We start from the raw sequence: 57178 nt of genomic DNA, 5'->3' as shown, positions 1-57178 counted from the left end.
AACAGGCGATCACCCGGGCCATGGCCGACCAGGCGCGGACCATCCGCATCCCGGTCCACATGGTCGAGGTGATCAACAAGCTGGCCCGCCTGCACCGGCAGATGGTCTCCGACCTCGGCCGCGAGCCCACCCCCGACGAGCTGGCGACCGCGCTGGAGATGACCCCCGAGAAGGTCGTCGAGATCCAGAAGTACGGACGCGAGCCGATCTCGCTGCACAGCCCGCTCGGCACCGAGGGCGACAGCGAGTTCGGCGACCTCATCGAGGACTCCGAGGCGATCACCCCGGACGACGCGGTGGTCTTCAGCCTCCTGCAGGAGCAGCTGCGCGCGGTCCTGGCGGGGCTCTCCGAGCGGGAGGCCGGGGTGATGTCGATGCGCTTCGGGCTCATCGACGGCCAGCCGAAGACGCTGGACGAGATCGGCAAGGTGTACGGGGTGACGCGCGAGCGCATCCGGCAGATCGAGGCCAAGACGATGACCAAGCTGCGCCACCCGTCCCGCTCCCAGGCCCTGCGCGACTACCTGAGCTGACGGCGGCGCATCTCCCCTCGAAGGTCCCGGCGACCGGCTCCCCTTGAGGGTTCCCCGGCGCCGGTGCGGCGACCGCCCGTCTCAGACGGTGAGGCCGTCGAACGCGACCTGGAGGTGGCGCGGGCCGCGCAGCACCGGATTGCGCCGGTAGGGCGGCGGGTCGTCCACGAGCCGGGGGTCACCGAGCCGCCGGGCGATCTCGGCCAGGGCGATCTGCGCCTCCAGCCGGGCCAGCGGCGCGCCGAAGCAGTAGTGGACACCGCTGCCGAAGCCCAGATGCTGGTTGTCCCGGCGTTCGGGGTCGAACCTGTCCGGATCGGGGAAGCGGCGGGGGTCCCGGTTGCCTGAGGCCACGACGAGCCAGATCGGCGCCCCCTTGGGGATGGTGGTGCCGCCGATGTCGATGTCGGTGAGAGCGGTGCGCTGGGGTATCAGTTGCACCGGGGGCTCGTAGCGCAGCAGCTCCTCGACAAGCGGTACGGCCAGGCCGGGCTCCTCCCGCAGCCGCTTGAGGACATCGGGATGACGGAGCAGGGTCAGCATTCCGTTGGCGATGAGGTTGACGGTGGTCTCGTGGCCGGCGATGAGGAGCAGGATGGCGGTGGTGACCAGTTCGACCGGAGACAGCCGCTCGGCGGGGCCGTGACCGGCGGCCATCGCCGAGAGCATGTCGTCACCGGGGGCGCGGCGGCGTTCCTCGATGAGCCCGGCCAGATAGCGGCCCAGCTCCAGCCGGGCCTGCTGGGCCGCGCGCTGCCGCGCGCCGGCCTCCTCGGCGGGTTCGGTTTCGAGACCGGCGACGACCGCGTCGGCCCAGACGTGAAAGCGCGCCTCGTCCTGGTGGGGCACCCCCAGCAGCTTGCAGATCACCATCACCGGGAAGGGGTAGGCGAGGTCGTCGACGATATCGGCCTGGCCCCTGCCCTGGAAGTCGTCGATCAGGCCGGAGACCATCCGGGTGAGCTCCGCGCGCATGTCGTGGATCCGCCTGGGGGTGTGCGGCGGCCCGAACGACCGCATCGCCAGGCCGCGCAGCCGGTCGTGCTCGGGTGGATCGAGCCCGATGAAGCTGGGGGGCAGGATCGTGTCCTCCTCCGGCTCCGCGAGCGGGCCGCACGCCGCCTGTGGAGCGCGGCTGCGCATGTCGGAGCTGACCCGCGGATCCTGAAGCAGACCGGCGATCTCCCAGTAGGTGCTGACCGTGTACACGCCGTTCTCCTGACGTGCCACTGGTGTCTTGCGGAGCTCCGCGTAGAGCGGGTACGGGTTGGCACGGCTCGCGTAGTCGGTGATCTGCCGCAGCAGGGTGGCTGGCGTCATCGCGGGGTCCTCGAAGGTGTTCGGTCGGGGCGGCCGCCGTCAGGCGCGGGCCGGGGTGAAACTGAGCCGCCGCTCGCTGGGCGAGTAACCGCTCAGCGTCACGGTGGGTCCGTGGGTGGGCAGGGAGGGGTCGGGGAAGTCGGCCGGAACCGGCCGCATCCCCTCCGGCCGTCTGTCGACGTTGGTGAAGACGGGCGGGAAGGGCGCCGCCGACTCGATCAGCACCCGGTAGAAGTCCAGCCACCTGGCCTGGTCGAAGGCGACGGCGGCGATGAAACGGCCCTGGGAGCCGTAGGCCGCGACGAAGCGGTGCTCGGCGAGCGCGCCCTGGGTGACGACGAGCTCGTCGCCCAGGGGCGGAACACCGACCGACTTGATGTTGACCCCGAACTGGGCGGACCAGAAGGCCGGAACCCACAGGTGCGGGCGGCGGTCGAGCCCGGAGCTGATCATGTTGTGGGCCGCGACCTCGGCCTGCGCGACCGCGTTCCCCCAGTGTTCCAGGGAGAGGAACTGATATCCGAAGAGCGGGTGAGGGGATCGGGCGACGTCCCCGGCGACGAAGACGTCGTCGGTGACGATGCCGTGGACGTCGAAGGCCCGGCATCCGGCGTCGCAGGCGATGCCCCTGGGGCCGGCCGCCAGTCCGGAGCCGGCGAGCCACTCGGTGTTGCGTATCGCGCCGAGCCCGATCACCGCCACGTCGACGTCGAGTACGGCTCCGTCGGACAGGTGGGCACGCCTGAGCCTCCCGGCCATGTCGCCTTCGAGCGACGTCACCGTGATGCCACAGCGCAGGTCCACGCCGTGACCGCGCTGCAACTCCGCCGCGATCGCGCCGACCACTCCGCCGAGCGCTCCCGCCAGGGGGGCGGGCCCGCGTTCGGCGACCGTGACCTCCAGGCCCCGCTCACGGCAGGCTGAGGCGATCTCGGAGCCGGTGAAGCCCGCGCCGACGACGAGCACCCTGCGGGGCCCGGCGGACAGCCGCCGGGTGAGCCGGGCAGCGTCGTCGCGGGTACGCAGGACGAAGACCCCGTCCAGGGCGGCCTCGGTCTCCCTGAACCAGGGCCGGGCACGGGCGCCGGTGGCGATCAGCAGCCGGTCGAACTCGACCTCCTCGCCGTCCGCCAGCCGCACCCGTCTCTCGGCCAGGTCCAGCCCGGTGGCGGCCACGCCCAGCCGCCACCGGGCGTCGATCGCCCGGCGCCGGGGCAGCGCGGTGTCGTCGGCCGATATCCGGCCCAGCAGGACCTGTTTGGACAGCGGCGGCCGGTCGTAAGGATCGTGCCGCTCGTCCCCGATCACGGTCAGCGACCCGGTGAAGCCTCCCTCGCGCAGCGCCTCGGCAGCCCGCAGACCCGCCAGGGAGGCGCCGACGACGACGGCGCGCCCGTGGCGCCTGAACTCCTGCGCGGCTCCGTCAGCGGCCACGGGCGAGTTCCCCGGCGGTGACCTGCGGGTCGGGCAGGCCGACGGTGATGGCCTGCACCGGGCAGGCGGCGACGGCCCTCATGACCTGCTCGTACTGGATCTCTTCGGCTCGGGGCGCGTACAGCAGGGCCTCCGCGCCGTGCATGGTGAAGACGTCCGGTGCCAGGAAGGCGCACTGCGCGTATCCCTGGCACCGGTTGAGATCGACGACAAGCCTCACGAGGACGCTGTCCCTTCAACGGGTACGGCCATCAGGTGCTGCTCAGCCTAGGCCGGTGACCAGGGAAAACATCATCCGGAATCGCCGTGTTGCGGCTTTTGGCGCTATCTTTGCCGACCCTCTCCACCCGCTCAGCGGGTCGGCGTGGCCGGGTGGGTGCCGGTGGGAGTGCTCCGGGGAGTGCCCCGGTGGGTGCCGGACGGGGTGCTCCGGGGCGAGGGCGAACCGCCGGTGCCGCTCCGGGCCTGCTGCAGCATCTCCAGGTGTCCCTGCACGATGGGCTTGGCCGTCGTGGCGAGGTTCTTCACCTCGGCGGACGACCCGCCCTGCAACTCCTTGCCGATGTTGACGAGGGATTGGCGGTGACCGGCGACCTGCGCCCTCAGCCACGCGGCGTCGAAGGCCGCCCCGCTCAGCTTCGACAGCCTGCTGAGCGTGTCGGCCTGCTTCGGGCCCGGCCTGTCCGGCAGCGGCACCCCGGCCGTCCGGGCCACCCGCTGTACGCTCGCGTCCAGCTTGGTGTGGTCGACGACCAGTCTCCGGGCGATGGTCCGGATGCTCTGGTTGTTCGTCTTCTGCTCGGCGAGCTTGGCCGCCTGGATCTCGGCCAGGTTGGACCGGTGCGCCTGGGCCAGAAACTGCTTGTCCTGCTGGTTGAGCGCCGGTTGAGCGAGTACGCCGCTGACACTGCCGCCCAGTACGACCACCGCGACGGCCAGCAGGACGATGATCCTGCGAATCATTGAAACCTCCGTCGATCAGTTCTTGCCGGGAACTAGCACCTTCTTCCCATATGCGCTGATATTTACCGAAATAGAAGCATTTATTGGTAAATGCTAACAAAAGCTCTATAGAGAAGAGTCAGCCCCGGCCCCGGCCCGTGCGAAGCGCGCCCCTCCCCTCCCTGCCCGCCTGCCCGCCTGCCCGCCTGCCCGCCTGCCCGCCCGAGCATGGACGACCTCCGCGTCGGCCGCCCGTAATTTGCACCTAGTTCTCGCGCTTAACCGCTCACAGACGGAATCCATGCCACCCGGCAGGATCGGCTCACGTCACGTTGGTAAGTTTTTCCGGGATGGCGGTAAACCCCGCCATCCGCCGCCACGTCGGTTTGACATACGCCATACCGCAACAGCCCACCTGATTCCCGATATCAAATGATCTGTCGGAAATAAGAGCAATGCCTCCAGTGACCGAAAGAGCGCCGTCCGTGAGAGAGCGGGGGTGTCCCCGGACGCCGCGAGCCCGCCGTCCGCCTCGACCGGCGCGCGTTTGATCACCCCCGCCCGGATCAGGGGAATACCCCCTCTCTCCGTGGACGCGGTCTGACATCGGATCGAAGAGAAAGTGCGAACGTGAAGCGACTCCAGGCGAGGTCACGATTCAGCCCGGCGGCGAGGATCCTCGACCCGCTCGTCATCGGCCACGTGCCGACACCGCGTCCGGCTCCCGACACGATCCCGGACGTGACCGGGAAACGGCCGGACAGCGAGCTGGACGGCGCCGACCTGCCGGGACTGGCCGTCCGGGCGGGCTCGGTCAGGGGAGAAGCCCACCGCCACCGTGGAGCGCCACGCCAGGACGCGATGGGCATGTGGCAGATCGACGGCTCCCGGCTCCTCACATGCGTCGCCGGAGGCACGGGGGGCGGAGAGCTGTCGCATGTCGGCTCGGCGGAGGCGTGCTCGGCCGCGTACGGCAACCTGGCCGACCTCCTGGACCACGTCGAGCACGGGACCCCACCGGCCTACTTCTTCGAGGACGTCGCCGACGACCTCCATCGGCGGGCCGAGCGTGACCGGGTATCGGTGGACGCCCTCCGCACCACCCTCCTGGCCTCGGTCATCGACATCGGCGCGCGCCGGGCCCACGTGACGCGGGTCGGCGACGGTACGGCGATGCTTCTGCGCCGGGGCCGCTGGACGCCGTGTTTCGCCGAGGAGCCCGGCTCGCCGGCGCCCGGCACGCTCCCCCGGGACGCCGGCCGGGCGCAGACCGCCGCGGTGGACCTCCAGCAGGGCGACATGCTGCTCCTCTGCACGGGCGGCCTGGCCAGGCCGATGCGCGGTGAACAGGTCAGCGACCAGATGTCGGCCTGGTGGGCGCAGCCGGCCGCGCCCTCCCTGCCGGAGTTCTACTGGCAGCTCAGCTTCCGGGCCGAGTCCCACGACGGCGACCGCACCGCGATCTGCGGCTGGATGCTCTGAGACAGCCCGCGCGGCCCTCGCCCGAGCGGAACACCCTCCACCCGGGCGGGCCTGAGTTTCCCGCGCCTCCCGCGTTTCACGGGTCTCCCGGACCCATCGCGTTTTACGGGCCTCCCGGGCCTCCCGGGCTTACGGGCTTCCCGCGTTTACGAACTTTTAGCGGGGGCCGGGATGGTCCTCCCCCGCGGGCGGCGATCCAGGCTCCTGCCCGCATCCCCGTTCCCGCCCCGGCTCCCACTCCTACTCCGGCGTGGCCTCCGGCCCTGGCTCCGGGCCCGGTTCGCCGTACTCGGCGACGTCGAGAGGCTCGTGCTCCTCGGGCCAGTCGGCCGGATCAAGCAGATGCCGCACAACGGGGTTGTCGAAGAGCGAGGTGAACGCGCCGATCACCCCCTCTCCCAGCGGGCGGAACACCTCGACCACGGCGTGGGTGTGCGCGCCGACCCCCTGCAGCAGCTCCTCCATGACGTGCGGCAGGGGTGGCGCGGGCAGTGCGAGCCGTGATCTGGGCGGCGACTTCTCCGGTGGTGCCCAGCGCATGGAGTCCTCGCTCATGGCGAGCCACTCGTCGACGACTCCGTCGATGGCGTCGAGCACGTGATCGGGATCGTTCGGCATATCGTCTCCCTCCATGGTCGGGATTCGACAACACGACGTTACCGCGCCGTGCCCCGGGGAGGACAGGGCATCCGCGCCCATCGGCGGTCACCGGCGCGGCACAGCCGGTCCCGTCCCCCGGCTACCGCCGTGGCCAGGAGGGGGCGGAGTTTCGGGACTGACGCAGGAGCCTGTCGAGGCGGATCGGCAGGTCGCGGACCCGGATGCCGGTGGCGTGGTGCACCGCGTTGGCGATGGCCGCCGCGGTGCCGACGATGCCGATCTCCCCGATGCCCTTGGACCCCATCGGGTTGAGGTGCGGGTCGTCCTCCTCGATCCAGGCCGCCTCGACGTCGCGCACGTCCGCGCAGGTCGCGATGTGGTACTGGGCGAAGTCGTGGTTGAGGTAGTCGCCGAACTCGCGGTCCATGACGCTCTCCTCCAGCAGAGCCGTCGACAGGCCCATGGTCATGCCACCGATGAACTGCGAGCGCGCGGTCTTCGGGTTGACGATCCGCCCGGCGGCGAACACGCCGAGTAGCCGCAGCACCCGCGTCTCCCCGCTGCCGGGGTCCACGGCGACCTCGGCGAACTGGGCGCCGAAGGCGTGCCGGGCGAAGAGCGGCTGCGCGTCGATCTCCTCGGTGGTGTCGGCGTCCGCCTCCAGGCCGTCCGCGGGCGGGTCGCCGCCCCGCCGGTCGAGTTCGTCCGCCAGCGCCTCGCAGGCCCGGACCACGGCCGTACCCCACGAGGCGGTGCCCATCGAGCCGCCCGCCAGCGAGGCGGTGGGCAACGCGCTGTCGCCGATCTCCACCCGGACCCGGTCCGGCGAGGTGCGCAGCGTGTCGGCGGCTATCTGGGTGAGCACGGTCCGGGCACCGGTGCCGATGTCGGCGGCGGCGATCCGTACGGTGAACGTGCCGTCGGGCTCGCAGCGGGCCGTCGCCCGGGAGGGACGGCGGTAGACCGGGTAGGTGGAGGCCGCCACTCCGGTCCCCAGCAGCAGGCCGTCCCGGCGCCGGATCCCCGGCGCCGGGTCGCGACCGGCCCAGCCGAACCGCCGGGCTCCCTCGCGCAGGCAGGCGACCAGGCCCCGGGAGCTGAACGGCAGACCGCTCTCCGGGTCGGTGACGGGCTCGTTGCGGATCCGCAGCTCGATCGGGTCGATCCCGCACGCGAGGGCCAGCTCGTCCATCGCCGACTCCAGCGCGAACATGCCGGGGGCCTCGCCCGGGGCGCGCATCCAGGCCGGGGTGGGCACGTCGAGCCGGACCAGCCGGTGGGTGGTCCGGCGGTGGGGCGCGGCGTACATCATCCGGGTGGGCGTGGTGGTCTGCTCGGCGAACTCCCGGATCCTGGAGCTCTGCTCGAAGGCGTCGTGCACGATCGCGGTCAGCCGGCCGTCGATGTCCGCGCCGAGCCGTACCCGCTGGATCGTCGGCGTGCGATAGCCGGTCACCGCGAACATCTGCTGCCGGGTCACCGCGAGCTTGACCGGGCGGCCGACGTGCTTGGCCGCGAGCGCGGCGAGCACCACCGGCGACAGAGGGGCGCCCTTGGAGCCGAAGCCGCCGCCCACGTGCGGGGAGATCACCCGGACGTTGCCCGGCGGCAGGCCGAAGAGCGGCGCGACGGTGTCCCTGACCGCCGAGGCGCCCTGGGTGGAGTCGTAGAGCGTCAGGCCGTCACCGTCCCACAGCGCGACCGTGGCGTGCGGTTCCATCGGGTTGTTGTGCTCGGCGGGCGTGGTGTAGGTCTCGTCCACCACGATCCGGGCCTCGGCGAGTGCGGCGTCCGGGTCGCCCCGCTCGGTGTCCGGCGGATAGTTGGGGTTGACCCGGTCCGGCCGGTACATGTCCGGATGGTCGGCGCGCAACTCGACGTCGTGCGGCTCGGCGTCGTACTCCACCCGCAGCAGTCTGGCCGCCTCCCCGGCGCCCTCCGGCGTCTCGGCCACCACGACCGCGACGTACTGGCCCCGGTAGGCCACCCGGCGGGACTGGAGCACATCCAGTTCGGCGTTCTCGGCGGGGGCCAGCCTGGGCGCGTTGCCGTACCAGATGGCGGCGATCACGCCGGGGAGCACGACCGCGGCGTCCACGCCGACCACGCGGATCTCACCGCGGGCGACGACGGCCTGCACCGGCACGGCGTAGAGCAGCTCGTCGGGGGAGTGCTCGAAGGCGTATCCGGCCCGGCCCGTCACCTTCTCCAGGCCCTCGACCCGGTCCAGCGCCGAGCCGACGTACGGCCTGGCCGTGGTGGTCACGATGCCTCCGCGAGATCGACGAGGGTGCGGATCAGCACGTTGCGGGCCAGGGGCACCTTGAACCCGTTCTCCGGCAGTGGCCTCGCCTGGGCCAGTTCGGCGTCCACGGCCTCGGCGAACGACGCCTCGGTGGCCGCCGAGCCGCGCAGCGCGGCCTCGGCCGACTCCGCCCGCCACGGCGCGTGGGCGACACCGCCCAGCGCGATCCGGCAGTCCCGCACGACACCGTCGGCCACGTCGAGCGCCGCCGCCACCGACACCACCGCGAACGCGAACGACGCCCGGTCTCGGACCTTGCGGTAGCGCGAGCGGGTCGCGAACGGCAGCGCGGGCACCTCGACCAGGGTGATCAGGTCGTCCGGTTCGAGCACGGTGTCGCGTTCCGGCTCGGTGCCCGGGAGCCGGTGCAGTCCGGGCATCGGCACGGTGCGCGGGCCGCCCCTGCCCTCCACGTGGACGATCGCGCCGAGCGCGGCCAGCGCGACGGCCATGTCGGACGGGTGGGTGGCCACGCAGTCGCCGGAGTGACCGAGGACGGCGAGGTTGCGGTGGTCGCCCTCGCGGGCCGGGCAGCCGGTGCCGGGCAGCCGCTTGTTGCAGGGCTTGGACACATCCTGGAAGTAGGAGCAGCGGGTGCGCTGCAGCAGGTTGCCGCCGACCGTGGCCATGTTGCGGATCTGGCCCGAGGCTCCGGCCAGGACGGCCTGGGCGAGCATCGGGTGGCGCCGCCGTACGAGGGGGTCGGCGGCCAGGTCGCCGTTGCGCACGCCCGCGCCGATCAGCAGGGCGCCGTCCGGTCCCTCCTCGACCGTGCCGGAGGAGATCCGGGTGACGTCCACCAGGGTCTCGGGCAGGGCGACGCCCAGGCGCATCAGGTCCACCAGGTTCGTGCCGCCTCCGAGGTACATGGCGTTGGGCCGCTCGCGGGACGCGGTCACCGCCGACCGCGCGTCGGTGGCCCGCAGGTAGGCGAAGGGTCTCATGGGGCCACCTCCCGGATGGCCTCGACGATGTTGACGTAGGCGCCGCAGCGGCACAGGTTGCCGCTCATCCGCTCGCGGATCTCCTCGTCGCCGAGGCGGATTGCCCCGCCGGGCCGGCTCCCGGCGTCGGAGCGGATCCCGGCGTCGGGTCCCGGTCCGGGCTCGCCGCCGAGGCGGGGCTCACCGGCGGATCGGGGTTCGCCGACGCCAGGGGTGATCGCGCTCGGGGTGACCGCGCTCGGCCATCCGGCCGCCGCCTCGGCCAGCATGCCGACCGCCGAGCAGAGCTGCCCCGGGGTGCAGTATCCGCACTGGAAGGCGTCGTGTTCGATGAACGCCGACTGCAGGGGGTGCGGCCCGTCGTCGCCCGCCAGCCCCTCGACCGTGACGATCTCCTTGTCGTCGCAGGTCACCGTCAGCGTCAGGCAGGACTTCACCCGCCTGCCGTCCACCAGCACCGTGCACGCCCCGCACTGCCCGTGGTCGCATCCCTTCTTCGCCCCGGTCAGGTCGAGCCGCTCCCGCAGCGTGTCCAGAAGCGTCTCGCGGGTGTCCACGGTGATCGGATACCGGTCCCGGTTGACCGACAGCCGGAGGTCCACGGTGATCGGGGACGGTGCCGGATCGTCGGGTCGGGTGATGTGCGCTTCACCGTTCACGGGCGCTCTCCTACCCACCCCTTCCCCCTGCCTATCCCCGTGTTCGCAGAGGAGCCCTTGACCGTCCGGCCTCCGCCGGGTGGCGGGAGGTCAGGGAGGAAACCGGGCGGGCGAGGGTGACGGCAGCGGGTGGACGAGGTCGCGGACGAGCTCAGGGAGCCGGGTCGGATCCGGCGGCGAGACGGAGCAGGAGCAGGACGATGTCGTCGCTGCGGTGGCTGGTCTGCTGGGCGTGCCGGATCAGCGCGTCGGCGATCTCCTCCAGGGGCCGGTCACCGGTGCGCGCCAACTCTGCGCCGAGGTCGGCCAGGGCGTCGTCGATGTCGATCCCGGGGGTCTCGATCAGGCCGTCGGTGTAGAGGCCCAGGACGGTACCGGGCGGCAGGGGGACCTCCGTGTGCGGATACTCGGTCTCGTGGTCGATGCCCAGCAGCAGACCACCGGGGACGTCCAGCACCTGTACCTCGCCGTCCGGACGGCGTAGCAGGGGTTGGGGGTGGCCGGCGCGGGCCAGGCACGCCAGGTGGCGGCGCAGGTCGAGCTGGAGATAGACGCAGCTGGCGAAGAGGCCGGGATCCAGGTCGACCAGGAGGTGGTTGGTCCGGGTCAGGATCTCCCCCGCGTCGGCGCCGGCCGTGGCGTAGGCGCGGACCGCGGTACGCACCTGGCCCATGAGGGCCGCGGCGGTGACGTTGTGCCCCTGGACGTCGCCGACGACGGCGGCGACGGTGTCGTCGTCGAGCCGGATGACGTCGTAGAAGTCCCCTCCGATGTCCATGCCCTCGGTGCCCGGCAGGTAGCGGACGGCCGCGGTCAGCCCTGGCAGGTGGGGCAGGGCGTGCGGCAGCAGGCTCGCCTGCAGGCCGTGGGCGAGTTCCAGCTTGGCGTCGTACAGGCGGGCGCGTTCCAGCGCCTGGGCGATCAGGCCGCCGAGCGAGGTCAGTACGGCGCGTTCCTCGACGGTGAAACGGTGTGGCCGGGAGAAGGCGAGGATGCACGTGCCGACGGGCCGCCCGGAGGCGATGAGCGGCAGGAACGCCCAGGCGGCCATTCCGTCGTCCGGGGCGACGGCCGAGGGGTAGAGCTGGTAGAGCTCTTTGTGGGAGCCGAAGAAGCTGGGCACCCCGGTGACCATCGTCCGCACGCTCGGGGTGGGCGAGGTCAGGGGAAGGTGGTCGTACTGCTCCCTGATGTGGGGCGGGTAGCCGCGCTCGTCGACCACGCGCAGCCGCCCGTCCTCGGCCGCCAGCAGGGCCATCGCGTCGCCGCCGAAGGCCGGTACGATCCGCTCGGCGACCAGGTCCGCCACGTCCCGCACGCCGGCGGCCTCGGTGAGCGCGCTGGCCAGGTGGAGGATGTGGTAGAGCGCGCCGACCCGGGTGGGCGTCGCCGGTCCGGCCGCCGGCGCGGGTGCCGGGACGTCCTTGGACTCCACCAGGGCCGGGGTGATGCGCACGGTGATGCCGGAGGTGCTCGGGTAGAGATCGAAGGAGAGCCAGCGGTCCGGTGGCCGCAGCGCCACGAAGGAGGTGGGCTGCTGACTGATCAGCGCCGCGCGGTAGCGATCCTCGTACACCGGGTCGTTCAGCCAGGGCACCGCGGTCCAGGGGTAGGAGCCGACCAGCCGCCAGGCGGGCTCGCCGATCAGCTCGGTCACCTTGGGGGTGACGAAGGTGATACGACCGGTGATGTCCAGGGCGCAGACTCCCTCGGGTAAGCGCGCCGTCACCGCCTGGAGCGCCTCGGCGGGCGCCGGGCTGGGCTCGTGCAGCATGCGCGGTTCGAGCTCCGCCCGTATCCGGTGGCCGACCCTGTCCGCCTCCTCCAGCTCCTTGCCCATGCCGGCGGCGACGGCCGTAAGGCAGTCACGCTCTCCGGGGGAGAGGTACGGGGAGTGCGAGCCGGCCCACAGCACGAACATCCCGCCGTAGACCTCTGCCGCGCCGGCCAGCGGCACCGCGGCCAGCGCGAACTCGTAGGGCAGGGTGAGGGCTGTGCTCGGATAGCGGCGCACCATCTCCTCCTCGCCGCTCACCCACACCAGCCGTCCCTCCCGGACCGTGTCGGTCACCGGAATGGGGGTGCTCAGGCTTACCCGTTCCCACGGCCGGACGAACTCCCTGGGGAGTCCCTTCATCACCGCGAGTTCCAGCACCTGCGTGTCGGGCGTCAGGAGGTAGACCGCACCGGTATGGGCACCGATTTCGTCCAGGGTCCTGACGAGGTCCCTCGCCAGCGCGTCGAGGCCGTTCCACTGGGAACGGCCGTTCAGGGCGGCAGAACTCTCCGGCATCGTCAATGTCTCACCTCCGGCCCGCGATCGCCGGGCCGTCGCACATCCCTGCTTCCGCACGCCGGTCCTTCCGCCTCCGGCTCTGCCCGCGACGTACGGGACCGGCTGGTCCCGGCGCCGATACTCGACACGACAACTTGCACATATATGGACGATACCCTCGCTGAACAGGGGTTTTGGGCAGCTTACACCGCAAGACTGGTGTCTTAATCATGAAATTTGCTGTCTTATGGGGGCGATCTGATGGGGAGATAGTCATGCGAACGGCGTCCACCGGCCTCGTTCATCGGGTCGGCATCCGGCCGTCATCCGGCCGGCGGAGCGTGTGCCGCCGGACGCGGATCCGCGACGGCGGTGGCACCCGGGACACCTGAGGCGCCGGAACGGCGGAGACGCCGGGCACCGGTCTCCGCCCACAGGTATGGTCGAAGTGGAACCGTCGCGTGAAAAGTGCAAGATCGTAGCTTCTTGCCGGATACGCCGTCCGGTGGGACGTTTGAGTGCGGCCTTGCCGTCGATCTCAGGGGGTCTCCCGGCCATGGACCATCGCGTCAACGACCAGACCGGCCCCGCCGACCCCGATCCTGAGGGCCTCCCGACACTGCCCTTCGAACGGAGCGGCCCGCTTGACGTGCCGGAGATGTACCGCACGCTCCGGGCCCACCGGCCGGTCACCCGGGTGCGCACCCAGACGGGTGACATCGCCTGGCTGGTGTCCGGCTACGAGGAGGCCAGGCAGGCCTTCGCCGACCGGCGCCTCGGCCGCTCGTCCCCCGATCCCGAGCGGGCCGCCAGGATCTCCAACTCGGTGCTGATCGGCGGCCCGCTCGGCAGGATCGAGACCGAGAAGGCCGAGCACGAGCGGATGCGCCGGATGCTCGCGCCGGCCTTCTCCGCCCGCCGGATGGGAGCGCTCGGCCCGCACGTCCAGGATCTCGCCGACAACCTGCTCGACCGCATGGCCGAGCTGCCGCCCCCGGTGGACCTGCGCGAGCACCTCTCCCTCCCGCTGCCCGTGCTGGTGATCTGCGAGCTGCTCGGCGTGCCGTACGGCGACCGCGAGCACTTCAGGAAACTGGCCGACACGATGACGGATCTGAGCGATCCGGAAGGGGCCCGGGCGGCGATGACCGATCTGGGCGCCTACACCCGGGAGATCGTCCTCCAGAAGCGGGCGAACCCGGCAGGCGACGTGTTCTCCGATCTGGCCACCATGGACGCGCCCGACGAGCAGATCGCCTCACTCGCCGCGGGCCTGCTGTTCGCCGGGCACGAGACGACCGTCAACCGGATCGACTACGGCGTGCTGCTGTTGCTGGCCAACCCGGCGCAGCGGGACGCCCTGGTCGCCGACCCGTCTCTGACGGACGCGGCGGTGGAGGAGATCCTGCGGGTGGCGGCACCGGGCAACCACGGCATGCCCCGCTACGCCCACGAGGACGTGACCATCGGCGACGTGACCGTCAGACGCGGCGAGGCCGTGGTCATCGCCACGACGGCGGCCAACCGCGACGAGCGGACCTTCGCCGACCCCGACCGCTTCGACATCGGCCGCGCCCTCGACGACCCGCACCTCGCGTTCGGCTACGCGGCGCGCTACTGCATCGGGGCCGGCCTGGCCAGGGTGGAGCTGAGAGCGGTGTTCGGCACCATCTTCCACCGCTTCCCCACACTGGCCCTGGCCGTACCGGTCGAGGAGCTGACCGAGCGCTGCGACTCACTCACCGGCGGTCTCACCCGCCTACCGGTCACCTGGTGACCCGGGGCCGCCCCGGGTAAGGCGCGAACTCCGGAGGGCGGCGTGTCAGCCGGAGGACGGCGTCCGGCAGCGGCGGTGGGTCTGGTTCAGGCGTTCGGTGAGACCTCGGCGGTCGAGGTGCTCCAGCAGCGGGACCGCGACCCGGCGGCTGGTGTCCAGAGCCTGCCTGGCCTGACTGACCGTGAACGGCTGGGGCAGCCGGGCCAGCAGCCGCGCCGCCCGGAGATCGGATCCCGGTAGCAGCACGATCCCCTCGGCCACCCGGAGCAGCATCCCGGCGCGCACCGCCGCCGCCAGCTCCCGAGGGCCCAGTCCCAGCTCGGCCAGGCGCCCCGCGTCGGGCGCCAGGAAGGGGCTGGCCGAGAGCTCGGAGCCGAGGCGCTCGACCGCACCGGCGACCGGCGCGGGCAGGCCCTGCGGCCCGCCACTCCCGATCCGCCCGTCCGCGACGGTCAGCGGCGGCCGCACCAGCGCCAGGACCAGCCGCCGGTCGGGCAGATCCAGCTCGTGACGGGCCGCCTCGACCGGCAGACCGGGCTCCAGCGGACACTCCGCCGCGTGCCTCGCCACCACCTCGGCCAGCCGCTCCCCCAGACGCGACCAGTACGCCGGGTCGGCATGCCAGTCTCCGCAGACCGGCGCGGCGGCGGGGGCGCATCCCATGGCCAGCAGGTCGTCCCCGCGCAGCAGCCGATGGGTGCGCAGCAGGGAGGCCGCGTCCGGTACGGCCCCCGCCGACGCGCCCCCGTCCGGTACGGCCGCCGCCAGCTCGGCGGCCCGTTCCCGGGCCGCGCCCCGGCGCCGCAGCGCGGGCGGCCGTACGTCGAGCACGCTCGCCCCGGCGAGCACCCGTACCCCACCCCGGTCGCGGCCGGGGTCACGCAACAGCAGCACGTCGCCCACGTGCAGCGGCAGCGGCCGGGCCAGGCGCAGCCGGACGATCCGGCCGCCCAGCGGGCGGACCGCGCACACCACGGCGGCCGACCCGATGTGAGCGGTCAGCCGTGCCGGCAGGCCGGGTTCGTTCCCGTCCTCCGGCACACGCCCGGGGCCGGGGCCCCTCCGCCCGGACCGGCCGTCCCCGGCCCGGTCCTCAGAAACGGGCTCCCTCCACCCCGCCCGGTCACCGGCCCCCACCGGGGAGAGCCGTACGTCGACGAGGTCGGTGAAGGTCCACGCGCCGGGCGTGACGAGGGCCTGGCCACGTTCCGGGACGCTCCGGGCGCGGAGGTTGACCGCCACCCGCGCCACCCCGGTCACCGAGGTCAGCGGCTCCTTCAGGCTCTCCAGCCCCCGGACACGCACCGGCCCCTCGGGCAGCTCCAGCTCGTCCCCCACACCGATCCGGCCGGCCGGCAGCGTGCCGGTCACGACCGTGCCGCTGCCGCGCGCGGTGAACACCCGGTCGACCCAGAGCCTCACAGGCGCGCCGGGGTCGGGCGTGGGCAGGCCGGCCACCATCCGGCCGAGCGCCCGGCGCAGCTCGTCGAGGCCCTGGCCGGTCCGGCCGCTCACCGCCAGCGCCTCGACCCGGTCCAGGCCGGCCGCGGCCAGCCGGGCCCGTGCCCGCTCCAGCGCGGGCGCGGGGTCGGCGAGGTCGGCGCGGGTCACCGCGAGCAGGCCGTGCCGTACTCCGAGGGCCTCCAGCGCCACCAGATGCTCCTCCGACTGGGGCATCCAGCCCTCGTCGGCGGCCACCACGAACATGACGGCGGGGGCGGGGCCGACCCCGGCCAGCATGGTGGCCAGGAACCGTTCGTGCCCGGGGACGTCGACGAAGGCCAGCCGTTCCCCCGAGGGCAGTGTCGTCCAGGCGTAGCCCAGCTCGATCGTCAGCCCCCTGCGCCGCTCCTCGGCCAGCCGGTCCGGTTCCATCCCGGTGAGCGCCCGCACCAGCGTGGACTTCCCGTGATCGACGTGGCCGGCCGTGGCGACGACGTGCATCAGCCGTTCACCCGCAGCACGGCCCGCAGCACGTCGCCGTCGCGGTCCGCGGGGACGGCCCGCAGATCCAGCAGGAGCCGTCCCCCCTCGGCCCGGCCGACGACGGGCGGATCCCCGGTCCGCAGGGGTACGGCGAACCGCTCCGGCAGGCTCACCGCGGCGCTCGGCAGCGGTACTCCGGGCGCTCCGCCGCCGCCCACGGTGGCCTCGCTCGGCACGGCCCGCGCGTCGACCCCGGCCTCGGCCAGGCGGACGGCGAGCGCCTCGGCCCGGTCGCGGAGCACCGCCGGATCGGCGCGCAACGCCTGGTGGATCGGGGTGGCGGGGCCGCGCAGGGTGGCCTCCAGCGCGGCCAGCGTCAGCTTGTCCATCCGCAGCGCACGGGCGAGCGGGTGCCGCCTGCACCGTTCGACGAGGTCACGGGCGCCAAGCAGCAGTCCGGCCTGCGGGCCGCCCAGCAGCTTGTCCCCGCTGGCTGTGACCAGGCCGGCCCCGGCCTTGAGCATGCTCACCGCGTCGGGCTCCTCGGGCAGCGACGGCTCCCGCGTGAGCAGGCCCGAGCCGATGTCGGCCACGACGGGCACGCCCAGGCCGGTGAGCGCGGCGACCTCGACCGAACCGGTGAAGCCCTCGACCCGGAAGTTCGACGGGTGCACCTTGAGCACGAACCCGGTCCGCGGCCCCACGGCCGCCAGATAGTCGGCGCGGGAGGTGCGGTTGGTGGTGCCCACCTCGCGCAGCCTCGCACCGGTGGAGACGAGCAGGTCGGGGATGCGGAAGCCGTCCCCGATCTCCACCAGCTCCCCCCTGCTGACCACGATCTCCCGCCCGGCGGCGAGCACGGTGGCCGCCAGCACCAGCGCGGCGGCGTTGTTGTTGACCACGTGCACGTCCTCGGCGGCGGGTACGGCCCGCGCGAGCGCGTCCGTCACGCCGCGGCCACGGCGGGCCCGGACACCGGTGGCCAGGTCGAACTCCACGTCGGTGTAACCCGCCGCGGCGACCGCCGCCTCCATCGCGGCGGGTGACAGGGGGGCGCGGCCGAGGTTGGTGTGGACGAGCACACCGGTCATGTTGATCACCGGCCGGAGGCTCGCGGCGTACGGTGGAAGCGCGGCCACGGCCGCGTCCGCGACCTCCCCGGGGTCCAGGGCGCCCTGCCGTACCCGGAGCTGGGCCTCGGCCACGGCGTCCTTGACGACCGTACGCCCCAGCCGCCGCGCCGCGGCGACCAGCCGCGGATCGGCGAGCACGACGTCGGTGCGCGGTACGCGCCTGCGTGAGTCCACTCTTTAGAAAATAGAGCGGAGGTGGACGGGAATCGAACCCGCCAGGCCGAGGACCTCGCCCTCATCCGTTTTGAGATCCGCTGAAACGTCGGCCGGTCTCCCCCGGCCCCCCAGGCCGGGAACAGGGCCTCCCTGCCCTGGCAACCCCACCCCCATGACCGGTGTCCACTCTGCGCCCCAACACCCTCACCAGGAGTCGCTGTGCGGAGAATCGCCCTCCCTGCCCTCGCCGGACTGACCGGATGCTCAAACAGCGAGAGGGCGAGGTTCTCCGCATACTCCTGATGAGCCTTGGCGGATCCCACAGCCCGATGGAGCATTCGCAGCTGAGGCACCCCCCGGTAACCGAAGGCACCAATGCGAATCGGCTTCCTCGGCAAGAACCTCTCATCGCAGGACGATGAATGTCCGACCCTCTACGGCACCTACCGCGGCTTACTTAATCCAGGGCAGGATCGTCGCCGACAGCGAGAGGCTCGGACATCTAGCGGCTGCCCTCTCGCCTCTACAAGAATTTCCACAGGAATCGTAGAGTTATTGGGTAGGCATATCCGAGTCAAGAGCCGAGATCGCTGATATTTTCATCTCGGTTCGAGAGCACAGCGCACGCTACTCTTCGCCCCAGCCGGGTCTCGCGGGATCGACTGGGAGGACTGGGGTCAATTCCCCCCATCACGGGCAATACCGGTCCAGAAAAGGGGGCGCCCATGGCGAAGCACGCAAAACGAACTACCGGATCAGGCCGTCTCGGCTGGCGATGGCTTCCCCTTGGGGGAGCCATCATGGTTGTGGCGGTCTGGCTGCTCAAGAGGCACAGGCCAAGCTAGCCAAACGGCTAGCCCAACCTGCGGCAGGCGCAGGGCCCCGGCAAGTTATCGTTTTGTCTGTTTCGCTGACATGACCCCTACGTGTCGCCCCAGCTCTCGGCCTCCACACCCGCTCATACGTGTGACACGCGAATCGGGATGAATACCTAACTTGCCGGGGCCCTGGCGGCAGGCGAGGCCCCGACTATCGATTCCAGCCGGTGTCGGGGCTTCGTACTGTATGCCATGCAAAGTGTTTGATAGGAGCACTGCCCTCTGCATCACATGCATGTCCACAATAGACGAGCCAGGCGTTAAATGGCTGCTGTTTTACACCATCCGAGTTGCAGTTCACATCACCAGTCAGTCCACCAGCAGAACTGTTAACTGCAACACCGCCCGCAGTACCATCTGCTGCCAGAATCACAGTCCCACCGTCTCCGGTGTTACCCCACTCAGATAATCGACCACCCGCACCACCGCGTCCAGGATCAGGAACAGCACGAAGCCGCGGCCGTCGCCGAAGTCCGCGCGCCGCACCTTCTCATCGTTGGAGTCGACGCGCGACTCGACCAGGTCGAGCGCAAGATCCGGGCCCGCGTCCGGGAACAACCGCGCGCCCTGGCCGACGACCACCGGGACGGTGAGCAGAGTCATCTCATCGACCAGATCGTTCTCCAGCAGCCACCGGGTCAGGATGCCACTGCCGTGCACCTGCAGCTCGCCCCCGGGCTTGGCCTTCAGCTCACTGATGGCCGCCGCGAGATCACCGCGGAGAACGGTCGTGTCCTCCCAACGCGGCGCGGTGAGCGTGGTTGAGGCAACGTACTTGGGGGCCTCGTTCAAGGCCACGCCGATGGGATGTGCGCGCATCTGGTCGATTGATCCCCAGGAGCCGGCGAACAGCTCGTAGGTGCGCCGGCCGAACAGGAACGCCTCTGCGCACTGGTAGGTCTGCGTGATGAACGTCCTGGTCTCGTCGTCGCCCTTCCCCCTGGCCCATCCGCCGCGCTCGAATCCGTTACTGCGGTCATCCGACGCGGCGCCGTTTCCCTGCATCACTCCATCGATGGTGACCTGAGTCATGGTCGTCAGCTTCATGATCGCGGTTCCTTACCTTGGCGCCCCTTGTGGGCGGCCTCACCCCTGCTACGAACACCACCGCCCCGATCCGACACCACCTCCCGGATTTCTTCAAAAAACCTTTCGGGACGCCAGTCGTCAGCGATCCGACAGCACGACAGTTTCGCGGCGACTGCGCTCCACTTCCTCAAGCGCGCCAGTGCGGACCAGTGGTGGCGGGCGTTGCTGGTGGCCATCCAGAAGGGGCTCTGTCTCACTCTGGGGCGGGCCGTCGGTGGTGACGCTCAGTTGTGAAGGATCATGGTTCGGAGGAGGTCGAGGTTGGCGCGGCCGAACATGATTCTCTTGAGGTGCTTGATCTTGCAGTTTTCGCCCTCGACCGTGCCGGATGAGTAGGGCAGGGACAGTCCGTTGAGGACGGCGGTGTGGTCGCGGCGGAGCCCTTGGGCGAAGGACCGCAGGTGGGGCAGGTCTGTGGTCTCGGTGTCGACGGCGGTGAGCCAGTCGTCGAGGTCGCGTTCGCCGGTGCGGTGGATGAGCATTTTGGCGAAGGTGGTGACGTGCTGGTCGAGGGCGGCCAGGGGCTGGCTGCGGTCCAGGATGGCGGCGAGGTGGTCTTTGTCGTCGTCGGTGAGGTGGCCGGGGTCGCTGGTGATCCATCGGCGCACGTCGCGGACGGACAGCGGCTTGGGTGGGAGGTCGGGGCCGTGCAGTTCTTCGGTGCCGGTGCGGCTGGCCTCCTCAGGAGGCTCGGAGATCTGAGTGTCGGCATTGTTCTGGGCGGCGGCGGTGGTGCCGGCACCCGAGGCCTCCGGCGCCTCCTGGCCGTCCCAGGCGGGGATGGGTTCGCGCAGGTCGGCGCGGTTTGCTCGGATCGTCTTGTCGACCGCTACGCACAGGTTGTTGTAGAGATGCCAGCGGTCGGCGCATTGCCGGGCGTCAGGCGCTCCCAGCCGTGCGCCTTCGGCGAACCCTCCCGCCCGGTCGCGGCACACGACGCCAACCCCGGGGTGGGCTGCCAGCCAGTCGGCCAGAGGTTGGGCCTCACGGCCGTCCAGCACGTCGACCAGACGGTGGGTGTCCAGGTCGATCAGGATGGTGGCATAGCTTGGACCACGGCGTTTGGCGAATTCGTCGACGCCCAGCACTCTCACTGTGCCGACCTCGGGATCGGGCAGGGCACGGATCAGCCGCAGCATCGTGCACCGCGACACCACCGCGCCCAACACCGCCGCTAGACGCACTCCGGCCCGCCCGGCCAGTGCCAGGCCGACCCGCTCCAGCACATGGCGCAGGCCCGGAGTCCGCCGCTGCCGCCACTGGGTCACTCCCTCGGCCTGCTCGGCGAACGTCACGGGCCTGCTCGGACGACACCTCGTGCAGCACAATGACCCCTACGCGGCCGTTCTTCACGTTTGATCTTCGAGTGATCCGAATCGTGACGGAACGACCGCACCCATGCGCACCGTGTTACAAGACCGCGACCAACACCAACAGCCCCACACCTCACACTCTGTAACCCGACGCCGCAGAGTGAGACAGAACCACGGAAATGGCCCCGCTCGCCGCAAGGAGAGCAGGGCATTCGTACTCCAAGATCAGCGCTCGCAGACGACCCCGTCACCGTCACGGTCCTGATACCAGCCATATTCAGGGTCGGTTCCACGCCGGTACGGCCCATACCCGGCGTCATTGGCCGCCCCGCACGTCGGAAAACGCGGATCGTTCCCCGTCGACGGCGGATCCGGAGTTGGTGTGGGCTCCGGCGTCGAGGTGGAGTCCGGAGCCGGAGCGGTGGTGTCGCACTTGCCCGACCATATGCGCAACCGCTCCCGCTGGGCCTTGACCTGCTCGGCGCGCATCACGGTGATGTACTTGTCGTTCGGCTTGTACAGCACCGCCTTGCCGTACCCGTACCGGACGAGGCTGCGGTTCACGAAGACACCGCCGGGGTTCCACGCGTAGAACAAGGACTGGCCGTAGCGGTCCGTCGGCTCCTTGTCCGCGATCAGGTGCGTCGCCTTGCCGACCGGTAGGAGCGCAGCGGTGCGCTTGGTCGCCGCCTTGGACCAGCACCGCCCCCGTTCGGGGGTGTCGACCTCCAGGAGGCGCACGCGGACGGTGGGGCCGGTGCGGGTGAAACGGACATCGATCGTGTCGCCATCCACGATCTTGACGACGGTGGCTTTCTTCGCACCCTTCGGCACACTGACCGCCTCAGCGGGAGTGGCCATGGAAAGGGGAACGGTAAGAGCGGCGGTGAGCAGGGCGATGCTTCGTTTCACGGAGGTCCTTCACTCGGGGAACAGGGCCTCGACCGTAGCCTTACATATCTCATTCAGTACGTATAGTGACCGATCTGGAACTCACGAGAACCTTTCACGTTGACGACCCCAGGGCCGGGAAAAGGTCATCTCGGCCGAGCCACTGAGGCGACCTTTCCTGAATTTGGCGGATTTTTCCAGGTGGCGGAGGTGGACGGGAATCGAACCCGCCAGGCCGAGGACCTCGGCCTCGTCAGTTTTGAAGTCTGCTTGCGGCTGTACCGGCTGCCGTTGACCAACGATGGCAGTCGTTGGCAGGCCAGGTCAGCCAGGCACGGTGGCGCGGGTTGTGATTGGCCGCGATTGAACGTATTCGGTCTCGCTGTTCCCCCCTGTTCCCATCACCGACCGTCCCCCGCCGGCAAACAACCCAGCCGAGACAAGCAGGCACCCGACACCGCATCGCGCGCCTTCTTAACGCCCCCCGCCGCGCACACGATCGGGGAATCGAGAAATCCCCAGTAATCCGGAGGACACCCGTCATGTGCCTGAGGATGCTTGGTACCACCAGCGAGCAGGGCACCTGCCCAGCGGTCTACGCCACCGACCGCAACAGCTACGTGGTCCAAGGCAAGATCGTCACCGACCCTGACGCGCTGGGCGACGTGGTCAACCTCGCCGACGACGAGACCCTCGTCGAGATCCCGAAGAACCTCGCCCGCTTCTTCAGCAAGGGGTGATCGTGCTCACCGAGACCGATCTCGACGCGCTGCTGGCCGGCTTCAAGCAGGAGGCGTTCCGGTTCGAGCTGCGCGACCGCTACAACAGTGTAGTCGGCGCCGAGCCGTACCGCAGATGGGCGGCCGGCGAACCCGACGACTACGCCTGGAACCGGTCGTGGATGGAGAAGATCACCGCCGACGTCGCGGCCGGGAAAGCGTGGCGGCGGGTGCGGATCGTGTCCGTCCCGGTGTCGGACTACACCCGGTACGGCATCGCCGTCGCCCGCCTCAGCATCCAGGCCGGCGAGGACATTCGCTACCTCGACCGCGCGACGGCCAAGGGGCTCGGCCTGGCACCGTATGACGACGGCAACCCGCACCTCGGCCTGCATCTCACCGGCACGGGTGGGGCCTGCGCTCCGGTGGAGGAGGTTGAGCGCCTGCACGGGCCGCTGACCCTGCACTACCGGCCTGGCGTCGCGGCTTCGGAAGTTGGTTGACACCCAGAGGGCATATGTATGCGAATCGCATACACTCTTGCCATGGAATCCCCTCTTGAAGAAGCCATCAACGAGTGGCATGCGAGCGTGAACAGTGGCGACCCGAGGCGTTCAGCGTCAGCGGTCGGAGACCGCGTCGTCGTATTAGGGCCGAAAGGGGCCGGACCGATCTCGTCTGGCGAGTTCGCGGATTGGGTGGAAAGGTCAGGAATCAAGCTAACCCCCCGGTCGTGGCATCCGGTCAGCGATCGTCTGATGGTCGTGGAGCAAGACGCATCGTGGCCGGCGAGCAAGAGCCCGAGTCGAGTGGCCACGATCTTCCGGGTCGCGGATGGGAAGGTGACGGCATCGCTGCGGCTGCCTGACCTGAAGTCCGCGCTCGAACTCGCCTTCATCTGTCGTGAGATGGCGGCGACCGAGTGAGCGCGCGGGGGCCGGGGCAGGTCCTGTTCGAGTTCGTGCGCCACTGGTCGCGCAGACCACAGACCGGGGACGCATCCGACGATCAAGGTCGGCTCGTGCTCGTCACCGAAGCCGTGTACGCGCTTACCCGACGCGGGACCGCCGCGACGGTCAATACGATCGCTGCCGAGATCGGGATCGACCAAAGCGGAGCCTCCCGGCTGGTCAAAGACGCGACGGGTGCCGGCTACCTGGCGATGCGGACGTCCGCGCGCGATGCGCGGCGCAGGGAGGCAGAGGTGACAGCGACTGGCCGAGTCATGCTCGAGCACGCCCACCAATGGCAGGAGCAGATCTTCGATCAGCTGGCGGAGGGGTGGACCGAGCAACAACGCCTCGACTTCCAGCGCTCGATGACCGCCCTGATCGACCGATCCCACGCACCGAGCACATGGGCCACGCCAACGCACCGCTAAGCGTGGAAGGTCGGCTCAGGCTAGTCACCGGGCCGCGGGTCCGGCGACTTTGCGCCTGCCGACTTAAGCGGCCGACACGGCGCCCTACCCCCTTCGGGGGTGGGGCGCCTTTGCTGTGCGGGGCCGGCCCGTCAACCGTGGGGGTCTCCCCCACGGTTGCCCGCCGCCGCTCGAACGAGGCACTGTCGCGGCCGCCGCATCCCGCGCACCGGCTCAGTGGGGGCGAAGCAGTGCGGCGAACTCAGGGCCTTGAGCGCTACGCCATCTCTGCCCGAAAGAGCCCGTCAACATACATGACTACGGCCGTTTTGTTTTAACCCCAGCGATACCACAGGAGCTGAAGTAGCCGATTAATCGCTTTAGGCGGGACATCCGCCGGGGGCACTGGTAACTTCATCTCGACTCGTGAGCACAGCACACGCCGTTCCTCGTCTCAGTCGGATTCCGCGGAGTCGACTGGGAGGACCAGGGTCGCACTCCCCATCGCGGGGCGTACTGGTCCAGAGAGGTGGGATCGCCCATGGCGAGGCACGCAAAGCGGGTAGAGAGGCCAAGTAGCCCTGGCCAGCGGTGGCTCCTAGCGCTGGGAGTCGCAGCCGTCACGGCAACCTGGCTTTTCCGTAGAAGGCGCAGGCTCGGCTAGCCAAAGCGGCCAGCCGGAGCCTGCGGCGGACGGAGCCCCGGCCGGCCTTGAGAACTGTGCCGGGGCTTCGTGTTTTCAGCACAGCTGACAGCATTCGGAAGCTCGCGAGCTTCCGCTTCGTATCAACGCGCGTAAGTAACAGTAGACGATCCACACGTTTTTGTGTTGCAAGTCGTAGCAGAAAGCACGCCCACCAGTGCCCGCACAATTACCGTTGACTGTGATTGCCGCAACACCAGCGGTTTACCATTCTCGTTACCACGGCGGCCGTCCCCCCTACCGTCATGCGGCTCTCGGAGCTCCACGCCACGAGCCCAGGCTTCGGTCCGCCGGCCGCGATCTCCGGCGCGCCGCCCGGCCCGTTGGGCGACACACCGCGACGTTGGAAACCGCAGGTGCCCTCCGCCGGTAGGTTGCCGTCGTGGCCAGAGACATGACGCACGGCGGCCGCAAACCAGGCAACAGGAAGCCGTACGCGTGGGAGCGGGGCCTGGTGAAGTCCACCATCCCCACGGCGGAACGACCCCGCAAGTGCAAGAGCTGCTGGACGGAGCCGGGCGAGGCCGGGTCGCCTGACTGACTCTGGCAGGCCGGGGACGTCACCGGCACCAGCCGCCCGTCTCGATCAGCTTCACGATCGCCCGCGCGTCCGTCGCGTCGATGTCAGCGATCCCGTCGAACCGGAGCCGGGTCCTCTCCACCGCCGCGGCGCGCGGCTCATTGTGCAGAAGGTCTGAGCAGGTGTTCCGGGCCCGGCCGATGGAGCGTGCACGGTCCAGCTCCGGGTCGATCCGACGTAGCCCGTACAGCAGTTCCTCGGCCTGCCGCGCGTTCGGTCTTGGGATGTTCGACACGATCGCCGCAGTGAGTGTGGGCGACCCGGCTGACCGCGTGGCTGGCTTCGCCTCTCCTCCGTCGAGGAGCTTGACCAGTCCGCCGAGCATGGCCAGCACGGCGACGACTCCGGCGACGGTGATGAGCGCCACGGTGCTTCCGCTCATCGGCTGTGGCGGCCGGTGGTGTCTTTGAGGTGGCGACCCCATCGGATGGCCCGGCGGCGGCTCGTATGGTCCGAGTGGAGTCTGCTGCGGGTACGGCGAAGACTGGTGAGGGTGCACTTCGCGCACGTTACCTCCGCCGGAGGCGTTCCACCCTGAAACGGCCGAAGGCGGTCACACTCTGCGAATGTTCGTGGTCACTGCGGCCTCCCTATGAACTCGTCGGGCCGGGCGGTTGTTCGGGAACCCGCCGCCAAACGAACCGAACACCTCGGTGTCACGCGGCCCCCGCCGGGGCTCCACCTCCACACGCGAGGTAGGCGGCGAATGGCCCAGTCGCCCGGGTTACGCAGGCCGGTAACCTGGGCGACCTGCACAAACACCTTTTCCGGGAAGCCCCGGAAAAGGTGGTTAGCCGCGGATTCTCCGTCACGCAAAAGCCCCTCTGGCGCGGCCGCCCCCGCGCCAAGGCGGCGTGATCAAACTCTGCGAACGTTCGTGTCACCGCACCAGCCGTTGGAGGGCCGCGCCTACTTTCGCACGCGGAAGCGGAGCATCGTGATGGCGCCCGACTGGGTGTTGCTGAAAGGTTCCAGGTCGATCCTGTCGAGGCTTGGGGGCGAGAAGCGGACGCCGTCGCCCAGTAGCACCGGTAGGACATACACCAGGATCTCGTCGACGAGCCCGCGCTGCAGGCACTGGGCGGCCACGTCGGCACCGAGGATCTCCAGGTTTTTGCCGCCCGCGGCGCTGCGTGCCGTGGCAACGGCTTCCTCAAGTCCACAGGTGAGGAATGTGACGGCAGGGTCCGGCTCGTCGGGAGGCTTGTGCGTGAGGACGAACTGTGCTCCCCCGTCGTAGGCGGTGTCCTGGTCGGCCATACGCTTGGCGACCTCGTACGTGCCACGGCCGATGAGCATTGCGCCCGTGGCCGCCATGACCTCCGGGACCTCGGCCGCGGTCAGGTACTCGGCGATCCAGTCCATCGCGTGGCCAGGGCCGGCGATGAAGCCGTCCAGCGACATCGCCCGGTTCACGACCACTTTGCCGGTGCCGAAGCCCACATCACTCATGCGTTTTCTCCACGGATCTTGGAGGCCCGAGGCCGGATCACAGTTCGGCCGGCGGGGAGTTGCAAGCGTATCTGCGGTGGCGCAACGCGAACAACCGGCAGCCGGGTGTGCCGGCCGCGCAGCGTCGGCAACGTGCCCGGGTACGGCGTGAACGACACCGCCGGTGGGGTCGTCCTCAGTCCGGGGCTGGGCGACCAAGCCGGTGATCGTTTGGGGTCACCGCGCTAAGGGCCTTGTGGGCGTCGTCGTCGAGGCCCTGCTCGTCGGCGATGGCAGCGAGGTGGACGAGTTCGCGAAGCCGACCGCCGACGGTGCGGCGGACGGTGTGGGTGCGGGTGACGACGCGGTAGGTGGTGTATTCGACGCGGATGGGGACTTCGTCGAGGAGTTGACAAGGTCGGCGAGGGTTTAGGTGTGCGGCACGGGGGCCTCCGGGGTCGTACGCTTGCGGGGAGGCCTCGATGATCAGGCGGGGCGGGGTTGTGGGGCGGCTCTCCGTTGGGGCGGGGAGCCGCTTTTCGTTGTCCAGCGCTGCGGGGCACTGGGATCTTCCCGGCTTTGCTCGGTGAGCCAGGCGCCGACGTCCGCGCAGTCGGCGGGCGGCAGCCGCACCGCCGGGGCGATGAGGTACGCCTCACCGGAGCGCGGGCCGCGGTGGAGTTCGACACCGGGCAGGCGCGGGTGGGTGAGGATGAGCGGGGTGAAGGACATGGTCCGCTCATCCTCCCGGGACAAAAGCGTGCCCAGCGCCGAGGTCACTCCCGCCCGGGTTCGCCGAAGAGGTCAGTAATTTCCTTCGGCGACCTGGAGCACGGTGAGGCCGAGCGAGCGCCACATGCGGACGACGTTCGCCCGGTCGTCGATGACGCCGGCGATGTCCCGGCCCGCGAAGTGCTGCCGGTAGATGTCGCGTTTCACCTGCACGTCGGGCCGGTTGTCTTTGTCGGCGCGCATCCACAGGCCCTCGGCGTCGTCCCAGTAGCCGACGTTGGCGCATAGCCACATCTCGGTTTGGCGGCGGCACTGCTCTTTGCGGCCGGACACGTAGGCGATGGGGTGGCCGGCGTGGACAAGTGCCTGGACGATGGCGACGACCGGCGGGTTCGGCAGGTCCTCCCCTACCCGGTGCCAATCGTAGGGGCCGCGATCGCCTCGGAGGGCGAGGGTGCCGTCGAGGTCGACGATCCACAGGGGGGTGGTCATGATTCCTCTCGGAGGCACTCAGGGGCGCCCTACGCAGATGTTGCATGGCTTTTTGCCTGTGGCCTGGGCGTCGTTCTCGCTCAGGTCCAGGATGGGGTGGAGCGTGTATCCGGCGTGGTCGCTGCCGGTACGGCCCGCCTGGAATCCGCTGCACTCCTCGGTTGAGTGGTAGTAGTCGCTGGCCTTGGTCGTGATCATTCGACCTCCTGGGGTGGTGGGCGGGGTTCGTAGCCAGTGTTCAGCCGCATCGAGCTTGTCCACGCTGTTCTCCTCCGTGGTCAACGACGTTTCCTCCCGCGCCTACGCCGCCCATACTCGCTCTTCATCTCGCGGCGTGCGAGTCGCCGGCCCTCTAGCAGGTCGCGCGTCTGGGGTGCGTCCGCGATCACGGCGAGCGCCCGGTGACGAGCGGCCGGGCTGAACGCTCCACCGGCCGTGGGAGAGGTGGCTCAGGGACTCGGCAGGCACGGTGCCCCGGCGGCAGAGGCCTCCTCCCATACCATCCCATACCATCCCATGCGTGGGCGAAATGGCGAGGTCAGCCATTCTGGGATATCCCATCTTTCTCATCATCTTGCGGGTCGGCTTCATCTGAATCACTATTCCGGCAAGGCTTGGCCGACATAGACCTTGTGGACACATCGTCTCAGTTTCCGTTGGATAGGCCGAGCAAGCCGTCATGTAAGCGACATGAAGGGGGGTCGGCGATGCGAAGCAAGATCGCATGGAGGATGTCGAAGGGTGCAGCACTCTCGGCTGCGGTAACCGGCTTGGTTCTCTTATCGTCAGCACCGCAGGCGAACGCGGGGACATGCACTCTTGGGTTCATCTGCGGCTACGTCGACAACTACCTGCCAAGTTCGTACACGATGAAGGTCGCGGAGCTCGGGGTCGGCTCGGAGACGTGCGTGACCCAACGGGGGACCTTCACCTGCAAGACGTACTGGCTGCCCAGCGGAAAGAAGAGCAAGCAGATCGGCGTCAAGGACGTCGACGCGTTGACAGTCGAGAACGCCGCATGGACCACAAATAACAACAGCACCTGGTTCGCCGCGGGCGCCTGGGAGAGGATCCGCGACGACCAGGGGCGTGTTTGCAGCATGAAGAACGGGCATCCGGCCTGCTATCAGAACTGACGCTCCCGGGGCCGCGGCCCCGGTACTCCACGGCGAGCGTGTAGTGACAGGCGTTGATGTCGTCTTCGGGCAGGCACGACACCTCGTGACCTCGTAGCGGGTGACGCGCACCTCAGGCTCAGGGATCTCGGACATGGGCGGGCCAATATCTGTTCGCAACGTTCGGCAGGATCCGCACGTGACACCAGTCGGTCTCTCCGGGTTCAGGGAGCGGACACCAGCAGGCCAGGTTCTTGCCCGCGAGTTCGCGTCGAATGTCGTCAAGGGACGGGTACCCCGCGCCGTAGCGGTCGTTGAGCAGGTCCCACTCGAAGAACCTCACAGCGAAGTACCGGGCTGTCTCCACGAGGGCGTAGGCGGGGCCACCCTGGCGGTCCATGGGGCTGCCGTGCACGCGATACATGGCGCTGCCCCGATCACCACGCTCGGGTGTGATGCGGATCGGGTTACCGTACTTGCCGGGGCGTCCGACGTAGATCGCACCTTCCGATATTTTCCAGCCTTTTATTGGGTGTCGGAGCGGTTCCGGACGATCGCGAAGGCGGCGAGCCTGCCGGTGATCAAGTTGCACGAGGCCCGGCACACGGCGGCAACGCCCGGGCTGGAGGCCGGGCTGGACGTGGAGGTCGTCTCAGTGTGGCTTGGGCATTCGACGACGATCACCCGGGATCTTTACCAGCATGTCCGGCAGGCTGTTTTGGACGATGCGGCGGAGAAGGTGGTCGCGCTCCTGCCGGGGTGAAGGCAAGCCCAGCAAGCATGACGCGATATTCCCATTTTGTTCCCACTGGACTCTCCAGAGAGATCATTTAGGTCGAACCCCCAGCGTCTCCTCCCCCGCCCCTCATGGACCCTCCCTTGTTTTCGCCGGTGGCGGAGGTGGACGGGAATCGAACCCGCCAGGCCGAGGACCTCGGCCTCGTCGGTTTTGAAGACCGCGGGGGCCACCAGGCGCCCAGACACCTCCAGGGGAGAACCTACCCGGAGATGGGTACGTCTCCGGCGTGCCGGATGTCGGCGCGCCGCGGCACACCGGAGACGGCGAGAGCGCCGGGACGACGAGGACGACCGGGGTCGAGGTACGGAGACCTCGCAGGCCTCGCAGACCTCGGGAGCAGCGGGAACAGCGGGAACATGATCCGCGACACGGTCTGCCGAGAGGATGACGACATGACGGGAACGGCAGCGGACCCGGGTGTTCCGGCACGGTATCCAGAGCCCGCGACGACCTCCCCGCCGGAGCGGAGGGCGCTGCGGCTGACGGGATACGCGCACGGGGGCGGCTGCGCCTGCAAGATCCCGCCCGGCGAGCTGGAGGCCGTCGTCGCCGGCCTTCTCGACGGGGCGGACGGCCGCCCTCCCCTCTCCTCCCCCGCCGGTGAGCTGATCATCGGGCTGGACGACGGGGACGACGCCGCCGTGGTCCGGATCGAGGGCGGCCGGGCGATCGTGGCCACCGCCGACTTCTTCACACCGGTGGTCGACGACCCCCGCGACTGGGGGCGGATCGCGGCGGCCAACGCCCTGTCGGACGTCTACGCGGTGGGCGGCGAGCCCGTGGTGGCCGTCAACCTGCTGGGCTGGCCCCGGGAGCGGCTGCCGATGGAGCTCGCCAAGGAGGTGCTGCGCGGCGGCCTGGAGGTGGCGCGGGCAGCGGGCTGCCACGTCGCGGGCGGCCACAGCGTCGACGACCCGGAGCCCAAGTACGGCATGGCCGTCACCGGCCTGGCCGACCCCGGACGGCTGCTGCGGATCGGCGGCGGGCGGGCGGGGCTGCCGATCTCCCTGACCAAGCCGCTCGGCGTGGGCGTGCTCAACACCCGGCACAAGGCGACCGGCGAGGTCTTCCCGCAGGCGGTGACCGTGATGACCACGCTGAACCGCGACGCCTCCAGGGCGGCGCTCGCGGCGGGCGTGGAGTGCGCCACGGACGTGACCGGATTCGGCCTGCTCGGCCACCTGTACAAGCTGGCCAGGGCGAGCGCCGTGACGGCGGTGGTGGACGTGGCGGCCGTGCCGTACCTGGAGGGGGCCCGCCGAGCGGTGCGGGACGGCTACGTGAGCGGCGGCACCCGCCGCAACCTGGCCTGGGTGGAGCCGCGTCTGGACGCGGGGCGCTGCGGCGAGGAGGACCTGCTGCTGCTCGCCGACGCCCAGACCTCGGGCGGCCTGCTCGTGGTGGGCGAGATCCCCGGTGCCCAGGTCGTCGGAGAGCTCGTCCCCGCCGAAGGCCCCGCCCTGCGACTGCGCTGACAGTGAGGATGTAGGTGAACGCCTCCCGGTAGAGCCTGGCTCTTGCTCTGACTGACCACGGTGTCTTCAACCGGATCTGCCGGACGGGGATATCGGATGGAACCGCCGAGCGGGCCGCTGGGCAGAGCCGCGAGAGAGGGCGTCGGACGGGATGCCGGGTGGCTCAGCGTGACGGCGCGGGGACGGAGGCGGGGTTGCCCGCGTCGAGGCGGCGGCGCTGGGGCACCACGGTGTACCTCGGGTCGGCCGCCGACGCCCGGCCGGCCTCCAGGACGGCGAACCGGGTGAACAGCGCGCCGGCGGTGAGGGCGAGGCCGCAGAGCCCGGTGAGGACGCGGCTGCGCCCGGCCACCACCGCGAGCAGGCCGCCGCCCACGGTCAGTGCGCGGGCCGTCCGCATCCGGCCGCCCGCCTTCCCCCGCTGGTACGGCTCGCCGAGCATGCCGAGCCGCCGTTCCATCACGGCGCCGGCCACCGTCTCCACGGCCGCCCCCAGCACGGCGACGGCACGGGCCGGGCCCGCCTCCGCGCGAGGGGCGGTCAGCATGCCGGCGGCGCCCGCGCTGGCCAGCGCGCTGCCGGCGAAGAGGAAGGGCAGCTCCCTGTGGGCCTCGTGCCAGACGGGCACGGCGGTGTCGGCGAGCAGGACCGCGGTGTAGGTGGACATCAGCGGGCCGGTCAGCGCGGCGGCCATGGTCGCCGCGTCGCCGGCGACGGGCAGTACGGCTGCGACCGAGGGGACGCGCAGGACGGCGGTGGCCGCCGAGGCGGGCAGGACGGGGGCGAGCGCGGCGGTGGCCGCGAGCGCGGTCAGCCCGCTGTGGGCGGCCAGCAGCCAGGAGCCCATGCTCATCGGCGAGGTGGGCTTGAACACGCGCAGCATGTTGAGGAACCGTTCGGGCCTGCCGAGCTCGGCGACCAGGAAACCCGCGCCGACGGTGGCCCCCGCGGCGGCCGTGAGCCTGGCGGTGAGGGCCAGGCGGTCGTGCCCGGAGATCCGGGCGGCGGCGGCCATCATCGACGCGGCCCCGGAGAGGCCGCCGAGGTAGAGGTAGGCCGGCATGTGGGGTTCGTGCCAGACCGGGGACTTGATGATGGGCTGGCCATAGTAGGACCGGAACTCGGCCTCCGGGACCATTGCCTCCTCTCCCCGCCTCATCGCCACCACCCCCGCCGGGCCCCGGCCGGGGACGGCACCGGCCCTCTCCTCGTGCTCAGGAAGGACACCGTCACGGCTCCGGCCAGGGAGAGCGCGGCACCTCCCGCCCACCGCCACATCGCGGGCAGGTCCCGGGTGGTGACCACCGGATCGGGTGGCAGGCCGTACGTCTCGGGTTCGTCGAGCAGCAGGAAGAACGCCCCGTCTCCGCCCACCCCGTCATCGGGGCTCGCGCCGTACAGCCGGGCCTCGGGTCTGCCCTCCCGCCGTAGCCGCTCCACCCGTTCCTCCGCCCGGACGCGGAGCTCGTCCAGTGGCCCGAACTGGATGGAGTCGGTCGGGCACGCCTTGGCGCAGGCCGGTTCCAGACCGCCGAGCTGGCGGTCGTAGCACATGGTGCACTTGAACGCCCGGCCGTCGCGCTCCCGGCGGTCGATCACGCCGTAGGGGCAGGCCGGCACGCAGTATCCGCAGCCGTTGCAGACGTCCGCCTGGACCACCACGGTGTCGAACTCGGTGCGGAACAGCGCCCCGGTCGGGCAGACGTCCAGGCAGGCGGCGTGCGTGCAGTGTTTGCACACGTCCGACGACATCAACCAGCCCTCGATGCCGTCGTGCCCCTCCCGACCGTCCCGGCCGTCCTGCCCCTCTCCTCCCTCGGCGCCGGTCCACTCCTCCCGTGGCGGTGTCCGGCGCGGCTGTTCGATGAAGGCCACGTGCCGCCAGGTGTTCGCGCCCAGGCTGCCGGTGTTGTCGTAGGAGGTCGCCCGGAAGACGAATCCGTCGTCGGGCACGTCGTTCCACTCCTTGCAGGCGACCTCGCACGCCTTGCACCCGATGCAGACGCTCGTGTCGGTGAAGAAGCCCATCCGCTCAGTCATGGCGGTACTCCCGGATCAGATCGAGCAGGGCCCTGCCGGTAGGACGTCTGCCAGGCCGCAGGTCGCAGGTCATGGCCTTGCCCTCCTGGATGTAGACGTTCGGGTCGAGCACGATGGGGAGCAGGTCGTTGACCACGTCGCCGGTCACCAGGCCGCCGCTGCCCCAGCCCCAGTGGTAGGGCAGGCCGATCTGGTGGACCGTACGGCCCCCCAGCCGCAGCGGGGTGACGCGCTCGGTCACCAGGACGCGGGCCTCAATCGCGGTGCGGGTCGTCACGATGGTCGCCCACCCCCCGTTGACCAGGCCGAGTTCGGCGGCGAGCAGCGGCGACACCTCGCAGAACAGCTCCGGCTGCAGTTCGGCGAGGTAGGCCAGCGGCCGGCTCATGGAGCCGGCGGTGTGGTGCTCGGTGAGCCGGTAGGTGGTGAGCACGTACGGGAAGAGCGGTGACTCGGGCGGGTTGTAGGGCGTGTCGGGGCTGTGGTAGATCCGGCGCGCCGGGTTGGCCTGCCGGCTGTAGAGCGGGTTGCGCAGCGGCGACTCGTGCGGCTCGTAGTGCGCGGGCAGCGGCCCGTCGGCCAGGCCGGCCGGGGCGAACAGCCAGCCCTTGCCGTCGGCCTGCATGATGAACGGGTCGGTCCCGGCCAGTGCCTCCTCGGCCAGGGCGCCCTCGGGCGGCACGTAGTCCGGCGGCTTGTTCCGCTCGAAGTCCGGCTCGTCGTACCCGGTCCACTCACCCTTGTCGGCGTCCCACCAGACGTAGGCCTTGCGCTCGCTCCACGGGCGGCCCTCCGGATCGGCCGAGGCCCGGTTGTAGAGGGTGCGCCGGTTGGCCGGCCAGGCCCAGCCCCATTCGGGCGCGACCCAGCTCTGCTCGCGCCCCGGCCTGCGGCGGGCCGCCTGGTTGACCTCGTCGGCGTAGACCCCGCAGTAGATCCAGCAGCCGCACCGGGTGGACCCGTCGGCTCTGAGCTCGGTGTAGGCCGACAGCGCCCGCCCGTCGGGGCCGGTACCGTTGATCTCGCGCAGTACGGCCTCGGCCGAGGGCTCGGCGTGCTCGCCGTGCTCGGGGTAGTCCCAGGTCAGCTCGCGTATCGGCCGGTCGATCTCGTCGTCGCCCAGCCGCGCCCTGATCCGTTTGCCGAGATGGTAGTAGAACGACAGTTCGCTACGGCAGTCGCCGGGCGGGTCGAGCGCCTTGTGCCGCCACTGCAGCAGCCGCTGGGTGTTGGTGAAGGTGCCCTCCTTCTCCACGTGGCTCGCGGCGGGCAGGAAGAACACCTCGGTGGCGATGTCCTCGGTGCGCATCTCCCCGGTCGCCAGCTCGGGGCCGTCCTTCCAGAAGGTGGCCGTCTCCACCAGGGTCAGGTCGCGCACCACCAGCCAGTCGAGGTTGGCCAGCCCGAGGCGCTGCGTCTTGCCGCCCGAGGAGCCGACCGCCGGGTTCTCCCCCACCACGAAGTAGCCCTTCACGGTGCCGTCGATCTGCCGCAGCACGGTGGTGTAGTGGCTGTGGTCGCCGGTGAGGCGCGGCAGGTGGTCGAAGCAGAAGTCGTTCTCCTCGGTGGCGGCCTCCCCCCACCACGCCTTGAGCAGGCTCACCATGTAGGAGCGTTTCCTGCCCCAGAAGCCGGTGTCGGCTCCGGCCTGGGCGAGGTAGTCCGCCAGCCCCTCGTGCAGGTAGGCGTGGGGCATGGGCAGGTATCCCGGCAGGATGTTGAAGAGGGTGGGGATGTCGGTGGAGCCCTGGATGCTGGCGTGACCGCGCAGCGCCAGGATGCCGCCGCCGGGGCGGCCCATGTTGCCGAGCAGCAGTTGCAGGATCGAGGCGGTGCGGATGTACTGCGCGCCGACGGTGTGCTGGGTCCAGCCGACCGCGTACGCCCAGGCGGTGGTGCGCTCCCGCCCGGAGTTCACGGTGATCGCCTCGGCGAGCTCGGCGAGGCCCTCCGGGGAGATGCCGCACAGCTCCTCGACCAGCTCGGGGGTGTAGCGGGCGAAGTGCCGTCTGAGGATCCGGTAGACGCAGCGCGGATGGCGCAGCGTCGGATCCGTGGGCGGCCTGACGGGGGCGGCGGCGCCGCCCGCGCCGTACTGGTCGGGTCCGGCGGCCTCGGCGTGGCGCGGCCCGCCCTCCAGTTGCTCGCCGCGGAGCCCGGCGGCGGCCTCCTCGGCCGCGCCCTCGTAGGACCAGCTCGACGGGTCGTACTTGCGCGTCTCGGGATCGAAGCCGGAGAAGAGCCCGTCCAGTTCCTCGGTGTCCTTGAAGCGCTCGGAGACGATCGTCGAGGCGTTGGTGTAGGCGAGCACGTACTCGCGGAAGTCGAGCTCGTTCGTCAGGACGTGGTTGATCAGCGCGCCGAGCAGGACGATGTCGCTGCCGGCCCGGATCGGCAGGTAGCGGTCGGCGAGCGCGCTGGTCCGGGTGAAGCGCGGGTCGATGTGGAACACCTTCGCCCCGCGGGCCCTGGCCTCGACCACCCACTGGAACCCCACCGGATGGCATTCGGCCATGTTGGAGCCCTGGATGACGATGCAGTCGGAGTTCACCAGGTCCTGCTGGAAGTCCGTCGCGCCGCCGCGCCCGAAGCTGGCCCCCAGACCGGGGACGGTGGAGGAGTGTCAAATACGGGCCTGGTTCTCCACCTGGATCGCGCCGAGGGCGGTGTAGAGCTTCTTCATCAGGTAGTTCTCTTCGTTGTCCAGCGTCGCCCCGCCCAGCCCCGCGATGCCCAGGGTGCGCCGGACGACCTTGCCCCCGTCCTCCTGCTGCCAGGTCTCCCGCCGGGTGCGGACCACCCGGTCGGCGATCATGTCCATCGCGGTTTCGAGGTCGAGCCTCTCCCACTCGGTGCCGTGGGGCCGCCGGTAGAGCACCTGGGTCTGCCGCCCCGGGTGGGTGACGAGCTGTTTGCTGGCCGACCCCTTGGGGCAGAGCCGGCCGCGCGAGATGGGCGAGTCGGGGTCTCCCTCGATCTGGGTGACCCGTCCGTCCTTGACGTAGACGAGCTGGCCGCAGCCGACCGCGCAGTACGGGCAGACCGACCGCGCGACGCTGTCGGCCTCCTCGACGCGGGGCCGGAGCGCGTCGGTGCGCGCGGAGCGGGCGGCGGTCCCCCTGCCGTCCTCTCCCCTGAGCTGCCGGAGCACCGGCCAGCGGGAGATCCATCCTCCCCGTGCCATGTGCCGGTTCTACCCCATCCGATATGCACTAATCACCAGTAATGGGCCGTCCGGAACCCCCGGTCAGCGGCGCCGGACCCCATGGATGACCCGGCCGGGTTCACCGGCGCCGTTGAACTGCCACGGCAGCCGGAGGGTCCACAGCACCCGGTCGGCGTCCACCTCCTCCACCGGCAGGACCATCTGCGTGCCGCTGAGCTTCCTGCGCAGCGCCCGATCGTAGGGCTGACGGTCCAGGATCTCCACGTCGGCCTTGCCCCCGGCGGCCTTGACCGCCTCCAGCACGAGGCTCCGGGAGCGCCGGTACTGCAGGGCCCACCAGCTGGCCGGGGCGGGCAGGGGCAGCGGGAAGAACGAGGAGACCACCTCGTCCACCCAGGTCAGGTATCTGATCTCCAGGTCGCTGCCCGGCTGGAGCTCGTCCAGTTCCCGCAGCCGGGTCCAGGCCCGCTCCTGGTACTGGCGGCTGATCGCGACGTCCAGCCTGATCGGGGCCTGCGCGTCCCGTGCCATCTCGTCCAGGCCGTGATGGATCCCCGCGTCCAGCTCCGTCACCGTGAACATCCCCGCGAGGATGTCGTACATCTGCGCCGCCCGGGGGGAACGCCACCGGTCGTCCTCCTGCCCCCGGGCGCCGCCGAGCCCCGGAAAGCCGATGGCGGGCAGCGGCGGGACGACCCCGTCGTCGTCCTCTTCCGGCGCGCCCGCGAAGGTCTGCGCGAAGTGCTGGCGCTGGGAGTCGGCGATGGCACCCGGCAGCCGCAGGCAGGCCACGTGCAGCGCGATCCACAGCTCCTCGGCCGTTCCCGGCGCCGGATCCGGCTCGCCCAGGTAGACGGCGGTGTCCTGGTACAGGCGGTCGTACTCGTCCCGCAGCCGCACGGCGAGGTCCGCCGGCCCGCCCCGGGGCCGCGCGGCGGAATCCGCCTGCCCGCCCCGCTCCCGGCCGGCACGACCGGCCTGGCCGAGCGCCCCGCCGGGGATCCGGCGGGGCGAGGCGCCCGCCGCCTCCGGATGGGTCAGCCCGAGCAGCGTCCCGACCAGGGCGAGCGCCAGCCGGTGGTGTTCCCGCGGCGGCTCCGGCGGCCCGTCCAGGTGGAGCAGAGCGACCAGATGCCCGGCCAGATCGCCCAGCGCGGTCCAGAGCGGGACGCGCAGCGGGCTCTCCGGATCGGCCAGTTCCTCGGTGACGGCGTGGTGCAGTCCCCTGCCCGGCACCCGGTGAATGGTGCGGAACCGGTCGATCAGGCTCTGACCGCGCAGGTAGAGATCGGCCGACGCCTGGGGGGCGTGCCGATCCAGATGGGCGTCCAGCGCGGTGACGACGGCACGCAGCCGATCGCGCAGCGGTCCGGCGAGGGGCGCGGCCTCCCCGTCCAGGCCCAGCAGGGGTTCGAGCAGTTCGTCGAGCGTTCGCATGACGCCGTCCTGTAGGAGTTCAGTGGTCACCGGTGAACGGCTCCCACTCTGGCCTGCCGAACGACTCCCCCGGCTCCATCACCGCGGTGAACACCGAACCCGGGTAGTCGGCCAGGTCGGTGAGCCTGCGGGCGGCCAGATAGCGGGGGTAGCCGACGTGGATCCTGAGCCGTCCCAGACAGTCGAGGGTGACGTGATACCGCACGTGGGGGTCGCGACGGGGGGCGGACATCCTGACCAGCGGGGAGATCCGGCCGTAGGCGTCGACCCAGAGGAACTCCCAGGTCGCCGCGCCGTGCTCCTGCGCGGGCGCCGGCAGCCAGTCGGCGGCGATCGCACCGGTGAACACCCTGCCGTCGCCGTGGCTGTCCAGGAGGTAGGAGCGCAGGTGACGCGTGGTCTCCTCCCCCGGCGCCAGGATCGGGAAGAGCTCGACGCTGGTGCTCTCGTCCAGCGCGTCGGGGGTCCGCTTGACGTGAACGGCCGCGGGCAGGCCCGTCGCCTCCAGAGGGGTCTCCAGGCGGCCGCCCCCGCGACCGCCGTTCAGCACCGCCCCGATGTCGCTGAAGTCGCCCTCCGTCAGGTAGATCGGGTTGCCTCCGTGGCAGAGGTGGATGACCGGTTCGAGCTCCTGGTTGATCTCGACCTGGAAGCGGATCCTCCCCCAGTCGACGTTGGCACGGGTGAGCCTGTCCTCCCGGCCGGCGAAGGTGAAGCGCCCCCACTCGATGGACTCGCCCCGGTCGCCGCCCAGCTCGCGGTGGATGTGGATGTCCTCCTTCATCGGACGCCAGGCCGTACGGACCGACAGCCGGCCGGTGCGGTCGGCGATGTCGAGCTGGTCGCCCGCGTTCAGCAGCATCCCCACCCGCGTGTCGGCGTTCTGCAGGGAGAAGTCGCACGGCAGGCTCTGGAACAGGTTGTCCACCGCGATTCCGACGATGTTCTCACCCGCTCTCAGCCGTTCGCGGCCGTCGACCTGGCGCTCCGCGCCGTCCTCGGGGCCGGAGGCCTCGTCGCTCTCGATGTCGGCGTAGCGGCTGAAGCCGTAGGCCCAGCAGGCTCCGATGGAGGTGGCCTGCTTGGCGTAGCGGCGCTCCACGACCAGCCGGGGCGCCGGGATGCCGTCGGCGCCGTCCAGGGTCAGCTCGTGCAGCCGCCTGGTCACGATGCGCTCCACCAGCGGCATGGTGCTGGTCTTGCCGGAGAGCGCGACGATGTCGATGGGTTCGTCGGGCTCTCTGCGGCGCTGCGCGCTGAAGGTGGTGAGCGCGATGTCGACGGCCGCCGTGATGACGGGGGTGGCCAGGTGCTCGAACTGTTCCGGGCGCAGGGTGACCACGGTGCGCTCAAGCCGCTCGATCAGCGCGGCTGGGGGCCGCGACCGGCTGTCGATGTTGTTGATCACCTCCTGCAGGGTGGTCTTGGGCAGCGTGTACCGCTCACCGGCACCGAGGAGCCTCTTAGCCCGCTCGGCCTCCTGCCACAGCCGGAGGAACGCCGAGCCCGGTACGGCACGGCCGCCGGCCGGCCCGAACGACGGGCTGTGCGTGGGCAGCAGGTCCCTCAGCCGCTCCCACACCTTGTCCGGCCTGGGGCCGGGGTCGGGGTTGGCGATGAAGGCCGGCGCGATCGGGCGCGGGGTGCCGTCGGCGCCCACGTGGGACGGGGGCCAGTGCCGCAGCCACGTGTTGTCGTGGTCCGCCGGGCCGAGCGCCATCAGCGCGTCCACGATCTCCGCCTTCAGCCAGTGGAAGACCCGCAGCGTGAGCAGGTCGCCGCCGAGCTGCGGATGGCCGGTGGAGCCGCGCACCTCGGGGCGGATCAGGTAGTGGCGGCCGGAGAACTCCTCGGCGACCCCCTCGGCGGGGACCTGCCGGTCCAGCAGGTGCAGGGCGAACAGGGCGACGTCGGTGGTCCCGCCGCCGATGTCGATGACCAGCATGTTCTGCCGCCAGGCGGGGCGGCCGGGCCGTACCCGCCGGGACCGGGCGCGGAACGGCTCGATGCCGGTGTCGGACTCACCGCCGAAGTCCCGCATGACGAAGAAGAGCGCCGCGGCCACGGCCTCGTCGAACGTCGTGGTCACCTTGGTCATCCTGAGGCTCGACCGCGCCATCTTCTCCAGCGCGCGACGGCCGGACGGCGGCAGCGTGGTCGGGTAGGTCAGCACGAGGTGGTTCAGCCCGCGGATCCCCCACTCGGCGGATCGATCCTTGTTACCGTACTCGATCGTCTTGTCGACCAGGTCGTTGTAGGCGTGCATCAGCAGGGTGTCGGTGGTCACCGGGTGCGGTTCGGCGCCCGGCAGCTCCGGCAGGTCGCGCGGCCGGGAGAGCGCCCGTTTGAGGCCGGGGTAACTGCGGAGCACCCGGTCGGCCCCGCCGCCGAGCACGGCCCGCAGCGGAGAGCCGTCGAGCACCTTGATCTCACTGGGGATCTCGGGCGAGTCACCGTCGAAGACGACCTGCTGGAGGTAGAGCGAGCCCAGCGCGGGGGTGCCGAAGGCATCGGCGTAGCAGCGCTGGAGGCTCATCGCGTACGCGGTGCCCAGTTTCTCGTCCATCCGGGAGATCGCCGTGTCGAGCTCCCGGCACAGCGCGTCCCGGTAGTGGACGGGGGGCACGGGCAGGTGGTGGGAGCCCGGCTTGAGCACCTCGATGTCGTCGGCGCCGACGGTGACCCGGACCGAGTCTCCGGTGCGGGACAGGCCGAGCCGCGTGTTGAGGCGGGCGGTGAACCCGTGCGCGATGTCGTCGCGGACCCGTGGCCAGTCGGCGCCGTGCGGACCCTCGGGCCCTTCGAGCAGCAGGCGGTGGAACCCCTTCAGCAGCACCTCGAACTGCTGCTCGTCCAGCGCGACGCGCTGCCCGCCCGTTCTGTTGTAGAGGGTGACGGTCGAGGACGAGGTGCCGAAGTCGATCGCGGCGTGCCCGAAGAAGCTCCGGTGCCGCCGCGGTTCACCGATCGGGGCGACCTGCCGGGCGGCGTCCCTGCCGGCGGTCATGCCCTGGGCGGGGCGCGCGCCGGGGGGCATGAGACGGAGTTCGAGGGGGAACTCCCGGGGTGGCGACCCGGCCGCGCCGAGCCGCCAGGCCACCCTGACGACCCGTTCGCCGTCGCCGGGCGGCAGGTCGCCCACCGAGATCGCCGGTCCCTGGATCAGCAGGTAACGTCCCGGGATCGGCCGGGGGCGCCAGCCGGGCAGCGTGTAGAGCCCGGCGATCTCCGTCGCCGCCTCGTCGCCGGGCGGCTCCGGCCGCGGCCCGGCGACGTCGACGGCGTGCGCGATCCCCTCCGGCTCGACGAAGACGTCGGGCAGCCGGTACTCCCCGTTCACCTCGTAGATCGTGAAGACGCCGGTGGCGGTCTCGTCGTTGCCCTCGCCGTCCTCGGGGCCGGCGAACAGCAGGCGCACGGTCATCGTGTCCTCCCTCCGGGCTCGTCGCCCCATTCGTCGAGCAGGTCGCGGATCGGGCCTCCCGAGGGGCCGGGCCCTCTGGCCTCCGACGCCCCGGTACGGGTGAGACGCCGGACGTTCTCCTCCGCCGGGACGGCCTCGCGGAGCGCCTGCAGCGCCTCACGGAGATCACGGCCCAGGGTGGCCGCGTCCGCCAGCAGGTGCCGCCGCAGGTGATGGTTGACCGCCGCGATGATGTCACCGCGCACCCGGAAGATGTTCATCTGGTGGGTGACGACGTGGGTGCCCGCCTCGCCGCCGATGTTCCGCCGGCCGCCGTGCCAGGGCAGGGCGTGCCCGGTCCGCAGCGGGAACCGTTCGGCGATCCGGGCCGCCTCCTCGGGCGAGGAGGGGACGGGCACCGGCAGCACGCGGGCCGCGGCGCCGGGCAGCCAGTCCATCGCGGTCAGGCCGAGCAGGTTGTGCCGGCGCGCCGCACCGCCGTCCGCGGGGTCCAGGGCGGCGAACAGCCGTTCGATGGGTGCCCGCAGGTCGGGGTCCAGCAGGGTCTCGCGCACCTTGGCCAGCTCGCGGTGGCGCCGCTCCGCCCAGGACGACACGGCCTCCAGGTAGATCTCCCTGCCGGTGCCGACGGCCCGGACGCAGGTGGGCTCGAACCTGCCGAAGAGCCGTTCCGTGGTGTCGGGGGCGGCCTCCTCGATCTCGGTGGGCATCTGGTGCACGATCCCGAGCAACGGGCTCCGCCCGGCCCCGCCGCCCGTCCGCCCCCTGGTCGGCGGCGGCCCTATCCGGCCGTCGTCGTCCCTGACCCGCTCCCGGTACTGCTGCCACTCCCCCCAGGTGAACACGTCGTAGGTGACCGTGGCCCGCGCCAGGTCGAGCACGGCCTCCCCGTCCGCCCGCGCGGCCTGGACGCCCTCGACGGACAGGCGCTCCGGGTCGGACAGGAGTCCCAGCGACCTGACCGTGCGGGAGGTCTCCTCCTCGATCCGCCGGAACAGCGCGGTCAGTGAGGCGCCGTCCCGGGGGGCGCCGAGGCCGCCCAGGTGGCCCGGCCGGAGCATCCGGTCGAGCGTGCGCAGCGCGCCCAGCAGGTCGGCGGCGATCGGCGCCACCGCCTCGTGTTTGAGGAACACGCCGTAGGTCCGTACGTGCCGGTCGAGCATGGCGCGGAGCCCGGCTATCCCGCCGTCGCGCCCGAACTCGCCGAGCGCCGCGGTGTAGGCGTGTCCCGGGTCGGTCAGGAGCAGGTCGTCGGCGACCCGCCTCCACCGCCGTGCCCGGGCCCCGGCCGTCTCCAGCGCCTTGGCGACCTTGTCGCCCTCCTCGCCGTCCGCGTCGTACGGCAGGCCCCCGACGGCGATCGCGGCGAGCGAGGAGGTGAAGGCGACCCGGTCCTCCCTGCGCCCGTTGAGCGTCGTGGCCATCCGGTGCAGGGAGGAGAGGTCCCGGGAGGAGGAGACCAGGTCGGCGGCCCCGGTGTGCGGGGGGTCGGGAGGCTGAAGCAGGTCGAAGCAGTTGGCCGCGACCAGGATCGACTCGCTGAGCGCGCCCTTGCCCCGGCGGTTACGTTCCAGCAGCGAGTAGAACTGCCGGGCGTCGTCGCGCTCGGCCCGGTGCGAGGGCAGCACGATCACGATGGCGTCGATCTCGTCCAGTTCCCGGACACTGAGGTATTCGTCCCGGATCGCGGTGGCGCCGAGCCCTGGAAGGTCGCACAGCTCCGCCGCCGAGCCGTCGCCGGGGAGCGGCCCGGTCCAGTCTCCCTCCGCGACCGCCACCTGGCAGACGACCCTGCGGATCAGGGTGAAGGTGACCCGCAGCGTCTCCGCCGTCACCGCGTTCCGAGGGGAGAGCGGGAAGCCCTGCACCGTGCGCGGGAAACTCCGGGGCAGATCCCGGATGTCCTCGATGTCCAGCGCCTGCCGGAGCATGTCCACCTCGACCGGGAGGACCAGCCCGGTGTGACCGGGCAGCACGAACTCCCCGGCGAGTTTGAGCGCGTCCCGGATCCGGGTCAGCTCCAGGGTGATCCCGAGCAGCCGGGAGTTCTCCATCGCGGCCCAGTCCAGGGTGGTCTCCGCCCAGCGGTTCAGGGTCTCCCATCCGTCCCTGACGGGGTTGTAGCCGGTCAGCGCCGACACGTCCCGGCCGCCTCCGGCCCGCCGCACGGTCCGGATCAGCTCGTTCATGATGTAGTCGGCGGCGTCGGCCAGCTCCCCGCGGGTGAGGTACTCGATCCTGGCGCCGCGCAGCCGGGTGACCTCCCCGGGCCCGGCGGGCTCCATACGGAGCACCGTCACATTGCCGGTGGTGGGCGAGCCGGAGGTGGGCAGCAGTCCAGGCCGGCCCAGCAACGCGCCGAGCAGCATGGACTTGCCCGCGCTGTACTCTCCCACGATGCCGACCGACACCGGTTTCGCGCAGCGCTCCTTCAGCCGCGCGGCGAGAGCGGCGGCCCGGTCGTGGGCGTGCCGTACGGCCGCCGCGTCCGGGATCTCCTCCTGGCCGAGCGCCGCCATCGCGCGGTCGGCCAGCCGGCGGTAACGGCCGATCGCCTCCCGGTGGCCGGCGTCGGAGGAGGAGGCCGATCCACCGTGTCGGGCGTGGAAGTCGGTCAACGAGACCCCTCAGAAGTATCGATTCCGATGTTTACGAGTCCCCCGGCTACCGCGGTCGGGGCCGTCACGGATGTCCGCGCGCCCCTGGTCGTACCTGTCCCGTGTCTTCAATCGATCGAGGTCGTACCTCATGTCGATCTTGGCGATGTGCGAGTCGCGCAGCCGCTGCGTCTCGTAGGCCTGGCTGTACGCCTGCTCGCGGAGCCGCCGCTCGTAGACGGTCGGCCCGCCCAGCAGCTTGACGCTGAGCGGCAACAGGTCGAGCACCAGGATCGTGACCCGCAGCACCCAGGGCAGCGCGAAGACGATGGGGCTGTCGCTGCCTCTGATGAACTCGTGAAGCGCCTTCTCCTGGGCCACCCAGCCGGTGTTCCTGCGCACGTCGAGGCGTTCGGCCTCCCGCTTGGCGCGCTCGGCCTCCTGGAACCGGGTGAGATCCGCGGTGACCGCCCTGCGCGCCGCGTCGCACTCGCGTTGCGCGGCCCGGTACTCCCGCTGCGCGTTGTCGTAGTCCCGCTTCAGGTTGGCCGCTATCCGGCCGACCCCCCGGTCGCCACTGAGTCCCGGCCCCTCCTTGCCCGCCTCCTCGTCCTGTTTCTTCCGCTGCACGGCGTCACGGACGCGTCTTCTGGCGTCGCTCTCGGCGCAGAGACTCTCCCGGTTGTACTTGACGTCGAGCTGCCGCCGCCTGTCCTCGTCGGCGGCCTTGAAGGTGGCGTCGAGCTGGTCGGTGCGGGCGGTCTGGGTGAAGGCCAGCTGCTCTTTGACCTCCGACTGGAAGATGAGCAGCGTCACGGCCTCGGCGATGATGAAGGACACGCCCACGGCGAGGATCAGCCGCATCAGATAGGTCAGCCAGCCGGGTTTCCGGCTCCTGCCGACCGGGTCGAGCAGGCCGGTCCGGTCCGTCCCCGACAGGACCTTGCCGTAGGCGGGCTCGGCGACGATCGACCGGTCGACCCAGAAGATGACGACGCCCCAGATCGCGGCGAAGGGCAGGATCGCCGGGGAGAACCCCCCGTTGACGACCGAGGCGAAGATCGCGAACATCGTGGTGGCGACGAGCGCCACCAGGCAGACGAAGACGCCGATCGTCGAGTAGCGGTACAGCTCGCTGCGGTTCGGGACGAGGTCCGGGTCGGTGCCCGCGCACCACAGGAAGGGGCGCGAGGCGACGGGGACCCGGTAGCCCTCGGCGCCGGTGACGGTTCGGGGCGGCGTGTGCACCTCGGCCGGTCCGGGCGCCGGACGGCGCCTGAACCGGAGCCTGTCCCGCAGCCCGGAGAAGGCGTCGGAGAACGTCTCGTACAGCCGCCCGGCGGGCCCCTGGGGGCGCGTCCACCCGGCGTCCTCACCGCTCCCCCGCCGGTCGTCGGGCCAGTCGGCGGGTCCGTCCCCGGGCCGCTCACCGGGGTCGTCCGGGGCGTCGGGGTCGTCGCGGAGTGCCTGGTACCTCGCCGTGGGGTCGTTGGCGGTCCGCTCGCTGTAGTGGGCGCCGGGGGCGCCGCCCGGGGGCGTCCCGCCGAAGTCGTCCTCCCACGTCCCGGGGGTGCCGGAACCGTTGCCGGAGTGCCGGGCGCCGTCGGAACCACTCCCCCACGTCCCGGTGTCGCCGAAGCCGGTGCCCGGGTGCCCGGTGCCGCCGAAGCCCGGTCCGGAGTACCCCGTGGCGCCGAAGCCGGTGCCGGGGTGCCCGGTGCCGCCGGAACCGTTCCCCGAGGTCCGGTCTCCCGGTGGATCGTCCGTGGAACCGCCCGGATTCCGGGTGGCCGGGGATCGGGCGTCGTCGGCGAAACCGTTCTCGTACGGCCGGGTCCCGCCGGGACCGCCGGCGGGCGGCCACGTCGCGCCCGTCTCCTCTCCGGAGGGCTGGGCACCGTTCGGGCCGGCCGCCGGAGGCCGGTTGGAGTCGCGTCCGGGCGCGGCGTAGTCGCGGAACCAGTTGTCTTCCGTCATCGACTCGGCAACGCCCGGCGCTTAATATCTCCGCACACTCCACCAAACTTCTTAATTCTTGACATTCTTCTCCCGGTTCTGACTCCGCCGGAACGTCATTCCCCGCGATCGCAGCCGGATTCGCATCTCCCCGAACCCGCGACATCCACGCCGCCCGCTCCAAGCTCCGTCCGTCCACCCTACGAGCCCCACCGGCCCCCACACCGGCAGTCGCGCACTGCTTGGTACTGGAACGATGCACTATGCCTACTGACCGAATCCCTACTTGTGAGGTTTTGTCTTTCGATCGTTACGCATCCTATGCAAAGGATCTCGACACCGAGCAGGGACATGAACCACCAGAACCCGCTTACCGAAAGGCATAAACCGGTCTTTTATCCGATTGAACTCCTTTGGTGGACATCTGCCCAATAAAGCCAATATCGACGGCATTCAGGGCAGCTTTCCAGCAGGCCATCCCCCCAGGAGGAGGGGACGACCCCGGAGAGACCCGGCGCGCGGGCATATCCGGGCACGCCCCTCCACCTCGGAACGCCCCGGGCACGGCCCAACAATGACCTCCCCCTTCTTCTCCACTTATAAGCATTAAATGTGAAAAATTACTCACTGCCACAATTGCCGAAAAGGGGTTCATTTTACATGATTTATGTGATGCGCGACAGTCACCCCACCGGCCCAAGGGCCCTGTCATCGGGGACCTCCGGCCCTTGGCCGGCGGCCGTCCCCGCGGTGGGATGATGGGGCGCGACGGAGCACGCGTCGATCGCGCCGACCTTCCCGCAGGTTAGGGACAGGCCGTCGGGGGGAGGCCCGAAAGTGATCCGGATCGAAGGCGGCCGGACACTCCCGCCGCCGGCTCCGGACGATCGTTCACCCTTCCATTGGAGCCCCGCATGACCGAACATATGACGGCCCCGGGCGATCTGGGCCGCCGAGTGGCCAGGCGGCGCGAGAGCCTCGGCCTGAGCCGCGAGCAGCTGGCCGGCCGGGCCGGGATCGACCCCGGATACCTCGGCTACCTGGAGGAGGCCGCCGCGTCCCCCACGATGGACACCGTGCGCAAACTGGCCGTCGCCTTGGAGACCGGCGTCGAGGAACTGCTGGGCGGCACGATGGACCTGCCTCCCGGGCGCGGCCGTCCCGCCCCCCGGCCCAGCCTGGAGCGGCTGGAGCCGCAGGAGTGCCTGCGGCTGATCTCCCCCGGCGGTGTCGGCAGGGTGGCCTTCAACGAGCCCGGCGGACCGGCGATCCTGCCGGTCAACTACGTGATACACGACAACGCGGTGGTCTTCCGCACCGCCTTCGGCGGCCCGCTCGACGACAACCTGCGCACCGGTGTCCAGGGCGTCGAGTTCAAGATCGGTTTCGAGGTCGACCGGATCGACGACGCCGGCCGTGAGGGCTGGAGCGTGCTGGTGCGCGGCGGCGCCCACCACGTCTCCGACGACGAGCGGGCCTCGGTCGACGCCTCCGACGTTCAGCCGTGGGCGGGCGGTGACCGCGAGCTGTACGTCAGGATCGTCCCCGCCGAGATCACCGGCCGGCGCATCCGGCACGTCCCGTGACCTCCGGCGCGCGTCCGGTGGGCCGGGCGATCCCCGGCGAGATGGACGCCTGGGTGGTCGCCGAGCCCGGACCGACGGCCTCGCGTCCTCTGGAGCGGGTCCGGCTCCCGGTTCCCGAGCCGGGCCCCGGCGAGGTGCTGGTCGAGGTCGAGGCGTGCGCCGTCTGCCGGACCGATCTCCACCTCGCCGAGGGCGACCTGCCGCCGCGCCGCCCTCGGACCGTACCGGGCCACGAGGTCGTCGGCCGGGTGGCCGCGAACGGCCCCGGCGCCGTACGGCTCGCACCCGGCAGCCGGGTCGGCGTGGCCTGGCTCCGCTCGACCTGCGGGCGCTGCCGCTACTGCCTCCGGGGCGCGGAGAACCTCTGCCCGGCCTCCACCTACACCGGATGGGACGCCGACGGCGGCTACGCCGGATATCTGACCGCCCCCGAGGACTACGTCTACCCCCTCCCCGGCGACGCCCCGGCCGAGAAGCTGGCGCCGCTGCTCTGCGCCGGGATCATCGGATACCGCGCCCTGCTCCGCTGCGACCTGCCCCCCGGCGGACGCCTGGGCGTCTACGGCTTCGGCGCCTCGGCCCACCTGACCGCCCAGGTCGCCGTCGCCCAGGGGGCGACCGTGCACGTCCTCACCCGGTCGGCCAGGGCCCGCGAGCTGGCGCTGGCGCTGGGGGCGGCCTCGGCCGGAGGCGCGGCGGACGCCCCGCCGGAACCGCTGGACGCGGCGATCCTGTTCGCCCCGGCGGGAGAGCTGGTTCCGGTCGCGCTGGCCGCCCTGGACCGGGGCGGCACCCTGGCCGTGGCGGGCATCCACCTCAGCGACATCCCCGCGCTGGACTATCGGCGCCACCTGTTCCAGGAGCGGACGCTGCGCAGCGTCACCGCCAACACCCGCGCCGACGGCCGGGCGTTCCTGGACCTCGCCCTGGCCCGCCCCCCGCGGGTCACGACGGCCGCCTACCCCTTCGACGCCGCCGACCGGGCACTGGACGACCTGGCGGCCGACCGCGTCGAGGGCGCCGCCGTACTCCTGCGCTGAGCGGCCCGCTCCGCCTCGTCCACTCCCGTGGTGGCCGAGCCCCGGCAGCCACCACCGCCGCGCGGGACGGCCGTACGGCGGGGGCCGGGCCCCCTCACCCGGCACCGGCCGCCAGGTCGAGCTGTCCGGCCAGCACCGAGGGCGCCTCGGCCAGGGACGGGCCGTACCAGGTCAGATGACGGCCGCTCACCAGCGCCACGTCGACACCGGGGAAGCTCTCCGGCCCGTCGTCGGCGGTGAAACGGTACGGCTCGTCCGGAAGGACGACCAGATCGGGTCCGGCGGCGAGCAGATCCGCGAGGGGGATCCTCGGATACCGCTCCGGATGGCCGGCGAAGACGTTGCCGACGCCCAGCCGGGTCAGCATGTCACCGGCGAAGGTGTCCCGGCCGAGGACCATCCACGGCCTGCGCCAGACGGGAATCACCGCCCGGCGCCGTCGAGCGGGCTCCGGCGGGTTCCACGCCGCCCCCGCCTCGTCCAGCCAGGCGGGGCGGGGCATCCGGCACACTCGGGTGAGCACGCGGTCCAGGGAGACGAGCGCCTCGTCCACCGTACGGATCACGGTCGTCCAGACCGGCACCCCGGCGGCGCGGAGCGCGTCCAGGTCGGCGGCCCGGTTCTCCTCGAAGTTGGCCAGCACGATGTCGGGGCGGAGCGCTCTGATCCGGCCGAGGTCGGGGTTCTTGGTGCCGCGGACCCGCGCGACGTCCAGTCCGGCCGGGTGGTCACACCAGTCGGTGGCCCCCACCAGGAGTTCCGCCCCGGTCGCCGCGACGGCCTCGGTCAGGGACGGGACGAGCGAGACGACGCGGCGCACCCGCGCGGGGACGCGCACGCGGACCCCCGTGTCGTCGTACGGCTCCTCCTCCACCCGATCAACGTACCGCGCCGCCACGGACCGGCTCCATATCCTCTTCCCATGACATTCCGGCGCCCCGGCCGACAACCGGGGCGCAGCAGGAACGCCCGAGGTCAGGAGATCAGGGAGCCACGGCGATCTGCGCCCGGTGGTGCCTCGGATTCTCGATCTCGTCGACCCTTGCGAGGCGTACGAGAACCGCTCAGCCACACCGGCATAACGGACCATTCGCTTTTCACCTCGCGCCCCGCCCTACCCGGCATGGAATTAACAGGCCCCACCAAGTCCTGACGAACGACAGGAATCAGGGCGCCTCAGCGGAGTCGTCTCTGAGGAATGTTCATCTCCCTGGGCGAGACGAAAGTTAAGGTGGAGAGGCCGCGCGAGGGCGAGGAGGAGCCGAGATGGCCGAGCGTGACTGGAACCCCGACCCGGGCGACGGCAAGAGCGAGTCCACCGGCCGCCGGATCGCCAGAGCACGGAACCGCCGAGGACTCACCCAGACGGGCCTCGCGGCCAGGGCACACGTCTCCCGCAGCCTGATCGCACAGGTCGAATCAGGCCACAAACCGGCCACCCCCGCACTCGTCGCGGCCGTGGCCCGCGTGTGCGCGGTCGACCCCGCCGAGCTCAACGGCCAACCCTACCGAGGACCCGACAGACGCACCGACGCCGTCCACCAGGCAATCCCCGCCATCAGACGCGCCCTGGCCTACATCGACATTCCCCCCGAGCTGGAAACCCCTCCGAGGCCGCTCAACGAACTGGCCGCAGAACTGATCAAACTCCAGAAACTACAAGAAGCCGCCGCACATGTCAGTCTTGGAAACCACCTACCGGCGGTCATCGAGGAACTGACGGTTCACACGATGGAGTCGGACGCCCCGCAAGCATGGCGTCTGCTGAACCACTCCTATGCCCTGGCGGCATCCCTGGCGCGCCGCCTGGGTTACAACGACCTGGCTCAGATCGGCATCGAACGAGCCGCGACCGCCGCCCCACGCGCCGACGACCCCCATCTGCGGCACCTGGTTCCGCTGGGACGCGCACTGCTGATGCTCAATCTGGGGTTCGGCGACATCGCCTTGATGGTGGTGAGACAGGCGGCAGACGACGTAGACCGCTCTGAAGCGGCAGGACTGGAGGTTTACGCCTCCCTGCACCTCCGGGCCGCCGTCTCCGCCGCCCGAATAGGACGGGCATCGGACGCCTGGGAGCATCACGGCCTCGCGTCCGAAACAGCGGCCCGTATCGACCCGAGAAACCGGCTGGATCCATACGGCTCAGAAGTGAATTCCACCAACGTAGCCATCCACGGATGTGCGGTGGCGACCGAGCTCGGCGACTACGACCAGGCGGTCCGTCTGGACACGGATTTCAAGCCGCCTCCCACACTCTATGCCGAGCGCAGGGCACACCACGAGATCGACATGGCCAGAACACACCTTTGGCTCAACAACTACGACAAAGCATTCAAACGCGTACTCAAGGCCGACAAAATTGCACCACAAATGACCCGTTTCCACCCCACGGCACGGGAAACCGTCCGGCAGCTCGGCTCCCACTACCGCAATGTCCCCGAAGAGCTCCGCCGCTTGGAAAGACGCATGACCCTGTAGGCGCCGTTTTCACCGGACGATTGTTCACCGGAAAGCGTGAACAACCACGATCGTGACACTCCGTAAGGTCGTCGTGACGGCGAGAGCCACCTCTCTCGCCGCCTGAATCCGATGATTCCGACCTTGGAGGACAGGTGATACGGCACACGGCGCCGATCGGATCCGCGGAGACGATCGACGAGGCCACGGCGGACCTGCATGACACGGCGTTGGCCGTGGTGCAGCGGCTTCTCAAAGAACGGGGCATCCGGGCCTGTTGCCATCACGGGATCGGTCTGGGGCTCTACGCCAATCGGATGGACGGTGTCGCCTGGCCGGATCGGTCTCCGCTGCGGTCGTGGATGGAGCGTCATCCGCCCGAGCTGGTGGTGATCGGCTCTCGGGGGCGGCGGGGCGTCACGGTGACGGTGGGGGCGCGCTCCGGCTGTTACCTGGTGGCCCTCCACGACGGCTCCGATCTCCAGGCGGTCCGGCGGGAGTGGCCGGAGAGGGTCGTGGAGCTCGTCCTCGCCGCGCGGTACACGTCGTGAGCGCGTCGTTGCCGCGTGAGTCGTCGGCGGCGGTGGACGCGACGGTGCGGCTCCGTGACGCCCTGGCCCGTCACGGGATCGCGGCGGACGTGCACGGCGGCCACGGGCCGGCGCTGGCGGCGGTCTGCGCGGGCCTGGTGGTCTGGTCCGACGGCGACCGGTTCTGGTGGTGCACGGGCTGGGACACCCGGCGGCGGCGGTTCGTCTACGCCTTCCACCGGGCAAGCGAACCTGAACAGGCCGCGCAACGGGTCGCATTTCACCACTCCCGTCTCCGTCAGCGGCTCGCGCGGCCGGAGCGGCGCCCCGAGAGCGCGCCGTAACCGTGATCGGCGGGTGCGCGAGCCCGCACGTGGCCATGGCGGCGCACAGCGGTCATCTGCCACCGCCGGTACGGAATCCGGCGGATCTCAGCGGGAGGTCTGACGGGCGAACTCCTCGCCGTCCCAGTAGTCGACCCGATGGGCGATGAGGCCGCCCTCGACCTCGAAGCGGAACATCCCGCGGATGGCGACGGGCCGCCCCCGGTAGGTAAAGCTCATCCGGTACGGCACCGCCGCCCGGAGCCCGTCCACGATCAGGTCCTCGATCTCGTACCGCAGGCCGGCGAACTCCGCCAGAAACCCCGCCAGCCGCTCGCGGTAGGCGTCCCTGCCGTGCAGGCCGGCCCCGGCCGACGAGGTGTGCTCGTTGTGGAAGGCCGGAGTGACGCAGGCGGCGATCTCGTCGGGGTCGTGCCGGTTGAGCGCCCCGATGTAACGCTCCACCACCTGACGGGTCAGCTCCCCCACCGGGTGCGGACCTCCTCGAAGACCCGCTGGTTATGCGAGATCTCCACGACGTTGCCGTCGGGGTCCTTCAGCGCGCAGACGTAGCCGACCGGCGGCGGCAGCTCCGTCGGCTCCCAGTGCAGGCAGCCCGTCTCCCGCGCCTCGGCGGCGATCCGGTCCACGTCCTCGCGGTTGGGCATCTCGATGCCGAGGTGCGCGAACGGGGAGAGCTGCGGCTGCTGTCTCCCCCTGTCCTTGGCGAACTCCACCAGCACCAGCACGAACGGCGTCTCCACCTGCTTGTCGTTGGACAGCCAGGCGTTGCGCCCGTCCTTGTCCTCGTGCCGGGAGACGACCACCAGCGGGGTCATGGTGGTGTAGAACTCGATCGCCTTGTCCAGGTCGCAGCTGGGCAGCGCGATGTGAGTCCAGCGCGCCTCGGTGAGCTTCCTCTCCATCATGTCCGTTCTCCTTCAGTCCTTGTCCACCGGCCCGTCGAACTCGTCCGGGTCGAGCGACGTGGCCACGTCCCGGCGGACGGTCCGCGTCATGTGCTGAGCCATTCCCTCCCAGAGGCCGGGCGGACCACCCGATAGGGGGAGAGCGCAGGTTCTCCATGAGCTGGAAGGCGTAGGGCGGCGGGGGAGGTCGGGGTGGACGAACTTCGCGTGGCTGCCGCGCGGGTCCTCGACGCTGAGATCGATACGGCCGGCCGACATGTCGTAGTTGTCGGAGCAGGGCTTGTACCCGCTGGCGGTGCGCCCCTCGAAGCGGATCGAAGCGGACGATGGTGTCATTCTGCTCGCGCACCTTGTTCAGCCGCCGGCGCACGAAGCGTAGGTGGTAGTCGTCATCTCGACGATCCACCTCGCCCTGGGCTCCGTGCTCCCCCATCGCGCCGTCACCTCCGCGGTGATCGGCCCGCGCGCCCTGGAGCGACTGACCCGCCGGCTCGGCGCCGACGCGGTACGGCTGTCGCCCGGCGTCCTCGACACGGTCGACGCCCTGGCTCCCCCAGGCGTGAACATCAGCCCCGACGACGTGGGGCACGTCCCTCCCGCCCTGACCGACCCGGCCCTACGGCGGCGTTGAACCCGATCTTCCGATAGTCCCGCGACCGCGTACCCCGGGGGGTTCGCAGAGCGGGCCGGCACCCGGCCGAAGACGTGGGGCGGAACTTTCCGCACTCCGTGGCCTTCTCCGCGTGGATCGGCGGGTCAGCGTGATTCTCCTGCCGCAGACCGGCAAGGCGGGATGAAATCGTCCAGCGCGTGTCAGGCGGAGGCCACTACCTCTTCCGCCTCAGCACGATCTCGCCGACCGCCATGGCGATGGACAGCAGGACGAGGCCGCCGAAAATCGGGTGCGCGATAATCGCGGGTCCCACCCCCTGCCCCTCCCTGTCCACGGCGGCCATGATTCGAAACGCGAACAGAAGGGCTCCGATAAATGCGATCTTGCTCCATGGGGGCACGTTCAAGCGGTTGAGTCTCATATGTCTTCCCATCTCATGCCGACTGACAGCCCACCGGAGGAGGGAGCACGGCTTTCCGGGCCCCGGCATCACCGAGGCGATCCGGTCACGCGCCTGCCGTGACCGTCATTCGGCATCCGGTCTCCCGGCCGTCGGCGTGCTGTCTGTCGAGCGAGTTCGACGTGTGGCTCGGCAGTCGAATCCATTGAGTTCTGGGCTCGCCAAAGACGGTTCAGTACGCGGAAGATCAACCAGGCGGCTGCAGCCGGTCCGCGGGAGGGCGCACCACAGAGCCAGACCTCTGACTCGGCATGCCGATCTTTAATTGCGTGAAGTTACAGTGGCCTGGTGACCGGGCCGGTCTCGTCTTGAGCAGACGTCAATCAGGTGCGGACGGCAGCGGATCCTCTTCGGGCCACGCTCGGCCGTCCTGGCCGGGATCGGGGCCACTGACGACGAGATCGGCCGACACTCCGCGACTCAGCAGCGGTCAGCGGCCTTCCACCGGATTGAGCTCCGGAAAGCAGGGCGACAACTGAACGACCGGCGACCAATCGTCATTGACCGATGAACCGCCGCATCCGCGCACAGGCATGCCGGTCAAGGTTGCCACACCAGTACGACCGGCGCCTGCATTCGCAGGTGCGCCAAGACAATCAGGCCACAGTACTTACCATCCTATTTCCGGTGTATTCAACCAGTAATTCGACGCTATGGCGACCCTGACGAAGAAAGCAAAGCTCAAGCTGTTTCAACCCCTTCGACAAAGCCGTCGCAGCTCGCCTCCGACCTCCATTCCCAGTCATCTTCACATCGTTGAACCACCGCGTTCTGAACACCTCCGCCGCAGGCCATGAATACCATGCCGACGAAGACGAGTCCAGAGAAAAGGGGATATTCCAAGCCACTTGTCACCTCGGCAACGCACCCCCCTCCCCCATCGGGCACCCGGCACTTCGGCCGCGCTTACCGACTTTTGAGTTGTCATCGCTGGTAGCGACCTCACCGGGCCGCGCGCCCAACGGCGCGGCCACCCCCGAGACCGGCGCAGAACGCCGTGTCCGCCAAGTCGACGGACCGGCGACGCGAAAAAGTGGCGAATCTCACTGTCCGCCTCCCGTCAACGAAAATCGCAGTAGCCTGATCACGCAGAGTGATCGTCCTCCATGCGCCACTACCAGCGTGTCCTACTCTGCGCGATCCAGATCGCCCCGGCAGCCGGCGACATGTTTCCGGCCCGATGTCCGGCCGACGGCCTTCCGGGGAGCACCGTGGCGGACCTCGAAAGAGCGATGATCACGGAGCGTGGAGAATGCATGACCTCGCGGCCCGGAAGAGCGTTTCCGTCGGTTTTAGCGGTCACTCGATCCGCGGCGACGCTTTTCCCATTCATTGAATAATGGCTATCCAAAACATAACGACATAAACGGCGACTCCGGGTCCCCTCCGTACGCCCATGACACAACAACGCCGACAGTAAGGCGGATAGTCATTACGGCGACAGCAACATGGTCATTACGGGGGCCGCAAGTCATCCGCCCTCCCTAATTCGACTGAAACAACAACCCCTAGGGCTTAAAAAGTTGCGATCGTGACGGCAAACAGCCGCTCCGCCGCCCCGTTCCTTACGCAGCCCACCGGCAAGGTGATTCCCCTGACGGCCTTTCCGAAGAGACCGAGACCCAATCCATTCCCGATATGACTGAAGCCCCGTCGCCCCGCACCGGCGTCATATGCCACGACGACATCACCACGCAAGTTCGTCAACCGCGAGGTGACGGCACCGTCACCGGTCTGCGTGGCGTTGAGAACACCGAGACCACTGACGTTCCGAGTCCGGGTGCGATGGCCATTGGCCGAATAATCGATATGGAGATCAACCCCGGCCGCCGCCCGCACGGCCGACACACCGGCCGTCCGGCCGAAGGCGTCATAGACGTAACCGGTGTTGATGATATATCAAGACCACCGGTACGATTATCGTACCGATCGATGATTAGTCCGTTCAGATATGTTTGCCTGATTAATCTGCCACCAGAATCGCATTCGCCTGGGAACGCTCCCACTCCGCCGGTAATGACGGGGGTAAAGATGCCGTGACGGCTCACTCCGTCCGGCGGCGTCAGTGCCGTCGTAGGTGTGACTCCTCCGCCCTTGAGGGGAGCGGCTTCTCGCTAAGCCGCCTGCGCGGCCCGGCGAAGGGCAAGTCCTGCCCTGAGGATGTTGATCGCCGCGTTCACGTCGGCGTGCGCGGTGTGCCCGCACGCCGTGCAGGCGAACGCGACCCGGGTGCGGCGGTTCTCCTTCGCGATGTGCCCGCAGTGGGCGCAGGTGCGGCCCGCGTCCAGGATGCCCCGGTTCAGCCCGGCCTTCTGCGCGACGTTGCGGCCGGGGGCCTCGATCGTGCCGGACGCCGACCGGGTCATGCCCGCGATCCGCAGATCCTCGTGCACGATCACGTCGTTCCCGTAATCACCCACGACTGGCGGTTTATCAAAATTTTCTGGTCAGCAGAGCTGGGGCGCCAAATCCAGATAATTCGCCATATCTTGCTTATGTCGCCCGCCCCTTGCAAATTTCCCTAGTCCTTTTCCCGTATTCAGCGAGAGAGGTGTGGCCTCGGATGATCTCAGCGATCTGGCGCGGCAGCCGGGGGGACAGAAACCCGTGCCCCATGCCGGGTACGGTCACCAGACGCGCGCGCGGGATCTGGGCGGCGACCGCCTCGCCGTGCGGCAATGGGCGGAGGGGATCCTCGGTGCCATGCACGACCAGCGTCGGCGCGGTGATCGAGGAGAGCGGCACGAGCCTGTCTTCGGTCATTGTCTTTCCTGCCAGATGATGGTTGGCCGCAGCGCGGGAGTCACCGCTCAGGTCAGCCTCGGCCACGACGAGCCGCCGCGCGGCCGGCTCGTCGAAGGTCAGGACGTCGCCGTTCAGCACGCGCCAGGTCTCCACATTGGCCGCGATACGCTCCTCGCGACCGGCCGGGGGCGCGGCCGCCAGGCGGGCGAGGTGCTGAAGGAACCGTGGCGCGGGCGGCGGGAGGTCGTCGGGGTCGGGATCCCGCCCGGCGAGGGCCCGCGCGAAAGCAGGCCCTGCGTTGTGGCCCATCGGGCCGGTCATGATCGCGGTTAGGGTGAGCACGCGCTCGGGGCGGTGCGCCGCCAGCCATTGCCCGATCGCGCCACCAAGCGATGCTCCCGCGACGTGCGCGGTAGCGACCCCATGCCCGTCCAGCACGGCTGTCGCGTCGGCGGCCAGATCCGCCAGCGTGTAAGGATGCGTCGCGAAGTCCACGCAGTCGGACCGCCCGGTGTCTCGATGGTCGAAGCGGATCACTTGTCGCCCGCCGTCGAGGAGAGCCTTCACCAATTCGTCCGGCCAGCCCATTCCCATGGTTGATGTGCCCATGATGAGCAGCACCGCGGGATCTCCCGGATCGCCGAACCGCTCTGTCCACAGCCGCAAAGTCCCAGACGCAACGAACTTCTCTTCACCTGTCTTCACGGTCATTAATGAGCCTTTTTCATCTCCTTGACGGCGGACTGCTGGTCACAGCGTGGTCGCAAGGTCAGCGTTGGCCTGACGGCATAGCGAAGCCCCTGGTAGAC

General features: G+C 70.3%; 50 protein-coding genes, 1 tRNA gene and 3 pseudogenes (1 of these 54 cut by a window edge). 19 read left to right on the top strand and 35 right to left on the bottom strand.

The genetic code is table 11. The features are described 5' to 3' along the window. Positions 1–533, top strand: a pseudogene (locus ABZ194_RS20385) (RNA polymerase sigma factor); its annotated part reaches 451 nt to the left of the window's first position; the annotation flags it as partial. An 81-nt stretch (positions 534–614) separates the two neighbouring features. Here the strand turns inward: ABZ194_RS20385 and ABZ194_RS20380 are convergent. The 4 genes from ABZ194_RS20380 to ABZ194_RS20365 all read right to left on the bottom strand — a co-directional run bounded on the left by ABZ194_RS20380 (position 615) and on the right by ABZ194_RS20365 (position 4250). Further along, a complete protein-coding gene (locus tag ABZ194_RS20380) occupies positions 615–1853 on the bottom strand; it encodes a cytochrome P450 (RefSeq protein ID WP_355598418.1) in 1239 nt (412 codons plus the stop codon). A 39-nt stretch (positions 1854–1892) separates the two neighbouring features. Continuing rightward, positions 1893–3287, bottom strand: a complete 1395-nt coding sequence (locus tag ABZ194_RS20375) for an FAD-dependent oxidoreductase (protein WP_355598416.1) — start codon at positions 3285–3287, stop codon at positions 1893–1895. Further along, positions 3277–3507 (bottom strand): ferredoxin, encoded by a 231-nt coding sequence (locus ABZ194_RS20370; RefSeq protein WP_355598414.1) that lies wholly within the window; start codon positions 3505–3507, stop codon positions 3277–3279. Before ABZ194_RS20370 ends, ABZ194_RS20375 begins: the two co-directional genes overlap by 11 nt. Before the next feature lie 131 nt (positions 3508–3638). Next, positions 3639–4250 (bottom strand): DUF4142 domain-containing protein, encoded by a 612-nt coding sequence (locus ABZ194_RS20365; RefSeq protein ID WP_355598412.1) that lies wholly within the window; start codon positions 4248–4250, stop codon positions 3639–3641. A gap of 609 nt (positions 4251–4859) precedes the next feature. On the opposite strand from ABZ194_RS20365, the gene ABZ194_RS20360 reads away from it, so the two are divergent. Beyond that, the gene (locus ABZ194_RS20360; protein WP_355598410.1) at positions 4860–5711 is read left to right on the top strand and encodes a protein phosphatase 2C domain-containing protein; all 852 of its coding nucleotides are present in this window, start codon (positions 4860–4862) and stop codon (positions 5709–5711) included. A gap of 240 nt (positions 5712–5951) precedes the next feature. Here ABZ194_RS20360 and ABZ194_RS20355 read toward each other — a convergent pair whose 3' ends face one another. The 5 genes from ABZ194_RS20355 to ABZ194_RS20335 form a co-directional block, all read right to left on the bottom strand. After that, positions 5952–6329, bottom strand: a complete 378-nt coding sequence (locus ABZ194_RS20355) for a hypothetical protein (RefSeq protein ID WP_355598408.1) — start codon at positions 6327–6329, stop codon at positions 5952–5954. A gap of 121 nt (positions 6330–6450) precedes the next feature. After that, positions 6451–8577, bottom strand: a complete 2127-nt coding sequence (locus tag ABZ194_RS20350; protein ID WP_355598406.1) for a xanthine dehydrogenase family protein molybdopterin-binding subunit — start codon at positions 8575–8577, stop codon at positions 6451–6453. Beyond that, positions 8574–9560 carry a xanthine dehydrogenase family protein subunit M gene (locus tag ABZ194_RS20345; protein ID WP_355598404.1) on the bottom strand — a complete coding sequence of 329 codons (987 nt, stop codon included), beginning with the start codon at positions 9558–9560 and terminating at the stop codon, positions 8574–8576. The genes ABZ194_RS20350 and ABZ194_RS20345 overlap by 4 nt, the downstream gene beginning before the upstream one ends. After that, positions 9557–10219, bottom strand: coding sequence for a 2Fe-2S iron-sulfur cluster-binding protein (locus ABZ194_RS20340; RefSeq protein WP_355598402.1), 663 nt, complete (start codon positions 10217–10219; stop codon positions 9557–9559). The genes ABZ194_RS20345 and ABZ194_RS20340 overlap by 4 nt, the downstream gene beginning before the upstream one ends. A gap of 151 nt (positions 10220–10370) precedes the next feature. Then, positions 10371–12512, bottom strand: coding sequence for a SpoIIE family protein phosphatase (locus ABZ194_RS20335; protein ID WP_355598400.1), 2142 nt, complete (start codon positions 12510–12512; stop codon positions 10371–10373). Positions 12513–13050: 538 nt separating this feature from the next. Between ABZ194_RS20335 and ABZ194_RS20330 the strand changes: the two genes are divergently transcribed. Continuing rightward, positions 13051–14271 carry a cytochrome P450 gene (locus tag ABZ194_RS20330; RefSeq protein ID WP_355598398.1) on the top strand — a complete coding sequence of 407 codons (1221 nt, stop codon included), beginning with the start codon at positions 13051–13053 and terminating at the stop codon, positions 14269–14271. Positions 14272–14316: 45 nt separating this feature from the next. On the opposite strand, the gene ABZ194_RS20325 is transcribed toward ABZ194_RS20330, so the two are convergent. The 5 genes from ABZ194_RS20325 to ABZ194_RS20305 all read right to left on the bottom strand — a co-directional run bounded on the left by ABZ194_RS20325 (position 14317) and on the right by ABZ194_RS20305 (position 21627). Next, positions 14317–16215 (bottom strand): SelB C-terminal domain-containing protein, encoded by a 1899-nt coding sequence (locus tag ABZ194_RS20325; protein ID WP_355598396.1) that lies wholly within the window; start codon positions 16213–16215, stop codon positions 14317–14319. Continuing rightward, complete coding sequence (gene selA / locus ABZ194_RS20320) at positions 16215–17504, bottom strand: L-seryl-tRNA(Sec) selenium transferase (protein WP_355598394.1); 1290 nt, start codon at positions 17502–17504, stop codon at positions 16215–16217. Before selA ends, ABZ194_RS20325 begins: the two co-directional genes overlap by 1 nt. 1229 nt (positions 17505–18733) lie before the next feature. Continuing rightward, on the bottom strand, positions 18734–19411 hold the full coding sequence (locus ABZ194_RS20315) for a dihydrofolate reductase family protein (RefSeq protein WP_355598392.1): 678 nt from the start codon (positions 19409–19411) through the stop codon (positions 18734–18736). A gap of 266 nt (positions 19412–19677) precedes the next feature. Then, positions 19678–20781, bottom strand: a complete 1104-nt coding sequence (locus ABZ194_RS20310; protein WP_355598390.1) for an ISL3 family transposase — start codon at positions 20779–20781, stop codon at positions 19678–19680. A 210-nt stretch (positions 20782–20991) separates the two neighbouring features. Further along, on the bottom strand, positions 20992–21627 hold the full coding sequence (locus ABZ194_RS20305; protein ID WP_355598388.1) for an excalibur calcium-binding domain-containing protein: 636 nt from the start codon (positions 21625–21627) through the stop codon (positions 20992–20994). Positions 21628–22211: 584 nt separating this feature from the next. On the opposite strand from ABZ194_RS20305, the gene ABZ194_RS20300 reads away from it, so the two are divergent. The 5 genes from ABZ194_RS20300 to ABZ194_RS20280 all read left to right on the top strand — a co-directional run bounded on the left by ABZ194_RS20300 (position 22212) and on the right by ABZ194_RS20280 (position 24980). Next, the gene (locus ABZ194_RS20300) at positions 22212–22397 is read left to right on the top strand and encodes a hypothetical protein (protein WP_355598386.1); all 186 of its coding nucleotides are present in this window, start codon (positions 22212–22214) and stop codon (positions 22395–22397) included. Between the two features lie 2 nt (positions 22398–22399). After that, entirely contained in the window at positions 22400–22879 is a 480-nt protein-coding gene (locus ABZ194_RS20295) for a DUF6879 family protein (RefSeq protein ID WP_355598384.1), read from the top strand. 42 nt (positions 22880–22921) lie between these two features. Then, the gene (locus tag ABZ194_RS20290; RefSeq protein ID WP_355598382.1) at positions 22922–23302 is read left to right on the top strand and encodes a hypothetical protein; all 381 of its coding nucleotides are present in this window, start codon (positions 22922–22924) and stop codon (positions 23300–23302) included. A gap of 95 nt (positions 23303–23397) precedes the next feature. After that, positions 23398–23757 (top strand): MarR family winged helix-turn-helix transcriptional regulator, encoded by a 360-nt coding sequence (locus ABZ194_RS20285; RefSeq protein ID WP_355598380.1) that lies wholly within the window; start codon positions 23398–23400, stop codon positions 23755–23757. Positions 23758–24821: 1064 nt separating this feature from the next. Next, on the top strand, positions 24822–24980 hold the full coding sequence (locus ABZ194_RS20280; RefSeq protein ID WP_355598378.1) for a hypothetical protein: 159 nt from the start codon (positions 24822–24824) through the stop codon (positions 24978–24980). 19 nt (positions 24981–24999) lie between these two features. Here ABZ194_RS20280 and ABZ194_RS20275 read toward each other — a convergent pair whose 3' ends face one another. Next, positions 25000–25386, bottom strand: coding sequence for a hypothetical protein (locus tag ABZ194_RS20275; protein ID WP_355598376.1), 387 nt, complete (start codon positions 25384–25386; stop codon positions 25000–25002). A gap of 542 nt (positions 25387–25928) precedes the next feature. Then, positions 25929–26471 carry a dihydrofolate reductase family protein gene (locus tag ABZ194_RS20270; protein WP_355598374.1) on the bottom strand — a complete coding sequence of 181 codons (543 nt, stop codon included), beginning with the start codon at positions 26469–26471 and terminating at the stop codon, positions 25929–25931. Between the two features lie 59 nt (positions 26472–26530). Here ABZ194_RS20270 and ABZ194_RS20265 point away from each other — a divergent pair. Both ABZ194_RS20265 and ABZ194_RS20260 read left to right on the top strand, forming a co-directional pair. Next, positions 26531–26677, top strand: a pseudogene (locus ABZ194_RS20265) (IS630 family transposase); the annotation flags it as partial. A 29-nt stretch (positions 26678–26706) separates the two neighbouring features. Then, positions 26707–26883: a hypothetical protein gene (locus ABZ194_RS20260; RefSeq protein WP_355598372.1), complete on the top strand. Its 177-nt coding sequence runs from the start codon at positions 26707–26709 to the stop codon at positions 26881–26883. Positions 26884–26936: 53 nt separating this feature from the next. Here ABZ194_RS20260 and ABZ194_RS20255 read toward each other — a convergent pair whose 3' ends face one another. The 3 genes from ABZ194_RS20255 to ABZ194_RS20245 form a co-directional block, all read right to left on the bottom strand. Continuing rightward, entirely contained in the window at positions 26937–27182 is a 246-nt protein-coding gene (locus tag ABZ194_RS20255; protein ID WP_355598370.1) for a hypothetical protein, read from the bottom strand. 72 nt (positions 27183–27254) lie between these two features. After that, positions 27255–27674, bottom strand: a complete 420-nt coding sequence (locus ABZ194_RS20250; protein ID WP_355598368.1) for a hypothetical protein — start codon at positions 27672–27674, stop codon at positions 27255–27257. Positions 27675–27692: 18 nt separating this feature from the next. Next, complete coding sequence (locus ABZ194_RS20245) at positions 27693–27872, bottom strand: hypothetical protein (RefSeq protein ID WP_355598366.1); 180 nt, start codon at positions 27870–27872, stop codon at positions 27693–27695. Positions 27873–28582: 710 nt separating this feature from the next. Here ABZ194_RS20245 and ABZ194_RS20240 point away from each other — a divergent pair. After that, positions 28583–28810, top strand: a complete 228-nt coding sequence (locus tag ABZ194_RS20240; RefSeq protein ID WP_355598364.1) for a hypothetical protein — start codon at positions 28583–28585, stop codon at positions 28808–28810. 118 nt (positions 28811–28928) lie between these two features. Here ABZ194_RS20240 and ABZ194_RS20235 read toward each other — a convergent pair whose 3' ends face one another. Next, entirely contained in the window at positions 28929–29381 is a 453-nt protein-coding gene (locus tag ABZ194_RS20235; protein ID WP_355598362.1) for a DUF4326 domain-containing protein, read from the bottom strand. On the opposite strand from ABZ194_RS20235, the gene ABZ194_RS20230 reads away from it, so the two are divergent. Continuing rightward, positions 29322–29552, top strand: coding sequence for a tyrosine-type recombinase/integrase (locus ABZ194_RS20230; RefSeq protein WP_355598360.1), 231 nt, complete (start codon positions 29322–29324; stop codon positions 29550–29552). The genes ABZ194_RS20235 and ABZ194_RS20230 overlap by 60 nt on opposite strands. A 129-nt stretch (positions 29553–29681) precedes the next feature. Here the strand turns inward: ABZ194_RS20230 and ABZ194_RS20225 are convergent. After that, positions 29682–29777, bottom strand: a tRNA-Sec gene (locus tag ABZ194_RS20225). Positions 29778–29980: 203 nt separating this feature from the next. Here ABZ194_RS20225 and selD point away from each other — a divergent pair. Further along, positions 29981–31063 carry a selenide, water dikinase SelD gene (gene selD / locus ABZ194_RS20220; RefSeq protein ID WP_355598358.1) on the top strand — a complete coding sequence of 361 codons (1083 nt, stop codon included), beginning with the start codon at positions 29981–29983 and terminating at the stop codon, positions 31061–31063. 163 nt (positions 31064–31226) lie between these two features. On the opposite strand, the gene nrfD is transcribed toward selD, so the two are convergent. From nrfD to ABZ194_RS20185, 7 genes are all read right to left on the bottom strand, one after another. Beyond that, the gene (gene nrfD, locus ABZ194_RS20215) at positions 31227–32222 is read right to left on the bottom strand and encodes an NrfD/PsrC family molybdoenzyme membrane anchor subunit (protein WP_355598356.1); all 996 of its coding nucleotides are present in this window, start codon (positions 32220–32222) and stop codon (positions 31227–31229) included. Further along, the gene (locus ABZ194_RS20210) at positions 32219–33103 is read right to left on the bottom strand and encodes a 4Fe-4S dicluster domain-containing protein (protein ID WP_355598354.1); all 885 of its coding nucleotides are present in this window, start codon (positions 33101–33103) and stop codon (positions 32219–32221) included. Before ABZ194_RS20210 ends, nrfD begins: the two co-directional genes overlap by 4 nt. Then, positions 33096–36287: a formate dehydrogenase gene (fdh, locus tag ABZ194_RS20205; RefSeq protein ID WP_355598352.1), complete on the bottom strand. Its 3192-nt coding sequence runs from the start codon at positions 36285–36287 to the stop codon at positions 33096–33098. The genes ABZ194_RS20210 and fdh overlap by 8 nt, the downstream gene beginning before the upstream one ends. A gap of 63 nt (positions 36288–36350) precedes the next feature. Further along, the gene (locus ABZ194_RS20200; protein WP_355598350.1) at positions 36351–37736 is read right to left on the bottom strand and encodes a hypothetical protein; all 1386 of its coding nucleotides are present in this window, start codon (positions 37734–37736) and stop codon (positions 36351–36353) included. Next, positions 37726–41130 carry a hypothetical protein gene (locus tag ABZ194_RS20195; RefSeq protein WP_355598348.1) on the bottom strand — a complete coding sequence of 1135 codons (3405 nt, stop codon included), beginning with the start codon at positions 41128–41130 and terminating at the stop codon, positions 37726–37728. Before ABZ194_RS20195 ends, ABZ194_RS20200 begins: the two co-directional genes overlap by 11 nt. Beyond that, positions 41127–43748 (bottom strand): dynamin family protein, encoded by a 2622-nt coding sequence (locus ABZ194_RS20190; RefSeq protein WP_355598346.1) that lies wholly within the window; start codon positions 43746–43748, stop codon positions 41127–41129. Before ABZ194_RS20190 ends, ABZ194_RS20195 begins: the two co-directional genes overlap by 4 nt. Before the next feature lie 9 nt (positions 43749–43757). After that, the gene (locus ABZ194_RS20185; RefSeq protein ID WP_355598345.1) at positions 43758–45704 is read right to left on the bottom strand and encodes a DUF4407 domain-containing protein; all 1947 of its coding nucleotides are present in this window, start codon (positions 45702–45704) and stop codon (positions 43758–43760) included. 893 nt (positions 45705–46597) lie between these two features. Between ABZ194_RS20185 and ABZ194_RS20180 the strand changes: the two genes are divergently transcribed. Then, on the top strand, positions 46598–47269 hold the full coding sequence (locus ABZ194_RS20180; protein WP_355598343.1) for a pyridoxamine 5'-phosphate oxidase family protein: 672 nt from the start codon (positions 46598–46600) through the stop codon (positions 47267–47269). Between the two features lie 41 nt (positions 47270–47310). Further along, on the top strand, positions 47311–48309 hold the full coding sequence (locus ABZ194_RS20175) for a zinc-dependent alcohol dehydrogenase family protein (protein WP_355598472.1): 999 nt from the start codon (positions 47311–47313) through the stop codon (positions 48307–48309). Between the two features lie 94 nt (positions 48310–48403). Here the strand turns inward: ABZ194_RS20175 and ABZ194_RS20170 are convergent, their stop codons facing one another. Further along, positions 48404–49207: a helical backbone metal receptor gene (locus tag ABZ194_RS20170; protein WP_355598341.1), complete on the bottom strand. Its 804-nt coding sequence runs from the start codon at positions 49205–49207 to the stop codon at positions 48404–48406. Between the two features lie 368 nt (positions 49208–49575). Between ABZ194_RS20170 and ABZ194_RS20165 the strand changes: the two genes are divergently transcribed. The 3 genes from ABZ194_RS20165 to ABZ194_RS20155 all read left to right on the top strand — a co-directional run bounded on the left by ABZ194_RS20165 (position 49576) and on the right by ABZ194_RS20155 (position 51643). Then, positions 49576–50790, top strand: coding sequence for a helix-turn-helix domain-containing protein (locus ABZ194_RS20165; protein WP_355598339.1), 1215 nt, complete (start codon positions 49576–49578; stop codon positions 50788–50790). A 134-nt stretch (positions 50791–50924) separates the two neighbouring features. Next, entirely contained in the window at positions 50925–51320 is a 396-nt protein-coding gene (locus ABZ194_RS20160) for a hypothetical protein (protein WP_355598337.1), read from the top strand. Continuing rightward, entirely contained in the window at positions 51317–51643 is a 327-nt protein-coding gene (locus tag ABZ194_RS20155) for a hypothetical protein (protein ID WP_355598335.1), read from the top strand. Before ABZ194_RS20160 ends, ABZ194_RS20155 begins: the two co-directional genes overlap by 4 nt. Positions 51644–51730: 87 nt before the next feature. On the opposite strand, the gene ABZ194_RS20150 is transcribed toward ABZ194_RS20155, so the two are convergent. The 3 genes from ABZ194_RS20150 to ABZ194_RS20140 are packed head-to-tail and all read right to left on the bottom strand — an operon-like array spanning position 51731 to position 52887. Beyond that, positions 51731–52111 (bottom strand): nuclear transport factor 2 family protein, encoded by a 381-nt coding sequence (locus ABZ194_RS20150; protein ID WP_355598333.1) that lies wholly within the window; start codon positions 52109–52111, stop codon positions 51731–51733. Beyond that, complete coding sequence (locus ABZ194_RS20145) at positions 52099–52551, bottom strand: VOC family protein (RefSeq protein WP_355598331.1); 453 nt, start codon at positions 52549–52551, stop codon at positions 52099–52101. Before ABZ194_RS20145 ends, ABZ194_RS20150 begins: the two co-directional genes overlap by 13 nt. A gap of 12 nt (positions 52552–52563) precedes the next feature. After that, entirely contained in the window at positions 52564–52887 is a 324-nt protein-coding gene (locus ABZ194_RS20140) for a hypothetical protein (protein ID WP_355598329.1), read from the bottom strand. A gap of 43 nt (positions 52888–52930) precedes the next feature. On the opposite strand from ABZ194_RS20140, the gene ABZ194_RS20135 reads away from it, so the two are divergent. Further along, positions 52931–53182: a hypothetical protein gene (locus ABZ194_RS20135; protein WP_355598327.1), complete on the top strand. Its 252-nt coding sequence runs from the start codon at positions 52931–52933 to the stop codon at positions 53180–53182. Between the two features lie 196 nt (positions 53183–53378). Here the strand turns inward: ABZ194_RS20135 and ABZ194_RS20130 are convergent, their stop codons facing one another. The 3 genes and pseudogenes from ABZ194_RS20130 to ABZ194_RS20120 form a co-directional block, all read right to left on the bottom strand. Further along, positions 53379–53507: a hypothetical protein gene (locus tag ABZ194_RS20130; protein WP_355598325.1), complete on the bottom strand. Its 129-nt coding sequence runs from the start codon at positions 53505–53507 to the stop codon at positions 53379–53381. Between the two features lie 2231 nt (positions 53508–55738). Then, positions 55739–56026 (bottom strand): annotated as a pseudogene (locus tag ABZ194_RS20125) (zinc ribbon domain-containing protein); the annotation flags it as partial. A 91-nt stretch (positions 56027–56117) separates the two neighbouring features. Beyond that, positions 56118–56990 (bottom strand): alpha/beta hydrolase, encoded by an 873-nt coding sequence (locus tag ABZ194_RS20120; RefSeq protein ID WP_355598323.1) that lies wholly within the window; start codon positions 56988–56990, stop codon positions 56118–56120. Positions 56991–57178 lie beyond the last annotated feature (188 nt).

This window comes from Streptosporangium sp. NPDC006007 (assembly GCF_040614315.1).
Lineage (GTDB): Bacteria > Actinomycetota > Actinomycetes > Streptosporangiales > Streptosporangiaceae > Streptosporangium.
Note: the sequence above shows the minus strand (reverse complement) of the source record. Positions and strands in the feature narration are given on the sequence as shown.

What these genes read in the sequence shown, in the direction of transcription:
- ABZ194_RS20255 (WP_355598370.1), bottom strand. Translation starts at nt 27,182, where the DNA reads ATGTCCTTCACCCCGCTCATCCTCACCCACCCGCGCCTGCCCGGTGTC.
- ABZ194_RS20345 (WP_355598404.1), bottom strand. Translation starts at nt 9,560, where the DNA reads ATGAGACCCTTCGCCTACCTGCGGGCCACCGACGCGCGGTCGGCGGTG.
- ABZ194_RS20210 (WP_355598354.1), bottom strand. Translation starts at nt 33,103, where the DNA reads ATGACTGAGCGGATGGGCTTCTTCACCGACACGAGCGTCTGCATCGGG.
- ABZ194_RS20245 (WP_355598366.1), bottom strand. Translation starts at nt 27,872, where the DNA reads ATGATCACGACCAAGGCCAGCGACTACTACCACTCAACCGAGGAGTGC.
- ABZ194_RS20300 (WP_355598386.1), top strand. Translation starts at nt 22,212, where the DNA reads ATGCTTGGTACCACCAGCGAGCAGGGCACCTGCCCAGCGGTCTACGCC.
- ABZ194_RS20305 (WP_355598388.1), bottom strand. Translation starts at nt 21,627, where the DNA reads ATGGCCACTCCCGCTGAGGCGGTCAGTGTGCCGAAGGGTGCGAAGAAA.
- ABZ194_RS20380 (WP_355598418.1), bottom strand. Translation starts at nt 1,853, where the DNA reads ATGACGCCAGCCACCCTGCTGCGGCAGATCACCGACTACGCGAGCCGT.
- ABZ194_RS20315 (WP_355598392.1), bottom strand. Translation starts at nt 19,411, where the DNA reads ATGAAGCTGACGACCATGACTCAGGTCACCATCGATGGAGTGATGCAG.
- ABZ194_RS20270 (WP_355598374.1), bottom strand. Translation starts at nt 26,471, where the DNA reads ATGAGTGATGTGGGCTTCGGCACCGGCAAAGTGGTCGTGAACCGGGCG.
- ABZ194_RS20165 (WP_355598339.1), top strand. Translation starts at nt 49,576, where the DNA reads ATGGCCGAGCGTGACTGGAACCCCGACCCGGGCGACGGCAAGAGCGAG.
- ABZ194_RS20130 (WP_355598325.1), bottom strand. Translation starts at nt 53,507, where the DNA reads ATGGCCGCCGTGGACAGGGAGGGGCAGGGGGTGGGACCCGCGATTATC.
- selD (WP_355598358.1), top strand. Translation starts at nt 29,981, where the DNA reads ATGACGGGAACGGCAGCGGACCCGGGTGTTCCGGCACGGTATCCAGAG.
- ABZ194_RS20325 (WP_355598396.1), bottom strand. Translation starts at nt 16,215, where the DNA reads ATGCACGTCGTCGCCACGGCCGGCCACGTCGATCACGGGAAGTCCACG.
- ABZ194_RS20365 (WP_355598412.1), bottom strand. Translation starts at nt 4,250, where the DNA reads ATGATTCGCAGGATCATCGTCCTGCTGGCCGTCGCGGTGGTCGTACTG.
- ABZ194_RS20185 (WP_355598345.1), bottom strand. Translation starts at nt 45,704, where the DNA reads ATGACGGAAGACAACTGGTTCCGCGACTACGCCGCGCCCGGACGCGAC.
- ABZ194_RS20140 (WP_355598329.1), bottom strand. Translation starts at nt 52,887, where the DNA reads ATGACACCATCGTCCGCTTCGATCCGCTTCGAGGGGCGCACCGCCAGC.
- ABZ194_RS20355 (WP_355598408.1), bottom strand. Translation starts at nt 6,329, where the DNA reads ATGCCGAACGATCCCGATCACGTGCTCGACGCCATCGACGGAGTCGTC.
- ABZ194_RS20330 (WP_355598398.1), top strand. Translation starts at nt 13,051, where the DNA reads ATGGACCATCGCGTCAACGACCAGACCGGCCCCGCCGACCCCGATCCT.
- ABZ194_RS20180 (WP_355598343.1), top strand. Translation starts at nt 46,598, where the DNA reads ATGACCGAACATATGACGGCCCCGGGCGATCTGGGCCGCCGAGTGGCC.
- ABZ194_RS20175 (WP_355598472.1), top strand. Translation starts at nt 47,311, where the DNA reads ATGGACGCCTGGGTGGTCGCCGAGCCCGGACCGACGGCCTCGCGTCCT.
- ABZ194_RS20335 (WP_355598400.1), bottom strand. Translation starts at nt 12,512, where the DNA reads ATGCCGGAGAGTTCTGCCGCCCTGAACGGCCGTTCCCAGTGGAACGGC.
- nrfD (WP_355598356.1), bottom strand. Translation starts at nt 32,222, where the DNA reads ATGAGGCGGGGAGAGGAGGCAATGGTCCCGGAGGCCGAGTTCCGGTCC.
- ABZ194_RS20250 (WP_355598368.1), bottom strand. Translation starts at nt 27,674, where the DNA reads ATGACCACCCCCCTGTGGATCGTCGACCTCGACGGCACCCTCGCCCTC.
- ABZ194_RS20195 (WP_355598348.1), bottom strand. Translation starts at nt 41,130, where the DNA reads ATGACCGTGCGCCTGCTGTTCGCCGGCCCCGAGGACGGCGAGGGCAAC.
- ABZ194_RS20145 (WP_355598331.1), bottom strand. Translation starts at nt 52,551, where the DNA reads ATGATGGAGAGGAAGCTCACCGAGGCGCGCTGGACTCACATCGCGCTG.
- ABZ194_RS20290 (WP_355598382.1), top strand. Translation starts at nt 22,922, where the DNA reads ATGGAATCCCCTCTTGAAGAAGCCATCAACGAGTGGCATGCGAGCGTG.